We start from the raw sequence: 57,671 nt of genomic DNA on the forward strand, positions 1-57,671 counted from the left end.
GACCGAAGGTCGGGTTCATGCGACGGATGCGTCCAACGCCTCGCGGACCCTGCTGCTTAACATTCATACCCTGCAGTGGGATGAAGACATTTTGCAAGCGATGAACATTCCTGCCTCGATGCTGCCGGAGGTGCGTCCTTCGAGCGGTATCTATGGACATACATCTCTGCTCGGTTCGGACGTGCAGGTGCCGATTGCCGGCGTAGCCGGGGATCAACAGGCCGCCTTATTCGGCCAAGGCTGCTTCCAGGAAGGCATGGCTAAGAACACGTATGGGACCGGCTGCTTTATTTTGAAAAACACGGGTGAAAAGCCGGTACTATCGCAAAATGGACTGCTGACGACGGTGGCCTGGCAGATCGGCGATCGCGTGAATTACGCGCTGGAAGGCAGCGTATTTATCGCGGGCGCGGTCATTCAGTGGCTGCGCGACGGGCTCGGTCTGATCGAGGATGCGAAGGAGAGCGAGGAGCTCGCCTGCTCCGTCGAGGATACCGAGGGCGTCTACTTCGTACCGGCGTTCGCCGGGCTGGGGACGCCTTACTGGGAGCCGAATGCCCGCGGCATGATTACGGGGCTGACCCGCGCATCGGGGAAAGCGCACCTCGTGCGGGCCGCGCTGGAAGCGATTGCCTACCAGAGCCGCGACGTGCTTGAGGTGATGCAGCAGGAAGCGGGCATGCGCCTGCACGACCTGCGAGTGGATGGCGGAGCCGTGAGAAACGGGTTCCTCATGCAGTTCCAATCCGACCTGCTGGGCGTGTCCGTGGTACGGCCAAAGGTGACCGAAACGACCGCTTTGGGCGCCGCATTTTTAGCCGGACTTGCGGTCGGCTTCTGGAGCAGTCTGGAAGAGCTGGAGCAGCTCAAAGGCCTGGACCGAACCTTCCAGCCGCAGCAGGATGAGGCTTACCGCGAGAGCAAATACGCCGGCTGGCGTAAGACCTTGCAGTACCAGCTGTAAGATTCAACCCGTTCGTCTTAGGAGGCTGCCTCCGGCTCGGCCGGAGGGCTTCCGCACGGCGATGACCTTTTCAGCACAGGCGTGACCGCGAACCCGATCCGGTTGTTTTTACCCCCACAGCATACTTCTGACTGCCTCCCAAACAACATGGACCGCTTCCCATGGCTTATCGCCTAACGCTTCTCGCATAACACACTTGTTAATCCAACACTGATCTTGTCATACTCCCCGGCTTTAACGATCAATACCATCCCGCACGACCGCCAGATCCGGAGGGATTCCGATCGCACTCCTTCATGAAGTCCTTTTAAAAAAAAACTTCCAATTATATCCATAAATAGTATCCTATTAGCCTAAAAAATACGTGGATTTTCCGCTCGGCGACTGAATGTTTATGGAAAAATAGGTGTATAATGGGATTATATGAACCTATTTATAGCGATGCTTTTTTTAAATAACTGGACCGTGAGGTAAGTCAAGGAGGAATTCAGATGGATAAAATTTCATCGCTCTCGGAGCTGTTGGCGGAGCAAAAAGCGTCTTCGTACATTGAAATTCCCGGAGCCGCATCCCGAACCTTCGGGCAAACGACGCTTTCAACAACGCTGCCGATGAGCAAGCTGTTTGCGATTTATGAGGTCGATTTGGAGGTCCAGCGCGCCATCGTGCCGCAAAATCTGTCCAAGATGATGGACTACATCATGCTGTATTTGGACCATGGGCAGGGCATTTATTTTCCGGGGATCATCTTATCTGCGCGCGGAGCGGGGCAATATGACGACGCGGCGAATGTGTACCGTCTGCAGGCGATCGAAAAGCTGTACGTCGTCGACGGCCAGCACCGGTTGGCGGCGTTCCGCCGGCTGATGGAAACGCTTCAAAGCGCGATGGCCCGTGCCAAAGACCGCCGCGAGTATGACCGGATGGAGGAAATTTCAGCGAAGCTGAGCAAGCTGTACGCGTTCCCGATGTCCACGATGATTTATCTCGATATTAACGCCCGTCAGGAGCGGCAGCTGTTTTCCGACATCAACAAGCTTCCGCGCAAAATCGGAGGCAACCTCGCCGTCCTTCGCGAGCAGCGCCGGTTTTATCATGTGCTGGCCTCTCATCTCGCGGCGAATGCGCCGGTGATGAAGCGTCTGCCGGTCGATATGTTCACGGAGCGGGGCAAAGGGCCGGAGTATCTGTTTTCGTACCACCTGCTGATCGAGATTATGATCGGCCTATTCGAAGGGCGGCTCAAGTCGGCGTCGCGCAATAACGGGTACTATTTTGAGGATAAGAGCATTGAGGAGCATTTGAAGCTGGCTTCGTTTTATTTTGAAAACCTGCTGAAATATTTACCGGAACCGGAAAAAGGCGAGCTCTGCTGGACTGAAAATCTGCAGATCGCGATGGCGATGTTCTTCCATGGCGAAGTGACGAAGACCGGGACGTTCAATAAATATGCGCTGGAATATGTGGCGAAAATTTTACCGCACATCGAGTGGGATTCAATTTATACCGGGGACGAGAAAGACCGTTTGCCTAGACGCTCCCGGATTATGAAGGCGTATCAGTATATCAAGGATTTCTTCGAGGAGCATCACCTGTTCCTGATCCGGGAATCCGAGGACTACGATCCGCTGATGCCGAAATCCAGCACGAAGGAGGATGCCAGCTAATGGACGGTTTGAACCTTCAAATGACGATTCACCCGTTTTGCGAGAAGTTTGGGCTTGCTACGGTGCCGATTCAGGTGCAGGACCTGCTCAACTACACGACGATCGATCCGATGGTGCAGCGCAAGCTTAGCAACGGACAACGCCGGAAAATTGCCAATTATTTGCAGGAGCGCGAGCTCGATCGCGTCTTTTTTGGACCGGTTACGCTCAGCTTGCGGGATGTGAGCAGCTTAGCCAAAGCGGACAACGGACTGTTCCTACGCCCGGGCTCGAAGCTGAGTATTTTGGATGGCCAGCATCGGATTTTGGCGCTGGGCTATGTGAATGAGCAAATTATGAAAGAAGCACGGAGCGTGGAGCGCAAGCTGGCCGCCGCCAAAATCAAGCACCGCAAATCGCCTGACGACGAGGAAATCAAGCAGGAGCTGGAGCAGCTGATAGGGCAAGTGGAGCAGCTGGAGCGTCGCCGACTGGAGCTGATGGAAAGCGAGCTGGGCGTGCAGATTTATATCGGCCTCAGCGAGGAAGAAGAGAAGCAACTGTTTGGCGACATCAACTCCAAGGTGCAGCTGGTGAGCAAGGAGCTGGGCCATTCGTTCGACTCGATCGATCCGCTCAACCTCGTGATCCAGCAAGTAACGGATCATAACGTGTTCTTGAAGGCCGCAGGCGTAGAGCGCCGGGCAAACCTGACCGCGTACAACAAAAATTTCACGTCGTTCAGCTGGCTGTACTCGACGGCCACCATGCTGTTCACCGGAAAAATGCAGCCGTCCTACGAGATGGTGCGCAAAATTAAGCAGGATCCCACCACTTTTGTGGAAATCCTGCACCAGTTCTACAGCACGCTGCTGCCGCTCATGCCGGAGCAGCCGGGGTTGCCGCAGTTCAGCTCCTCGGCCCGCGCCATGCAGGAGAGCATCGCGTTGTACGCGCATCGCCACCTGTTTACCGAAGGCAAGTATACGAAGAACTGGACGTCTTGTCTCAGCATCTTCGAAGGCTTCGACTGGTCGCATGAGAACGAGCAGCTGATCGAACGGTTCGGCGTACTGGACAACGGCAAGCTGAACCTCATCCACGAAAAATCGCTGCGCAAGCACGGGAAGCTGGTCCAATTCTTCCAGGAGCTGCACGGCGACCCGGTGGAAGAAAGCGAAGCAACCGCTTGATTGATTTGGCATGAAAATGCTCCCCCGGCCCTATCGCACATCTTGGCGATAGGGGGCTGAGGGAGCATTTTTGTTTTGGCGCGGTGGTGGGCGGGAATCGGCGAAGTAACGGAGCCTAGTTCCGCTACTTGGGCTGTATCACGCAATAGCGGAACTCTGTTCCGCTAAATGAGGGTTTTGGCGGGTTTGAGGTAATTTAGCGGAACAGTGTACCGTTATATTACTCAATTACAGGCCCAGACGGGCAGAATTAGCTCAATAACGGAACTCAGTTCCGGAATTTGTAGGGTCAGAGGTAATTTAGCGGAATACAGTTCCGTTATGCGGGTAAAGTCAGGTGTTATAGGTGTTTGTTCAGCGGTGGCGACTCTTGCACGGCGTTCATTAGCTGCTCCAGATCGACACCCCTGCCCGAGTCTATACCTTCATGCTGTGTGACCATCCTGATTGAATGGGATAGTACCTTTTCCAATTCTGGTCGTTCCCCTCTGCCACCTACAATTCCGTCAGCTTATCCACCACCATCAGCGCGGCCCCGGTCACAAGCGCTTCCTCACCGAGGGAGCCGAGACTGAATACCACCTGATACTTCGGATAATAGTACGTCCGCTGGATCGCGACACGGGTAGCGATATGAAAAAACCCCGGGTGGCTTCCGATTAAAGCACCCCCCAAGATAACCTTTTCCGGATGCAAAATGTTGAGCAGATTGGACAGCCCGATGCCGAAATACGTCGCGGCCTGGGTGAACAACTCGACCGTCAGCGGGTCATGCTCCTGAATCGCCTGCTGCAGGTGAGCAAACTGGATTTTATCCGGATCGCGCTCTATACGCAGAAGCAAGCTGTCGCGGCCCTGCTTGAGCCGGGACTGGGCCTGCAGCTCGATGGCGTGGATGGAGGCGTAGGACTCGAGCGCGCCGAAATTTCCTTGACCCCACAGCCGTGCACCGTCCGTCTGGATGATCATTTGGCCGATGGAGCCCTCCATATCGACGGCGCCGTAGACGAGCTTTCCGCCAGTCATCATCGCGGAGCGAATACCGACCCCGGCATGAACATATAGCAAGTGACGGTAGTCCCGGTCCCGGTCCATCCACGACTCGCCAAGGAGCGCGGTATTCGCCCCGTTGTCCAGCAGCACGGGTAACCCCAGACGGGCCTCCAGCAGCGCTTTGATGTTCAAGTTGCTCCAGCCTGCCGTTGGAAAGTAGAGCGGATCCAGCAAAATGCCGGCTTCGCGATCCAGCGGGCCAACCGCTCCGATTCCCATGCCGAGCACCTGATCCGCCTGAAGCCGGCGAGCGGTGAGCATGCCTTGGGCCGAAGTGATGATCTGATCCAGCAATACTTGCGGGGTCAAGCTTTCCGTCATCAGCCATTGCTTGGCATCCAGCTTATTCAACTGCAGATCAAACAAGCAGAGCCGAGTATGAATTCGGGAAATATCCAAACCGAACACATAGCCATACTCGGAATTAGGCTTATACAAAATCGGCCGCCTGCCGCCAGTCGACTCTCCAAAGCCAGCTTCGAGAATGAGGCCTTGAGCGGTCAGCTCCTCCAGCGTCCGGGTGAGGGTACTGCCGGTCAGCCCGCTGCGCTCGAGCAGATCGATTTTGGACACGGTGCCCGCCTTGCGGATTTGATCAAAAATTTCTTTATGCTTGCGGCTCGGCAGCCGCTGTTCTAAAGGGATGCGCTCCATCCAGTAGGTTCCTCCTACTCCTATATTGGGAACGAGTGCTAAAGAATAGTTCATCTTTGAATTATACTATACGGCAGACCTGATCACCATAGCCAACAAAAACGTGCTCTCCCTAGACGGAATCTGTTAGAATAAGGCTAGCGAAGTTGACAACTGTGATGTAGCCGTTGCAACAAGGAAGGGACGATGGTTCAGCCATGACGGAATGGTATAAAAAAAGCTTCGGAAACGACTACCTGCTTGTATATAAGCATCGGGATTTACAAGGCGCTTACGACGAGGTACGGCGCATGATGGAATGGCTGGAGCTGCCGGAGGGGGCGGAGGTGCTCGATTTATGCTGCGGGATGGGACGGCATTCGATGGCGCTGACCAGCTTTGGGTTTACGGTGACCGGCGTGGATCTCTCGGAGGTGCTGCTAGCAGAGGCGCGCAAGCTCGATGCGCAGGAGGAAGTGACCTGGATTCAAGGGGATATGCGCGAGGTTCCGCTGCAGTATTCTTTTGACGCGGTAGTGAATTTGTTCACCTCCTTCGGTTACTTCGATGTGGAATCGGATAACGAGCGCGTGCTTCGTGAGATGCATCGGCTGCTTAAGCCGGGAGGACGGTTCATTGTCGACTTTTTGAATCCGGACTATGTGAAAGCGCGCTTAGTGCCGCAGTCGGAACGGGTAGAGGGCCCGCTTCGTATTGAAGAGCGCAGACGCATAGAGGACGGTTTTGTGCGTAAAACGATCCTGATCCAAGAAGAAGGCTCGGCATCGGAGCCAAGGCAGTACGAGGAGCAGGTGAAGCTGCTCAGCCAGGAAACGTTCCTCGGCATGCTGGATCGTGCGGGCCTTAGCGTGGATGCGGTGTACGGTGGCTATGATGCCTCGGCGTACGATCCGGCTTCCTCGCTGCGCATGATCTTCGTTGGACGAAGGGGGGCGTAAGCGATGTCGGGTCAAACGTCCGCTCCATCCGTCGTAACCAGACACGGCGACGTGCTGCAAGTGAAGGTCCCGCTGCCGTTTCCGCTGCGCTGGGTCAACAGCTACTTGATCCGCGGCCGCAGCGGCTGGACGCTGATCGATCCGGGGCTTCGTACGGCAAACGCCGAAGCCCAATGGGATGCGACGCTCGCAGAGCTCGGCATCGACATCCAAACCATCGAGCGCATTGTGCTCACCCACCACCATCCCGATCATTACGGGCTGGCGGGGTGGTTTCAGCAGCGCTCGGGCGCGCCCGTCCTCCTATCCCGGACGGGCCTGGAGCAGGCTCGCCTCCTGTGGGGCGACGGGCAGCCGCTGACGGAACAGCTGCTCGAGCTGTTCCGTCAGCATGGACTGCCCCAGGAGCTGCGGGAGCCGATGCGGGAGCACATGGGCGGCTTCGTGCCGTCCGTGTCGCCGCAGCCGGAGGTGACCGTCCTGGAGGCGGGGGAGACGATTCGTCTCGGCGACGACGAATATGTATCCATTCTGACGCCGGGGCACGCGGCAGGTCATTTGTGCTTTTACCGGGCGGAGACAGAGGTGCTGTTTTGCGGCGATCACGTGCTGCCGCAAATTTCACCGAACGTCAGCTATTTGCCCGGCGGCATCGATGAGAACCCGCTGGCCAGCTACCTCGGCAGCCTGAAGGAGATCAGCCGCCTGAAGGTCAGCATGGCGTTCCCGGGCCACCGCGAGCCGTTCACGCAGCTGGCGGAGCGCGCGCAGGAATTGATCCGCCACCACGAGGAGCGGCTGGAAGGCATGCGCTCGCTGGTAGCCGGCCCGATGACGGCGTACGAGGTTTGCCGAGCCACCTTTGGCGATCGTTTAAGTCTTCACCAGCTTCGCTTCGCCTTATCGGAAACGATTGCGCATCTGTTTTGGCTGCGGGAAGAGGGCAGGCTTGTAGAAACGAACCAAGCGGAGCAGATCGTTTATAAACAAAGCTGATCATCATTCAATACAAAGGCATGCAACCTCAGTAGAGGGGGCGTGCCTTTTTTGTCTATCTAGCTGCATATCCCATCTGCTAATAGGAAATATTAGTAATAATGGGTGAAAAATGAATTTCCTTTGGGAGGTGTGTTTATGCGAGGAATCGGACGGATGAAGCCGGCACTGAAGCTGGTGCTGCTGCTTTGTCTTAGTGCAGGTGTGGGCATTGGCTGTGCGAAGGCTAATAATGGCCCTTTAAAAGCACTCACAGAACCAAGTGCTCCGGTAACGGTGGCCGGCATCGATGCCTCGGGAGGAGGCCTCAAGGTATCCGTGCTGGAGCTGCTGCCCGATGCAGGAGACAACAAGCTGCAGGCAGCCGCTGTGCCGGAGATGCGGGCACAAACGTTCGTTTCCTTCCATGACGCCTCCTGGCAATGGGAACGCAAAGCCCCGCCCGGGCTGCTTCTGATCGGAGAAGAATGGGTGCGTGCACACGGCTTTACTGCGTCTTGGGCGAAGCAGGTGCAGAAGCTGGGCTTGGTACATGGACGCAAACCGTTGGTCGCCATCGCATCCGGCACAGCCGAAAATTTCATGCGAAACGCCGAGCGGACCAGGGGCGGAATGCAGGCGCTGGCGCAGGCTCAGTGGACGCAGGATCCGCTGCAATCGAGGAGCTATGGACAAGATGACGACTTGGTGCTGCCGTTCTTGACGGACTCTAACGAGGCAGGAGCTTCGAAGTCTATCAAAACAGCAGCGGATGAACCCGTCCAAGCCGTTCAAGCGGCGCTGATCAAGCAGGGGCGGCTCATCGGCGTGCTGGCACCACAGCAAAGCGCAATGCTCGCTTGCCTCCAAGGTGATGGGCATCTCCCTCAGTTGGATTGGCAGGAAGCTGAGGACGGAAGCTCGCTCAGCTTGCAGCATTATAAGCTGACCGACGTGTCCTGCAAGTCCACGGTGAGCAGCAACGGGGATTTGCAGCATGCAAAACTACACGTGACGCTGAACGTTCACGGCCAGCCCGCGAGCACTGGTAAGGCATCGGGACTAGGCGAGCAAGCGCTCAACCGGGCCCTCTCCGGTGTTGTCCGCCAGCTTCAGGAGCAAGAGGTCGACCCGCTGCACTTGGGGGACTCGCTGCGCAAGCAGTATGCCGGCATCTGGTCGCCGGACCGCTGGCGAACCGCCTATGCCAAGGCAGATATTTTGCTCGAGGTGCAGGTTAATTAATTCGGAGGTGCTCTTTTATGAAAATCATACCAACAACTAAGAACTGGAAACGAGTCATGATATGGTCGGCGGTATTGCTGGCCTCGATCGCTATAACGACCGGCTGCAAGAAGCAGACGGCCAGCCCGCCTCAAACGGCGGGAACAACGCCCGCGCCTTCACCGTCGCCAGGACAAGCGGCGGGGCAAACGCCAACCGGCCAGCAGCCTCAGACGCCTGCCGGAGGACAGACGGCAGCAACGCCGACGCCTCAGCCGGCAGCGGTCAAGCTCGTCCCAATTACCTTTGATGCCGCGCAGAAAGCCGGAATGACAGCAACCGCTAAGAACATCAAGCTCGCAACGGTCTATATCCCGCAAAGCGTCGCCGAAGAAGACAAGCTGGACCAGTTGCAAAGTGCTGGCAAGCAAATGACGATCAAGCTGCTCAAAATGTCGATCATCGAATCCGCCGAAGACATGATGCCGGCTGGCGCAGGCGCACAGGATGTGAAGCTGAGCTCGGGCACGGGCAAGGCGGTGAACATCGGCGGACAAAATACGATTTATTTGAAGCAGGGCAGCACCTTTATCGCCTTGACCTCACAAAATATTGCTATAAACGACCTGGCCAAGATTGCGGATACCCTGACTCCGCTGAAGTAGAAGGCTAGTGCTTATGAAGCAAAACAAGGAGCATATCCGACGGATGCCAAGCACCCCGTGGATACACTCCTTGTTTTCTTTTTGCCCCTGATCGCGGAATTAGGACTCTTGCTCATTCTCCGCTTGCTTCCGATGTGCGATCCGGCTGCTGGCCGAAGCGGCGATGGCGCCGACAATGTCGTCGAGAAACGTATGCTTGTGCGGACCGGATTTATCGTTTAATTGTTTAATGATCCCCGGCTTAACCTTGTCGACATAGCCGAAATTGGTCATCCCGATGCTGCCATACACATTGACGATCGATAAAGCCAGAATCTCATCGCAGCCGTACAGCCCCTCATCGTTTTCGATCATTTCCTGCAGCGGGGATTGCAGCTTGCCCTCTTCGGAGAGCACATCCAGCTGTATCCCGGTGAGGATCGCATTTTGCACCTCGCGCTTGGACAGCACCTGCTCTACGCTAAGCCGGCACTCCTCCAGGGTGAGGGTAGGGTAGTAGTCCTTTTGCAGGAAGTAGGCCAGCTCCGCCATATCCTCCACGCGCACGCCCCGATCGGCAAGCCACTGTCTTGCGGCACTCTCTACTTTTTTACTGTTCAAGCTGTAGGACATCTGCACATCACTCCATGATTGTCCGTTTAAGCGGACAAATTGTTGTCATAAACTTGTCTCCCCTCCGTATACATAGAAGTAAAAACGGAGAAGGCTGCTACCGCCGCCCTATCGAAAACGCTTGAGGAGGAATTGACAAATGAAACCGTATCAATGGACAAGGCTCGCCGCTGTAACCGGGATTGGCGCCGTCATGCTGGTGGCTTCCGGCTGCTCGCTTTTAAAGACAAAAGAACAGTCCAAGCAGATCGATCCTCCGCCGACTGGGGCGGACGCTCTGGCAACCAGCGCTAAAGCTTCCGGCATCACGATTACCAATCCGATGCAGGTGACCATCTACGCCAAGGATGAGAAAGGCTTCGTTGCTCCGATCGCCATCCAGGTCGAAAAAACAGAAAGCGCCGCCAAGCGCTCGCTGGAGTATATGGTCGACGGCGGTCCCTCAAGCGGACACCTGCCCGCCGGCTTCACCAGCCTGCTGCCGAAAGGCACCGAGGTCAAAGGAATCAGCATCAAAGATAAACTCGCTACTGTAGATTTCTCCAAATCGTTCACAGATTATAACCTGCAGGATGAGCGGAAAATACTGGAAGCGGTCACCTGGACACTGACGGGCTTTAGCACCGTGGAAAAGGTTCAAATCCGCGTAGAAGGCAAGGCGCTCAAGGAAATGCCGGTCGGTGGCACACCGCTCGATGAACCGCTTAGCCGAGCGATGGGGATCAATCTGGAGAAGCCCGAAAGCGTGGAGTTCGGCCAATCTACACCGGTGACGCTGTATTTCTTAAATCAGAATCAGGCGGATTATAAATATTACGTGCCGGTCACGCGGCTCATTAAGCGGACGGATAATGTGGCTGAAGCGGTAGTGCAGCAGCTGATTGCCGGACCGGATCAGAAAAAAGGCTTGTTCGCCGTCATGACCCCGGGGGCGGAGCTGCTCAAGATCAGCAAGGCGGACGATTTAATTACGGTCAACTTCTCTGATAAAATGCTCGGCCCAGACAAAAAAGCGCCAGCCGAAGCGCTCCGTTCCGTGGTGCTGTCCCTGACGGAAAATGCGGGTGCCGCCTCCAAGGTGCAAATTCTCGTCAACGGCGACGCCAAGGTGAGCACGACCGAGAACGAAAGCTACGCTAAGCCGGTTACACGGCCGGCGACAGTAAACCAAATCAAGAGCTAATGAATTGCAGCTTTGGCAACGCCCCTTTTCGCAGCCGATCTCGCAAGACCCCCGCTGCCGAAAAGGGGTGTTTGGTTTTCCATAATTGCTCTGGTACAATGGGAAACGACTGAAGCAATTACGTATAGGAGGCAGCGAACTATTCATGAGAAACGACGGAAGAGCGGCCGATCAGGCCCGTCCTATAAAAATTACGACGAACTACAACAAGCATGCGGAAGGCTCGGTGCTTATCGAGGTGGGCGATACGAAGGTCATCTGCACGGCGACGGTGGAGGAGCGGGTGCCGCCGTTTATGAAAGGGCAGGGCAAGGGCTGGGTCACCGCTGAGTATTCCATGCTGCCTAGAGCGACCTCGGTGCGTAACCAGCGGGAAGCGGCCAAAGGAAAGCTCGGCGGCAGGACGATGGAAATCCAGCGGTTGATCGGACGGGCGCTGCGCTCGGTTGTGAACCTGGAGGCGCTGGGCGAGCGCTCCATCACACTTGACTGCGATGTCATCCAAGCTGATGGCGGGACTCGGACGACCTCCATCACCGGCGCTTTTGTAGCGATGGCGATCGCCATCGACAAGCTCTCCAAGGATCGCAATTTATCCCGTTTTCCTATTACTGATTTTCTAGGCTCGATCAGTGTCGGCATTATTCAAGACAAGGCCCTTTTGGATTTAAATTATGAAGAGGATTCCAAAGCGAAAGTGGATATGAACGTCGTCATGACAGGCAGCGGCAAATTCGTTGAGGTGCAGGGCACCGGCGAAGAGGCGCCATTCTCCCGCCAGGAGCTGGACACGCTGCTGGCGCTGGCCGAGACCGGGATTGCCGCGATGGTACGCGAGCAAGAGCAAGCCCTGGGGCCGATTGCCGACCGTATCAAGGGGGCTGCTGCACATGCCGCTTCTCGGTCCTGAGGTCCTGATTGCGACCCGCAATGCAGGCAAGGTAAAAGAATTTGTGCCGATGTTTGAGGCGAAGGGAATCGCCGTGAAAAGCCTGCTCGATTACCCGGAGCTGCCGGACATCGTAGAGGACGGCGACACGTTCGCGGCGAACGCGCTGATCAAGGCCCGTACGATTGCTGAGCGGCTGGGCGTTCCGGTCGTGGCGGACGATTCCGGCCTGTGCGTCGATCGGCTTGGCGGCGCGCCCGGCGTTTATTCCGCCCGCTATGCCGGCGAGCCCTCGAACGATGCGGCCAACAACCGCAAGCTGCTTGAGGAGCTGGCCAAGGTCGAGGCGGATGCAGCGCTGCAGGATGGCAGTGACGCACGCGGCTTAAGCCCGGCGCGCTTTGTGTGCGCCATGGCGCTGGTGGACGCGGAGGGCCGCGTCGTCGCAGAAGCGGAAGGCGCCTGCGAGGGCGTCATCATCGGCGAGCCGAGAGGGGAGCGCGGCTTCGGCTACGATCCGCTGTTCTACATCCCGGAGCTCGGGCAGACGATGGCGGAGCTGACGCTGGAAGCGAAAAATGAGCGGAGCCATCGCGGTCAAGCGATCCGCAGGCTGTGGGAAGCCTTATCCTAAAACGAAGACGGGACGGCGCCGGAGATGATCACTCCGGACGCCGCCCCGTCCTTTTCGTCTTAGCGGATGGCCACCTTATAGGTGCGCAGCCAAGTATCGACTTGGGCTAAATAAGCGAAGAGCTGAGGGCCGGTCATGAGCTGGCCGAACCATGGGAGGTTGAATTGGCCGTTGTCGTTTTCGGCGAGCGCTCGGATTTTGGCCACATCGATAAACTGCAGCAGCGGCGACGAGCTGTCGTTTAGAATCTCGAGGACCCACGAACGGACCGCAGCCAAATAGTTCGGGTTGTGCGTTTTCGGATATGGGCTTTTCTTGCGAGTCAGCACATCTTCCGGCAGCACGCCGCGAAGCGCTTTGCGCAAAATGCCCTTTTCCCGATCGCCGGCCGTTTTGACCTCCCAAGGGATGTTCCAGACGTACTCCACTAAGCGGTGGTCGCAGAACGGAACGCGTACCTCGAGCCCGACCGCCATGCTCATCCGGTCCTTCCGGTCAAGCAGCGTCGGCATGAACCGCGTAATGTTGAGGTAAGACATTTCCCTCATGCGGTTCTGCTGCGCATTTTCGCCGGCCAGCCGCGGCACCTCGGACAGCGCTTGACGATAGCGCTCCTGCACGTACTGCTCCGGCTTCACCCAATCGATCAGCTCGGGAGACAGCAGATTCACCCGATCGCGGGTCGCGAGCGCCCAAGGGAACGTCTGCGCGTTCAGCGACTCCTCCCGGTGAAACCACGGATAGCCGCCGAAGATTTCGTCCGCCGCTTCGCCGGAAATCGCCACCGTGGCCTCCTTCTTGATTTCACGGCAGAACAAATACAGCGACCCGTCCACGTCGGCCATGCCGGGCATGTCGCGGGCGTAGACGCCGGTCTTCAGCGCCTCTACGAGCTCGGGGGTATCGAACTCAAACGAATGGTGCACCGTGCCCAGATGCTCCGTCATTCGTTTAATCCACGGCGCGTCGGAGTTCGGCTGGAACACGTTAGCTTTAAAATGCTTATCGTTGTCTACATAGTCAATAGAGTATGTGTGCAGTGTGCCAAGCCCTAGCTCATTGTAATATTGGGCGGCAAACGAGGTCAGCGCGCTGGAATCCAGCCCGCCGGACAGCAGCGTGCAAATGGGTACGTCGGAAGCGAGCTGGCGAATGACCGTATCCTTCAGCAGATCATGAACCTTGGCGGCAGTCGTTTCGACATCATCCTCGTGCGGCTTGCTCTCGAGCTTCCAGTACGCCCGGATCTGAATCCCGTTGGCATCCATCAGCATGCAGTGGCCAGGCTTCAGCTCGCTTAAATTTTTGTACACCCCGTGTCCTGGCGTGCGCGCCGGTCCCACGGCAAAAATTTCGGCGAGACCCTCGCCGCTGATTTGCGCGGGGAAGTCGGGATGTGCCAAAATCGCTTTCGGCTCGGAGCCGAACAAGAGCCGGCCGTCCTGATAAGAATAAAAGAACGGCTTCACGCCAAGCCGGTCCCGCACCAGAAAGAGCGACTGCTCCTCATCGTTCCAGACAGCAAAGGCGAAGATGCCGTTCAAACGGTCCACGCATGCCCGGCCCCATTCGATATAAGAGGCCAGGAGCACCTCGGTATCGCAGGTGGTTTGAAACTTGTGGCCCCGCAGCTCCAGCTCCTTTTTCAGCTCTGGGGCGTTATAAAGCTCGCCGTTATAGACGATCGCGAACGTATTCTCGCCGGCTTTACGGATCATCGGCTGTGCGCCGTTAGCCGGGTCCATGACGCTGAGGCGGCGATGGCCGAGGGCGCAGCGGGGGGTAATCCAGGTTCCGGAGGCATCGGGACCGCGAAGGGAGAGCGTCTCCGTCATATTTTCAAGAATGGACGGAAACTGGGTTAAGTCTTTGTGCCAATCAATCCATCCAGTAATTCCACACATAGCCTTCATCCTCTCTGGTCAAAAATCGGCGAGTTGGCAACAATAGAAAGACAAGCCTTGCAGTCAGTCGGCTGCATGATGATACAGGGTATGCGCCCATGGCATTGAAAATGTCTGTCCGTTCGGCAGCGCGGCTGAAAAACTTGGCGAATAAATGGACAAACGGTCGAAGAAAAGTTACACTATCAGATGGGACCGTTGGAAACATTTACACAAAGACTTAGGAACCATGTATAGAAAAGGCTGGTTTTGTCCAACTCTAACCGTAACAGAGCGCGATACTGGCAGCCGATGAATCGAAAGGTGGTCACATTTATGAAGAAAGCTATTTACGAGCAGCAAAAGGAATATAAAGAAGCGAAAGAGCACTTCGAGACCGTGAATAAAGAGTTCGAGAAGAAGCTGGCCGCCACCAAGAAGCTGGGTACAGTAAACCAGGAATCGATGGAGCAGCTAGTTGAAAATACAGGTCTTCACGACGCGCTGAACCGCCTGGGCGCTGCCGAAGCGGCGCTGCTGAAGTGGTCTCACGAGATGATCCAGAACGAGAAGGATTATCTGCAAAATAAAGATGCCGTTGACCGGATGTACGCCTTTATCGACAAAAACCCGTACATCAAATCGCAGCTCATTCAAGCCGCGATGAAAATGGACTAATCCAGCGTAACGCATCCCCGAAACCATTGTTTCGGGTTTTTTCTTTTGGCTGCATCCGTAGGGCGAAGCGTTTTCAATTCGCCGGACGGACGCTAATGTCAAATTTTGCTTTCAACGTGTATTTCGGGTACACTGGCTTTCATAGAAGTGGTTTGCAGGAAAGGCGGTGTTTTATGATGGAACAGCCGAATGATAACGTGATTCTTTTCCCGAAAACCGTCGAGTACTACCAGTTCGAGCTGACCCGGCTGCTGGAAGCGGAGCGGTATAGCGAAGCGATTCAGACGCTGAGGTTTTTGCTGGCTTGCAGATCGGATGACCAGCGGGCCCGGGAGGAATGGCAGTCGCTCCTGGACTGGCTGCAGATGATGTTTCCCGACTTGGCCTTGGAGCTACCATATGACACGGAGGACGACGACAGCGAGGTTGACCTGCTCAAGCAGCACCTACTGGCCAAGACAGAGCTGACGCCCGAATACGCCGAGCGGCTGCTGAGCAGCTTGTTCGAGCAGCATGCGGTCGATAAGCAGCTGCTGGCGCTAGACCAGCTGGCTTTTATTGAGCACCCGGGGATTGACGATGCGCTGATCCGCTTTTTGTCGACGCCTGCCCTTCATCCGTTGATTCAATTCCGAACGCTCCAGACGCTGAAAAAAAGAGGCGCCGCCGGTACGCTGCTGCTAACCAAGAACGGGGAGCCGACGGAGATCGAGATCGAGGACACGCCGTCCGGCTTTGATGAGTTCCCTTCGCAAATTCAAGAGATAATAAAGCGTGTGCAGGAAATTAGCGAGACGCAGCACCCGGCTTTGGCTTATTTTGCGGAAGAGACGTGGAACGAGTTTTTGGCGTTTATTTACGGCACCTCCGCCTATCGACAGATGCTGAAGCAGGATTCGGCCTATGTCGACGTTTGGGCCGCGGCGCTGCACCTGACTCTGCTGGAGCGCGTGTTCGACGGGGGGGATAAGGAGGAGCTTCAGGAGCTGTATGGAATCACAGGCGAGATGGCGTTTCAATGGGAGCAGGCGTATCGGATGATGCAGCAGTTCGCGCATATAGTGTTTTCAAGAAAAGGCTGAGCCGTCGCGGGTTTCCAGTTTCACTTTGCGTTTCCAAGACCGTAGTCTTGAAAACGTAAACTTTTATGGTTATAATAGAATGGTTATTTGACTGTGCGGGACATGTTCGTTTCCGTCCCCGCCGCATCACGACAAATTTGTTATGGATAATTTTTGGAGGGGAAAGCATAAAATGAAAGCAAGCTGGGAAAAGATAGAGAAGAACGTTGGAGTTCTTGATATTGAAGTGGACGCAGATCAAGTTGCAGATGCATTGGACAAGGCGTTCAAGAAAGTCGTAGCCAAGGTTAACGTACCAGGCTTCCGTAAAGGCAAAGTACCTCGCGCGATTTTTGAATCCAAATTTGGCGTGGAAAGCTTGTACCAAGACGCGCTTGACATCATCGTACCTGATGCTTATATGGCAGCAGTTCGCGAAACGTCCATCGAGCCGGTTGACCGTCCTGAAGTGGATGTAGAGCAGTTTGGCAAAGGTCAAGTTCTGAAGTTCAAAGCGAAAGTGGTTGTGAAGCCGGAAGTTGAGCTGGGCGACTACAAAGGCATCGAAGTAGAAGAAACCGAAGCTGTAGTATCCGCTGAAGAAGTGAACGCTGAGCTGGAAAGACTGCAAAAGCGTCACGCTGAGCTGATTCCAGTAGAAGAAGGCGCAGCTGAGAACGGCGATATGGTATCGATCGACTTCGAAGGCTTTGTAGACGGCGTACCATTCGAAGGCGGCAAAGCGGAGAGATATTCTCTGGAGCTGGGCTCCAACAGCTTTATCCCAGGCTTCGAAGAGCAAGTAGTAGGCCTCGAGAAGGACGGCGAGAAAGACATTACCGTTACTTTCCCTGAGAACTACCACGCGGAAGAGCTGAAAGGCAAAGAAGCGGTATTCAAGATCAAGCTGCATGACATCAAGCGCAAGAACCTGCCTGCACTCGACGATGAGTTTGCTAAAGACGTTAGCGAATTCGAAACACTTGACGAGTACAAAGCCGACCTCGAAAGCAAGCTGAAGGAGCGCAAGCAAGCTGAGAATACTCGCGCTAAAGAAGCGGCTGTTGTTGAGAAAGTAGCTGCATCGGCACAAGTGGAAATTCCAGAAGTGATGATCAACGAAGAAGCGGAGCAAATGGTGAAGGAATTCGAAAACCGTCTGCGCTCGCAAGGCATGAACATCGAAATGTACTACCAGTTCACTGGCCAAAACGCAGAAGCTCTCAAAGCCCAAATGCACGACGATGCTGTACAGCGCGTTCGCAACAACCTGGTGCTTGAAGCCATTGCTAAAGCAGAGAACATCGTAGCTACTGAAGAAGAAATCAATGCTGAGCTGCAAAACTTGGCACAAATGTACGGCCGTTCCGCTGCTGAAATTCACAGCATTTTTGCACAGAACGGTAACCTGGGTGCACTGGTTCAAGACATCCTGTCCCGCAAAACCGTAGCATTCCTGGTTGAAAACAGCAAATCGGTTGCAAGCGCCGTTTAATTTCAAAAGGCGTCATATACAGACAAAGGCACGTGTACTTGCATGCGTGCCTTTGTTTTACCTTTAGATGCCCAAGAGAGTCGCAGCGACCCACATAAGCAAGACGGTTTTAACTGTAGGTGGAAGTACATAAGAATGACATAAGCGGTACATAAGTAATACATATTGCAGTGCAACGTTACATAAGCGTTACATAAGGTCGTATAAGCAGTACATAGGAAATGTGCGTTTGATTCGAAAAAGTGCTACAATTAGGCTGTAACACTCTTGCTTTGCATTCTTGTTGTAAAGGGGTTGGAACGATGAGTCTGGTACCTATGGTTGTGGAACAGGAAGGCCGCGGCGAGCGCTCGTATGATATTTACTCGCGTTTGCTTAAAGATCGCATTATTTTTCTGGGCAGCGCGATCGATGATGACGTCGCCAACCTGATCATTGCTCAGCTGCTGTTTTTGGCGGCGCAGGATTCAGAGAAGGATATTCACTTGTACATTAACTCCCCCGGCGGTTCGGTCACTGCGGGCATGGGTATATATGATACAATGCAATTCATCAAGCCGGATGTTTCCACGATCTGCGTCGGCATGGCAGCGAGCATGGGTTCCTTGCTTCTGACAGCGGGAGCCAAGGGCAAGCGCTTTGCACTGCCGAACAGTGAAGTAATGATTCACCAACCGTTGGGCGGCGTTCGCGGGCAAGCGTCCGACATTAAGATTCACGCGGATTGGATTATTAAGACCAAGCAGAAGCTGAATCAGATTTATGTGGAGCGCACAGGTCAAGCGTATGAGAAGATCGAGCGCGACACCGACCGTGATAATTTTTTGAGCGCCGAAGAAGCGAAGGAATACGGGCTCATTGATGCGGTTATCACTCGCAGCGACTTGAAATAGAAAAGGAGTGATCCCATGTTTAAATTTAACGACGAAAAAGGTCAGCTGAAGTGCTCCTTCTGCGGCAAGTCGCAGGAGCAGGTACGCAAGCTGGTAGCCGGACCCGGCGTATATATATGCGATGAGTGTATTGAGCTTTGTACGGAAATCGTCGAGGAGGAATTGGGTCACGAGGAAGAGCTTGACCTGAAGGACGTTCCGAAGCCGAAGGAAATCCGCAACATTCTTGATCAATATGTCATCGGCCAAGAGCAAGCGAAGAAATCGCTGTCTGTAGCGGTGTATAACCACTACAAGCGGATCAATTCCCAGCAGGGCAAGACAGAGGAAGTCGAGCTGCAAAAGTCGAACATCGTTCTCGTTGGACCGACAGGTAGCGGTAAGACGCTTCTGGCGCAAACGCTGGCCAAAATTCTCAACGTGCCTTTTGCCATTGCGGACGCCACTTCTTTGACAGAAGCCGGTTACGTAGGGGAAGACGTAGAGAACATCCTGCTGAAGCTGATCCAAGCGGCCGACTATGATGTAGAGAAGGCTGAACGCGGCATTATTTATATCGATGAGATCGATAAAGTAGCCCGCAAATCGGAGAATCCGTCGATCACTCGCGATGTCTCCGGTGAAGGCGTACAGCAAGCGCTCCTGAAAATTCTTGAAGGTACGGTTGCATCCGTTCCTCCGCAAGGCGGACGCAAGCATCCACATCAGGAATTCATTCAGATCGATACCACGAACATTCTGTTCATTTGCGGCGGTGCATTTGATGGATTGGAGCAAATCATCAAGCGCCGGATCGGGAAGAAGGTTATTGGCTTCGGTACGGACGGCCACAAAGCCGATCTCAAGCCAGGCGAATACTTATCTCTTGTTCTGCCGGAAGACTTGCTCAAATTCGGTTTGATCCCTGAATTTGTAGGCCGTTTGCCGGTTATCTCGACACTGGAGCCGTTGGATGAGGCTGCCCTTGTTCGCATTCTCACCGAGCCTAAGAACGCCCTCGTCAAGCAGTACCAGAAGCTGCTGGAGATGGATAACGTAACGCTCGAATTCGAGGCGGAAGCGCTCGAAGAGATCGCGAAGGAAGCCATCAAGCGGAACACTGGTGCAAGGGGATTGCGTGCCATCATCGAAGGCATTATGCTCGAAGTGATGTACGAAGCGCCATCCCGCACGGAAACGTCCAAGTGCATCGTGAACAAGGAGGCGGTCCAAGCGAAGATCGCTCCGCCGATTGTTACGCTGGATGCCAGTGCGGTAAAGAAGAAAGAAGAAAGCGCGTAAGCTTATCATAGTTAACCAAGCAACCTCCAATCCGCTGCCGGTCCTTCGATTTTGGAAGGAACCCGGCACTGGAGCGGAGGATGTTTGGTATCAAGGCTAAATTTGCTGTAGGGGAGAGAAGAATACACATGTTTCACAGAACGGAAACGATTCCGGTCAAGGTGGGCAATCTAACCATTGGCGGCAGCAACGAAGTGATCATTCAGAGCATGTGTACGACCAAGACGGCGGACGTCAAGGCAACCGTGGCGGAAATTCACCGCCTCGAGGAAGCCGGCTGCCAAATTGTTCGGGTGACGGTCAATAATAAGGAAGCCGCTGAAGCGATCAAGGAAATCAAGCGTCAAATCTCGATTCCACTTGTAGCGGACATTCATTTTGACCACCGCTTGGCTTTGATGGCGATCGAGAACGGCATAGACAAGGTCCGAATTAATCCAGGCAACATTGGCCGCCGCGAGAAGGTGGAGGCGGTCGTGAAAGCCTGCAAGGAGCGGGGAATCCCGATCCGCATCGGCGTCAACGCCGGCTCGCTGGAGAATCACTTGCTCGAGAAATATGGATACCCGACGCCGGAAGCGATGGTGGAAAGCGCGCTGTATCATATCAACATTCTCGAAGAGCTGGATTTCAGGGACATTATCGTATCGCTGAAAGCCTCGGATGTGCCTATGGCTATTGCTGCGTACACCAAAGCAGCGGCTACGTTCCGATATCCACTGCACCTCGGCATCACCGAAGCGGGAACGTTGTTTTCCGGGACGGTCAAGAGTGCTGCTGGGCTCGGTGCACTGCTGAGCATGGGGATCGGCTCGACCATCCGCATCTCGCTGAGCGCGGATCCGGTCGAAGAGGTTAAGGTATGTCGCGAACTGCTGAAGTCGTTTGGCCTTATCACCAATGCGGCAACGCTGGTGTCATGCCCAACGTGCGGACGTCTTGACATCGATTTGTTCTCGATCGCCAACGAAGTCGAGGAGTATATTTCCAAGCTGAAGGTACCGATCAAGGTGTCGGTGCTCGGATGTGCGGTGAATGGCCCTGGGGAGGCTCGCGAAGCCGATATCGGCATTGCCGGTGCCCGAGGTGAGGGCATGCTGTTCCGGTACGGGGAAATGATCCGTAAGGTACCGGAAGCAGAACTGCTCGCAGAGCTGAAGAAAGAGATTGATATCATTGTAGATCATTTTGATAAAACCGGAGAAATTCCTGGGCGCAAGCATCACGCTGGCGCGTCGCATTAACATAGAGAAGCCCGTAACGGCCTAAGCTGAGCTCAGACCATTACGGGCTTTTTTGCGCTTCTTATTACAGTGCAGGGGCTTCCATGTTCATGAATGTTTTCCACTCTTCACGGGCGGGGCCATAGACGCCAGGCACGACCAGGCCGGCTTGGCGCATCAAAACGGTCATTTGACCGCGGTGATGGGTTTGATGGGAGATGAGCAGCTCCAAGGTCAGTCCGTTCGGCCAAGATTGGCCGTACATATCCTTGACTTCCAGCAGCGTTTGATCCGTCCATTGCGACTGAACCGCTTCAAGAAGGGCGTTCGTCGTTTTAGCGTATTGGTCCGCGATTTCCTTGGCTGTGGCTGGAATCGGCTCAGAAGGCTCCGGTTCTTCCAGCTTTAAGCCAGTGCGGGACACCATTTCTTGAATGACGGTAACCAGATGCCACGCGATCCGGCCCAACGTCCGGTCCTGCGGTGATACTTCTTGAGCAAGGGAAGCGTCCGTTAGCGTGTTGAAAATGCGCTGTGTTTGGCCGCATTCCTGCTTCCACGATACTGCAAAGTCATCAATGCTTGTAAACATGGTAAATTCCTCCTTAAATTGGCATTAAGTATGTATTCGACATCGAACACATGATCCCTTCTTCGTATCGCGAATAAAAACAAAACATCCAACAAATAACAATGGATGTGGGTCGAAATCGCCCGTACAAGTTGCAACGTAGGAGGATGAACGCGTGAGAAAAGCTTGGATATGGGCAACAACAACTGTACTTCTGTTCGGTCTGACGCTGCAGTCTGCCTGGGCAAGCGAAGAGCCGGAAGCGAAAAAGCAAATTGCGGTCGTGATCGACGATTTTGGCAACAGCATGCAAGGAACGGAGCAGATGCTGGAGCTGCCGATTCCGTTTGCCGCGGCGGTGATGCCGTTTCTGCCCACGACCAAACGAGATGCGGAGCAAGCGCATCGGCTAGGCAAAGAAGTGCTGCTGCATTTGCCCATGGAGCCGAATGCCGGCAAGCCGGAATGGCTGGGTCCGGGGGCCATCACCACCCGCCTATCCGATGAAGAGATCCGTAAGCGGGTGAACGCAGCTATTGATGATGTGCCGTATGCCGTAGGCATCAACAACCATATGGGCTCCAAGGTCACGGCTAACGAACGGATCATGCGCATTGTCATTTCCGTCTGCAAGGAACGAAACTTATTTTTTCTCGACAGCCGGACGACGCACAAAAGTGTGATCAAAAAGCTGGCGAACGAGCTGCAAGTGCCGACCGCGGAAAATCACATTTTTATGGACGACGTGTACACCCGCAGCCATATCGCCAAACAAGCGATCAAGGTACAAAAGCATGTGAAGACGCACCCCGTTACCGTTCTGATCGGACATGTCGGCCCTCCTGGCAAGCTTACCGCAGACGTGCTCAAGCATGAGATCCCGACGCTTCAGCAGCTTGGGGCGGAGTTTGTACCAGTCTCACAGCTGGTGAGATGAATACACGTTAGGAAGACCGCTCCGCAAAGGCAGCGGTCTTATTGTTGTTGTTGCTGCTGAGACATATACTGCTTGACGCCGTCAGCAATCTTAGCGGCAATGGACCATTGCATGTCCTGCTTTTGCAGCATAGCGCGATCCTGAGCATTGGTCAGAAAGCCCATTTCAACGATCACAGCTGGCACCTTCGTATGTCTCAAGATGTAATACTTCTTCCCCATCATCACAGGCTCTTCAGTCGTGCCATAGAGCGGATTGAGCGCCGTCTGAAGTGCGATGGCCAGTTGCTTGCTCTGTTCATTTTTTTGATGAATGATCAAGGGCCCGCGTTTGCCGGATCTCCGTGCGGAGTTGATGTGGAGGCTAAGCAGCATTTTAGGCTTAACCTCGTTTGCCAGATGGCTGCGCTGAGCCAGATCCTTTACATGCCTTGAACGGCTGCGGAGCCACAAATTTTCGCTGCTGAGCGCATAATCTCCGCTGCGATTCAGGAGCACGCAGTAGCCTCTTTTTCGAAGCGTCTCGTAAGTTTTTTGTGCGATGGCCAGATTGATGTCTTTTTCCAGCACGTCACCGTATACAGTCCCGCTGTCAATGCCGCCATGTCCGACATCGAGCAGCACATCGACATTTGCGATCGCCGGATGATCCGCACGAATTTCAGGCAGCAGAAAGGATTCAAAATCAGAGTCAGGGGAGGCGGCAGAGCGCCCTTGAGCCGATGAAGTAGGACTAACCAGCATTCCCGCCATCAGCAGTAGGAAAAGAACAGCCTTTGTTTTCATCAATCGCCGGTTCAATGGCATGCACTCCTTTTTCGAACAACAAGCTCGTCTTTATCATCCCCCAAAAAGTTTCTAACCCTTTAGCGATTAATGCTACCAATGGAGGGCAATACTACCAAATATATAGATTTTGGCTTGCAGCCGCGGCCTGGATGGAGAAACAGCCGGCTGTGAGCATCATGGAGGTTGACAGGTTATGAGCATAAGCGTGATTTTAATGGTAATCCAGCTGTTTTTTGCGATTGTGATTGGTATGTATTTTTGGAATTTGCTGCGCAATCAGCAGACCAACCGTTCGGCGGTCGACAAGGAGTCGAAGAAGGAGCTGGAGAAGCTTCGGAAGCTGCGCTCCATCTCGCTGAACAAACCGCTTGCCGAGAAGACACGGCCTTCTTCCATGGATGATATCGTCGGTCAAAAAGAAGGGCTCCGCGCGCTGAAAGCCGCTCTATGCGGAGGCAATCCGCAGCATGTCATTATTTACGGCCCGCCGGGCGTAGGCAAAACCGCTGCCGCCCGCGTCATTTTGGAGGAAGCGAAGAAAAATCCGGAATCGCCATTCCGCCCGGATGCGAAGTTTACCGAGATTGATGCCACAACCGCCCGTTTTGACGAACGCGGCATTGCGGACCCGCTGATCGGCTCCGTGCACGACCCGATTTATCAAGGGGCTGGAGCGATGGGCGTTGCGGGTATTCCTCAACCGAAGCTGGGGGCAGTGACCAAGGCGCATGGCGGTATTTTGTTTATTGATGAAATCGGGGAATTGCACCCGCACCAGATGAATAAATTATTAAAGGTACTCGAAGATCGTAAGGTGTTTTTGGAAAGTGCCTACTATAACTCGGAAGATACCAATATTCCAAGCTACATTCACGATGTATTCCAAAATGGCCTGCCCGCGGACTTCCGCTTAGTAGGCGCAACAACCCGCAACCCGCAGGACATTCCACCGGCGATTCGGTCCCGGTGTATGGAAATCTTTTTCCGCCCGCTGCTGCCGGATGAAATTGCGATGATCGCCTCCAAAGCGCTGAAGAAAATTGGTTTTCCCGAGCAGTCGCCGGCTATCGATGTGGTGAAAAAGTACGCAACTAACGGGCGCGAAGCCGTCAACATTATTCAGCTGGCGGCCGGGATGGCCTTAACCGATCAGCGCAGGGAAGTATCGGAAGCGGACATTGAGTGGGTGGTCAACAGCTCGCAAATTCCGCCGCGGCCGGAGAAAAAAATTCATCAACAGCCAGAAGTCGGGCTTGTCAACGGCTTGGCCGTTTATGGACCGAATATGGGGATGCTGTTGGAAATCGAAGTTACAGCCATACCGGTTATTCAACCCGGTACCGGACAGTTCACGATCACTGGGGTAGTCGACGAGGAGGAAATGGGCGGCGGCTCCCGCACGCTGCGTCGCAAAAGCATGGCGCGCGGCTCGGTGGAGAATGTGCTGACCGTGCTGCGCAGGCTCGGCGTCAATCCTTACAACTATGATTTGCACATCAACTTTCCGGGCGGAATCCCGATTGACGGCCCGTCCGCAGGGATTTCCATGGCGGTAGCGATTACTTCCGCGATCAAACAGATTCCGGTGGATAATCATATCGCGATGACCGGGGAAATCAGCATCCATGGCAAAGTGAAGCCGGTTGGAGGCGTCATTGCCAAGGTAGAGGCGGCCTTCCAAGCCGGAGCGACCAAGGTGCTGATTCCGAAGGAAAATTGGCAGGAAATTTTTGCAGGCTTAAACGGTCTCGAGGTTGTTCCTGTCGATTGTATCGAGGAGGCTCTGTTTCAATCGCTGGGTCTGGAGTTTACCCGTTCCAGCGATCCGCTGCTGCTTCCTCAAGATTCCGTTACCGCTGCCTCCGTCACCGTACTGCACGCCGACGCGCTCGAATAGAGCTCGCGGCGTTTTCTTTTTCACGGGTAAATAGGCGGTTTTGCAGTCAAGGGGCCTCATTGGTGTTTTGAATTTAATTTTGCTAAAATGGTTATCACAGTATGTAAGTCTAGTCTGGAGGTGCTCGAAAGTGGGACCGAGCAAACAAAAGGTGCGCCGCTTGCCGCTGCTTCCGTTACGGGGGCTGCTAGTGTATCCCAGCATGGTGCTGCATTTGGATGTAGGCAGAGAGAAGTCTGTGCGGGCACTGGAAAAAGCCATGGTCGACGACAGCATGATCCTGCTTTGTTCGCAATCGGAAGTCAATATTGAGGAGCCGAAGACGGAAGATATTTACCGCATTGGTACGATTGCCAAAGTACGCCAGATGCTGAAGCTTCCTAACGGCACGATTCGCGTGCTGGTGGAAGGGGTCATGCGGGCGGAAATTACGGAGTTTCTCGTCAATGACGAATATTACGAGGTTTCGGTGAAAGAGCTGCCGGAGCAGGGAACATCCGATCCCGAGATCGATGCCCTCATGAGGACGGTATTAAGCCAGTTCGAGCATTATATCAACCTTTCCAAGAAGGTAACGCCGGAGACGCTGGCCGCCGTGTCGGATATCGATGAGCCGGGGCGTCTGGCCGATGTCATTTGCAGTCATCTATCGTTGAAAATAAAGGATAAGCAAGAAATTTTGGAAACCGTCGATGTTCGGGAGCGGCTGGAGAAGCTGCTGAGCATTTTGAACAACGAACGGGAAGTGCTGGAGCTGGAGCGCAAGATCAGCCAACGCGTCAAAAAGCAGATGGAGAAGACGCAGAAGGAATACTACTTGCGTGAGCAGATGAAAGCCATCCAGAAGGAGCTCGGAGACAAGGAAGGCCGTGCAGGTGAAGTAGATGAGCTGAGAAATCAGCTGGCGGAAACGCAGGTGCCGGAGAAGGTCAAAGAGAAGATCGAGAAAGAAATCGATCGACTGGAGAAAATGCCGGCGACCTCTGCCGAAGGCTCTGTCATTCGGAATTACATCGACTGGCTGCTGGCGCTCCCATGGTCCTCCTCTTCGGAAGACGATCTGGATATTGCTAAGGCGGAAGAGATTCTGAACGAGGATCACTACGGTCTGGAGAAGCCGAAGGAACGCGTGCTGGAATACTTGGCCGTGCAAAAGCTGGTGAAAAAGCTCAAGGGGCCGATTCTCTGCTTGGTCGGGCCTCCGGGTGTGGGGAAAACCTCGATCGCTCGCTCCATCGCAAGGTCCATGGGACGGGAATTCGTTCGAATTTCGCTCGGCGGCGTCCGGGATGAAGCCGAGATTCGCGGGCATCGCCGGACGTATGTCGGTGCCATGCCGGGCCGGATCATCCAAGGCATGAAGACGGCGGGCACGAACAATCCGGTGTTCCTGCTCGATGAGATCGACAAGATGGCGATGGATTTCCGCGGCGATCCGGCCTCAGCCCTGCTTGAGGTACTGGATCCGGAGCAAAACAGCACGTTCAGCGACCATTATGTCGAGGTTCCTTTTGACCTCTCGAATGTCATGTTCGTAACGACCGCGAATGCGGTGCATAACATTCCCCGGCCGCTGCTTGACCGGATGGAAGTGCTCTACATTCCGGGCTATACCGAGATCGAGAAGCTGCATATCGCCCGCAACTACTTGCTGCCGAAGCAGCAGCGCGATCACGGGCTGGAAGAAGGCCAGCTCGTCGTCAATGAAGCAGCGCTGATGCGGACCGTGAGAGAGTATACACGCGAAGCCGGCGTTCGAAACCTGGAGCAGCAGATCTCTTCGATTTGCCGCAAAGCGGCGAAGCAGGTGGTTGGTGGAACTGGCGCAGTTGAGGTAACGGCTGACAACTTGAAAGAGTTCCTGGGTCAACCGAAGTTCCGCTTCGGAATGGCGGAGGAGCGCGATCAGGTCGGCGCTGTCACGGGCCTGGCATGGACCGAGGTCGGCGGCGATACACTGGTGATCGAAGTCACCGTGATGCAGGGCAACGGAAAGCTGACCTTAACAGGGAAGCTGGGCGATGTGATGAAGGAGTCGGCGCAGGCCGCCTTCAGCTATACCCGTTCCCGCGCGGAGCACTTTGGCATTCAGCCGGACTTCCATGAGAAGTTCGATATTCATATTCATATCCCGGAAGGCGCGATTCCTAAGGACGGACCGTCTGCGGGCATCACGATGGGGACGGCGCTCATCTCCGCGCTGACCAATATCCCGGTCTCGCGTCACGTAGCGATGACAGGCGAGATTACGCTGCGCGGTCGGGTGCTCCCGATCGGCGGGCTCAAGGAGAAGGCCATGGCGGCGCATCGCGCAGGCATTCGCACCGTCATTTTGCCGAAGGATAACGAGAAAGACATTGAAGAAATCCCCGAAAGCGTCCGCAGCGAGCTGCGTTTTATCCCGGTGTCACACATGGATGAAGTGCTGGAGCATGCGCTGGTTAAACCGGTAGGGGTGTAAAGAAAGTGTGGAAATGACATGAAGGTCAATCAAGCTGAATTCATTATCAGCGCGGTTGGTCCGAATCAGTATCCTGAAGGCGCCTTGCCGGAGATTGCTCTGGCAGGGCGTTCGAATGTCGGCAAATCGTCGCTGATCAATCGGATGATCAACCGCAAGAACTTGGCGCGGACCAGCTCCAAGCCGGGCAAGACACAGCAGTTGAACTATTATTTAATCAATAAGGATTTGCACTTCGTTGATTTGCCTGGCTATGGCTATGCTCAGGTATCCAAGTCGAAGCGGGAGGTATGGGGCAAGTTCATCGAGGACTACTTGCTGCGGCGTGAACACCTCAAGCTGGTGCTGCTGATCATCGATCTTCGCCATCCTCCATCGAAGGATGACATCGCGATGTATGACTGGCTAAAGCATAACGGCGTGCCGATCTGCGTCGTCACGACGAAGGCGGACAAAATCCCGAAGGGCAAATGGCAGAAGCACGTCAAAATCATCAAGGAAGCGCTTGAAATGGACAAGGCTGATCCGCACATCCTGTTCTCCTCCGAGCTGGGACTCGGAAAGGACGAGCTGTGGGCCGTCATCGAGAATCGAATCGGATACGGCGCAGAAGCAGAGGCCGACTCGCATGCTGAGTCAAGCAGCAGCAGTGTGGAGGAATCTGACGCAGCGGCGATTGCTGAGCCGCAAGCATAGCGGCGACGTTCAAAGCGGCGAACCCGCTTTGGAGCCTGACCGCGGGCCCGGACGACCTATACAAAGCGGAAAAACCGCTTTACAGGCCGTTCCCCGGTCTGGATGATAAGTGTAGAGCGGAAATTCCGCTCTAGAGTACGGCTCCAGGTCCGAGCGCCCGATATAAAGCGGCTAATCTGCTTTAGAGTCCGTTCACGAAGTCCGAGCAACCCATGCAAAAGCGGAAATCCGCCTTGCACGAGAATTTATCCCAATAAGCCTGAGCCTAGATGGTTGTCTCGACCCTCCTGGCCTCAGGCTTTTTCTTTACCAGTACAGCATGCGCTCCTTACTCCCACTCCCCTCAGCGTATAATCGCCCCATTTTTGCATCAAACTGGGGACAAGAGATTCTCATTGTCAAGGACGGTGAATTTGTGTCCTTGACAATCAAAGGAGCGATTAGGCGCCGTGAACTTTTTAACCCGTTTCAGCCTCAAAAATCCGGCAGCGATCATCATTAGCGCACTGCTGCTGATGGTCGGCGGCTTGTATGCTTTTACCACGCTGAAGGTGGATATGCTGCCGAACATTGAGCTTCCGACGCTGACGGTCCAGTCGGTCTATCCCGGAGCTTCGCCTGCGGACGTAGATGACCGGGTGACGCAGAAGCTGGAGCAGAGCTTGAAGAGCCTAAGCGGCATCAAAAAGCTGACCAGCCAGTCGCTCGAAAGCTTCTCCCTTGTGCAGCTGGAATTTCCGATCGGCACCGACATGGACAGCACGACGCGGCAAGTCGAGTCGTCCTTGCAAGACGTCAAGCTGCCGGAGGGGGTGACGCCCAAGGTGACCCGGTTCAGCTTCGGTTCGCTGCCGATCTTAAATATTGCGCTATTCCCGAAGGATGCCGGCTCCGGCTCCATCGAATCGATCGTCGATAAAGACATTCGCCCGGAGCTCGAAAAAATCGAGGGCGTAAGCAGCATCAGCATCGGCGGTATGAAACATAGCTTCATCGAGATTTCCGTCGATCCCGAAAAAGCCAAGGCCAACAATATTACCCTGAATCAGATTTCGCAAAAGGTTCAAGGGCTTTTTGTGTCGATGCCGGCCGGTTCGGCGATCCAGAACAATATTATCATTCCGATTCGGGTAGAGCAGCGAGCGGCGGGCATTGCGGATTTGAAGCAGCTCTCGTTTGACGTGCAGGCCGGCTTCCCGCCCGTACCAAGCACCATCCTGCTTTCGGATATCGCCGCGATCAAGGCGGTCGAAGACTCAGAGGAGCTGGTCCGTTATAACGAAAAATCGAGTCTAGCCCTATCCGTATCCAAAAAACAGGACGCCAACACCGTGCAAATTGCAGATAAAGTGTTAGCCACCTTGGACAAGTACCAAGACCGGCTCAGCTACTCACTCGCGTTCGATCAAGCGGCCGGCATCAAAAAATCCGTAGACAGCCTGCGCAATGAAGGGCTTTTCGGTGCGCTGTTTGCGTCGCTGGCCGTGCTGCTGTTTCTTCGCAATCTGCGGGCGACGTTTATCGCCATTATATCGATTCCGCTCTCTCTGCTGATAGCTTCAATTGCATTAGCAAAAATGGGAATCACGCTCAACATCATGACCTTAGGCGGAATGGCGGTTGCGGTCGGTCGCGTGGTGGATGACAGCATCGTCGTGATCGAAAATATTTATCGGAGGATGAGTCAGCGCCAAGCCGGACAGGATCGAACTGGGATCGCTTTAGAAGCGTCCAAAGAAATGATGAGCGCGATTACATCTTCTACTTTGACTACCATCGTCGTCTTTTTGCCGCTTGGGTTCGTGGGGGGCATTACGGGGGAGTTTTTTCTTCCCTTTGCGTTGACGGTGGTCTTTGCGCTGGCGGCATCGCTGCTCGTGGCCGTTACGGTAGTTCCAATCCTGTCCAAAGGCGCATTCGGCAAGCTGAGAGCGGCGGTAGAGGAGCGGGAAAGCGCTCTGCAGCGGCTGTACGCCAGAGTGCTCGAAGCGGGGCTGAAGCGCAAAGGAACGGTGATCGTTGGATCTCTGGTTATTTTGGGAGCATCGTTATTTCTGGTGCCGCAGCTTGGCTTTATATTCCTCCCTAACGAGAAGCAGCAGGTGGTAGCCGCCGGCTTTAAGCTCCCTCCCGCAACGCAGCTGGAAAAAACGAATCAGGTTTCGCAGGAAATCGAAAAGATGCTGCTCCAGCAGCCGGAAATTTTCGAGTACGTGTTCACATCCATCGGCGGATTGGACTATATGTCCGGCATGAAGCAGGCGAATCAGGCTCAGTACATGATGAGCATCAATCCGAAGGTCGACGTCGATACCGTCATCAAGACCTTATCCGTGCAGCTCGATGCCATCGTAAAAAAGGCGTCCCCAGAGGCAACAGTTACCGTACAGGAGATGAGCTCAGGCGGCCCTCCAACCGGCAATAACGTAAACGTGCAGCTGTACGGCAGCGATATGGACAAGCTAGGCGAAGCGGCCAAGAAGGTTGAAGATCATTTGAAGCAGAACATGGATTTGCAATATATCCAAAACAATTTCCGCGAAAAACAGCGGCAGTGGATCGTCCGCATCGACCCGCAAAAGGCGGCGGAGGCCGGCATCGATCCCATGATGGTGTTGGGGCTTGTGGCGGACCGAACCAAGCCGGTCACGGTTGGGACGTACACTCTAGACGGCAAAACGCAAGAAATCCGCGCTGCCTACGCCCAAGGGCTTACAGATGCCTCGGACCTGGAGAATATCGCTTTATTCGGGAAAAAGGGGCGTGTCCTGATCAAAGACATTGCGGCGGTGCAAGCGGTGGACACCTTATCCAGCATCCAGCGGCTGGACGGCAAAATCTATGCGGAAGTAAGCGCCCAAATCCGCAGCGATAATGTGGCTAATACGACGAAAGCGGTTCAGGACAGCGTGGCTAAGCTGGCGCTGCCGGAGGGCATCAGCCTGACTTCGGGCGGAGGAAGCGAAGAAACGGAGCAAACGTTCAAAGAGCTCGGTCTGGCCATTGCTGCGGCAATTGGGCTTGTTTATCTGGTCATGCTGGTCTCCTTCGGGAAGGCGCGCATTCCAATCGTCATTCTATCCTCTTTGCTGTTCATTCCTGTAGGTGCCATCGCCGGACTGTATTTCACGCGCCAGCCGCTGTCCGTCAGTGCGATGATCGGGCTGCTCATGCTAGTAGGCATCGTGGTTACGAATGCGATCGTGCTGATCGATAGGGTCAGTCAAAATCGTCAATCCGGCATGAAGATCCGCAAAGCACTGATTGAAGCGGGAACGACCCGGCTGCGCCCGATTCTGATGACGGCGTTCGCAACGGTGTGCGCTTTAGTTCCGCTGGCGCTGACGGAATCCGAAGGGAGCCTGATTTCGAAGGGGCTCGCAGTCGTTGTGATTGGCGGCTTGGTGACCGCTACGCTGCTTACGTTGGTTATCGTACCGATCATGTATGAGCTCTTTTTTCACCGTGAACGCAGGAGGGAACTGCGGAACATCGAGAGGTAAAGCGAGGTTTTTAATAGTTCCGTGGTCCTTCTGAAGGGAAAACGCGGAATTTTCTGAATTCCCGGCGAATTTCAAACCCTCCTTAGCAGGAATATTAAATAATTATGTAGTATAATGTATATAGGAAACAAAAGAATAAGGCAGACGCTTCAAGGTTCGAAAAAAATGAATCGAGGGATTTTTATGGCAATGAGGTTAGCGACTGAATACGTCAAAACCCACATGCAACTAACGGAAGCCGAGATGGCCATGTTTATTCAAATGTTTGTTGATCATGAGGCAGCTCTGCAAATCAAAGTGCTTGAAAACGGGAGTCAAGAGGTGGTATTAAAGGACGATTCGGAGGAAGAAATTCTTCTGTCGTTCGAAAAACATGCGAATTTGTATGTGTGCCAAGGAACGTGCCGCATCACGAACAAAAATTTGGTGAATTTGATGCGTAAAGCCGTCTCCACATTTAAAGGGGATGCGATTGTTCACCGGATTTATCCGACCTATACAATGGTGTATACGTACAAGCATGGCGCTGTGGTTCAAATCGTGGAGAAATCGGAAACGTCCGAGAAAGTCGTGTTTGAATACAAGGACACGATCGGTCAGCTCGAGCAGCTGTTCCAGAGAAACGAAGTGGAGCATGAGATTCGCATGATCAAGGAACAAATCAACGCGATGCTCGATCTTAGAAACGATATGCAAGAGCCTGCCATCCGCGAGCAGATTGACGAACGTTTGCACAAGCTGACGCATCGTCTGTTCGTACTCGAAGCTTAATATATATTCAATCTACGACATAGAGGAACTCTACTGATGCTCATTTTTAGGAGCGAGGCGGGGTTCTTTTTTGCATGTTTATGCATTTTTTTGGTTGGTGAATCGGGTGCGAATTAGCCCTGCAAACCTAGACTAGCCGCGGTACAAATGGGCGTGCAGCCTCGCATGATATATACACAACCGACAAGCTGATCTCATATTAATATTCTTGTGTGCATGGCGCGAAAAACGAATATTTGCCCGCCTAAAAAAAAGTATTGCAATTCTGTTCAATAGATGTTATTTTTATTCTCGTTGAAAAACAAAATAGGAACCAGGATTCACTCAGGACATGTAATGTTGCGAGAGATTTTTCCCTCGGGAAGTGAATGACGTAGGTCCTAGCGGATGAAATTTTCAAAACATTTTATTCCTAGGAAGGGGGAACCGAAAGATGGAAATGGAATACTCAACTTTCGGAAGACATGTAGCTGTAGACACTTGGGGAGTCGACTTCGATCTTCTCAACAATTCAGAATGGTTACAAGCGCAAATGGTAGAAGCAGCTGAGGTATGTGGAGCAACTGTATTGTCGGTGCAGTCCAAACAATTTGAGCCTCAAGGGGCGACGGTATTGGTACTGCTGTCGGAAAGCCATCTCTCCATTCACACGTATCCTGAGAAAGGTTTCGCAGCGCTGGATTGCTATACCTGCGGTGAAACTGTGGATCCGCAACTCGCGATCGAGCACATGCTGTCCGTGTTGAAGCCAGAGGTTACACATGCTAAGAAACTGGTTCGCGGTATGGGCGAATTGCAAGTTGAAACACCGGTATTGAAGCAAGTTGCATTGGTAAAATAAGAGTCGGTTAAGATATAGTAGCCACGGAGAAATCCGTGGTTATTTCTTTTGTCCGCGCCCCATACAATCTCAAATAGAGCTTGTTTGGGGAAAGGAATGAGTCACGGACATGAGAAGAGTGCGCAAAAAACTATTCATGTATCTGATCGCAGCCCTCTTGATTGGCTGGCCGATCATTCAGATGGTAGAGATGGTTGTTCACCATGAGCCACAGGAAAATGCGGAGAAGCTGTTATATCAAGTATCCTTTTTTCAAATGGAGCTGCTGGGCAGCTACTTGACGGAAAGTGTCAAAATAAGCAATACCGACGGCTTTAACGCCCTGCGCCAATCCGTCTACTCCGCTCAATTCGCTCATGACCATCTCAGCTCCGCGTATGGCGAATCCCATCTCCCGCGGCTAGACTCCCTAGCGCAATTGATGCAGTACTTACTCCGCCTTCAAATCGGCGGCGGCCGCCCTCTAAAGACCGAGGAGCAGCAAACCATCGCCGAGGTCAATCGACAATATGCGGAAATCTACGACGCTTACGGTAAGCTGGTTACCTCCAGCGGCGCTCTGGTCTCCTCCCAGGCCGATCGAATGGCCAAGGCCGACAAGGCCATCTCCGAGCTGCTGAAGAAGAAGCTCTTGCAGTAGGTGGTATATCCCTTCCACGGATGGTTGAAAATAAGAAGGTTGGGGCCGCTTCCGAAGGAAGTCGGCCTTAGAAGCGGTGCAGCGTTGTTCGGGGGATGGATCGCTTCCGCCAGGAAGCCGCTCCTCTCCTGAACAAAACGTGATCTCAGCACATAGTCACGGCAAAACGCATCTCTGCAACAGTCATCGTTAGTAAAGCCGCTCCCACCTCACAGGTAATCGTGTCGCAGCATGCGACAAACGCGCTCAATAAGACGCATCAAAGTTACATACAGCACGGAGCGGGGGTCACGAAGTAAGTCCGACGGATGTTTGCGTCGGACTTACTTCAAGGGGCTGCGGCCCCATGGGGTCCCCCTTGCAAGGGGGATTTAGGGGGTTGGCCGGGGGCGTGGGGCCCTCCCCAAACCAAAAGGGGTTGCAAGGGGAAGCCCCTTGTAACAAACTCTTCATATTATTTTGTCGAACAATCTTAATTTTGTGGTATAATAAATTGAATTTATGAGGAGGAGGCAGGTGACCCAGATGCACATTGTCGTAGCAGGACTAAATTATCGGACAGCCCCGGTGGCCATTCGTGAGAAATTTGCTTTTGCGGAAGGAGACTTACCGCAGGCACTGAAGGAGCTCAAAGCAACCAAGAGCATCATGGAATGTGTCATTGTGGGCACCTGTAACCGGACGGAATTGTATGTAGCGGTCGATACGCAGCAGCTGTGCGGACATCATTTGCGTGCGTTTATCGAGAAATGGTTCGGCGTGCCGAAGGAAGAGTTCAACAAGCACCTGTACCTGCATGAGAATGAGCAAGCGATAGAGCACCTGTTCCGCGTCACGAGTGGGCTCGATTCGATGGTCATCGGTGAAACCCAGATTCTCGGACAAGTTCGGGATGCTTTTTTGCTGGCCCAACGTGAAAAAACGACCGGAGTCATTTTCAACACGCTGTTTAAGCAAGCTGTGACTATGGCCAAGCGGGCGCACTTCGAGACAGGGATCGGCGACAATCCGGTATCGGTCAGCTATGCCGCGGTCGAGCTGGGTAAGCGGATTTTTGGCAGCTATGAGCACAAGAAGGTGCTGATCATCGGCGCCGGCAAAATGAGCGAATTGACCGTCAAGCACTTGTACGCCAACGGGGCGGACAAGGTGATCGTCGTCAACCGGACGCTGGGTCGAGCTCAAGAGCTGGCGGAGAAGTTCAGCGGCATCGCCAGCACGATGGACAAACTCCTCACGCATTTGGAGGAGGCGGATATTGTCATCAGCTCCACTGGAGCAGCAGGCTTGGTGTTAACGGCCGAGCAGGTATCCAGCGTATTGCAGAAGCGCCGTTCGCGCCCACTGTTTATGATCGACATTGCCGTTCCGCGGGACTTAGATCCACGGCTGGGCGAGATGCCGAATGTCTTTTTATACGATATCGATAATTTACAGTCGCTCGTCAATAGCCACCTGGAGGAGCGCCATCGCGCCGCGGTCAAGATCGAAGAGATGATCCGTGCGGAGATCGTTGCCTTCAAGCAATGGACGAAGACGCTGGGCGTTAGCCCGGTCATTCAAGCGCTGCAGACCAAAGCGAATGTGATCCACGAGGAAACGATGGACAGCTTGATGAAGAAGCTGCCGGATCTGGATGAGCGCGAGCTGAAGGTCATTCACAAGCTGACCAAGAGCATTGTAAATCAGATGCTTCGCGATCCGATTGTCCGCATCAAAGAAATGGCGGCTGAGAAGCACGGGGACGAAGCGCTGGAGATGTTTACGAAGATTTTCGCTTTGGAAGAGCCGCTTGCTGAGCAAGAACGGGCTGAGCTGGCCGCAAGGCAGCTGGCAGTGGAAGCGGAGCAGGAGCGGCTGAAGGAAGAGCTGCTCGCCAAAGTGAGAGGCGCAGGCAGCCCGGCTAATGCGCTCTCCAAAGCTTAGACCGGGAGGGGACACCATGGTCAAGCAAACGTGGTTTTACGATGCGATAATTTATATTTACGCCCTGAGCCTGCTGTTTTACTTCTCGGACTTTGTCGGTCCAAATCGAAGTGCAAAACGGATGGGGACAGGGTTGCTTTCTTTTGTCTGGGTTCTGCAGACGATTTACTTGGCGTACAACCTGATTACCCATAGCACTCCCATGGCGTTCTCTCGATTCGAGACGCTTTTTGTCCTATCCTGGCTGCTGGTGACGGTGTCGCTGATTATTAATCGGTTTGTCCGGATTGAGTTGTTTGTATTTTTAATCAATGTGTTTGGTTTTGCGATATTGGCGCTGAATTTTTTCAGCAACCCGACGATTTCCCCGACGCTCGCTTCGTGGAAAATTAACGATGAGCTGCTCTTTATCCATATCTCCCTTGCGGTGGTGAGCTATGCGGCGTTTGTCGTATCGGCGATTTTTTCGGGCATGTATTTGTTCTTACATAGGAAGCTCAAGTCGAAGCAGTGGTCGCAGCAAATGCTCCGGCTGCCGAGCCTGGAGAACACCGATCGGTATGCTTTCCTGTCGGTGGTGATCGGAGCGCCGCTCTTACTGCTTACGCTAACGCTCGGGATTGTGTGGATCGCGCTGGAGGGCAACTATATGCTGTTCTTTGACCCGAAGGTGCTGAACTCTTGGTTTGTTCTCTTGGCTTACATTTTTTATTTGTTTCAGCGGTTGCTGCTTCGCTCGCCGGGCAACCGGCTGGCGCTTTGGAATTTGGCGGCCTTCTTCGTCACGCTGCTGAATTTCGTGGCTGCGAATGTATATTCGACGTTTCACCAGTGGTCCTAAACGGAGGGGTCGCAAGTTGACAGATAGACCGTATTATCCGGTCATGCTGAATATGGCCGGCGCGCCGTGCTGCCTCATCGGCGGCGGCCGGGTGGCGGAGCGCAAAGCCCTTGCGCTCCTTGAAGCTGAGGCTCACGTCACGGTCGTGAGCCCGGTGTTCACGCCGCAGCTGGAGGCGTGGGCAGCCGCAGGCTCGATTACGGCGCTTCGCCGCCGATACGAGCCCGGGCTGCCGGCGCTGGCCGCTGCGCGGCTGGTGTTCGCGTCCACCGACGATGCGTCGGTGAACGCGGCGGTGCGAGCCGAGGCGGAGGCGCTCGGCAAGCTCGTGAACGTGGCCGACGACGCGGCGGCCAGCGGGTTTATCGTGCCGGCGACCGTCCGGCGCGGCAGGCTGACGCTCGCGGTGTCGACCGCGGGCGCGAGTCCGGCAGCCGCCGCCATGGTGCGGCGGCGGCTGGAGGGGACCTTCGGCCCGGAATACGGGCCGTATTTGGAGCTGCTGCACGAGCTGAGGCTCGTCGTGCAGCAGGCGGTGCCGGACACCGCGGTCCGGCAGGAGCTGTTTCGCGCCATGCTCGAATGGCAGCTGCTCCCGCTCTTGAAGAGCGAAGCGTCATCAGAAGCGCTGGAGACGCTGCGCGGCGATTTGCTTCACCGCGTACAGCAGGCCCCGACGCTCGAGGGCATCCGCAGCATCGGAGCCTGGATAGGTCTACAACAGCCGGAAGCTGGGCGATAATGGATAGAGGTTTTCAATAAGTTGAAATTTGAACGGTTTTTACATATAAAGGGGTTGAAACGTATGCGTAAGATCGTAGTGGGTACAAGGCAGAGCGCGCTGGCGCTGACACAGACCGGTCAAGTCATCGATCAGCTGAAGGCGCTGTGCGAGCAGCATGGCATCGAAGCCGAGTTCGAGCTAAAAAAAATCGTCACTAAAGGCGACCGAATTCTCGATGTGACGCTGTCCAAGGTGGGCGGCAAGGGCTTGTTTGTAAAAGAAATCGAGCAGGCGCTGCTCGACGGCGAAGTGGATCTAGCGGTACATAGCATGAAGGACATGCCATTTGAGCTGCCGGAGGGCCTGATGGTAGGCGCCGTACCAGAGCGCGAGGACCCGCGGGATTGCCTCATCACCAAGGATGGCCGCGGACTGGATGACCTCCCTCAGGGGGCCAAAGTCGGCACGAGCAGCTTGCGGCGCTCTTGCCAGCTGCAGCATTACCGGCCGGACCTCCAGATCGAATCACTGCGCGGCAACATCGATTCCCGCCTGCGCAAGCTGGAGACCGAGGGCTTCGATGCCATTTTGCTCGCTGGTGCAGGTTTGCACCGCATTGGCTGGAAGGATCGGATCAGCGCGTATTTGTCGCCTGAGCTGTGCCTGCCTGCTGTCGGGCAGGGGGCGCTCTGCATCGAATGCCGGGATAACGATCCGTTCATTTTGGATCTGCTGTCCAAATATCGCCATGAGGAAACCGTCGTGGCGGTGGCTGCCGAGCGCAGCTTCCTGGGCCGATTGAATGGCGGCTGTCAGGTGCCGATCGGGGCGTACGCTAGAGTCACAGATAACCAGGAGATTATACTCACCGGCATGGTGGGCTCGCCGGACGGCAAGCAGCTGCTCAAAGAGACGATCGCCGGATTTGATCCGGACAAGCTGGGTTTGGAGCTGGCCGAGGCGCTCATCGCTAAAGGAGCTTCGCAACTACTGGCATTAGCCGCAGAATAGGGGAGAAGCGGGACATGGAGAAGGGGATCGTTTATCTTGTCGGGGCCGGGCCGGGAGACCCGAAGCTGATTACGGTAAGAGGCTTAGAGGCCATTCAGCGGGCGGATGTCGTGGTATACGACCGTCTGGCCAGCCCGCGCTTGCTGAAGCATATGAAGCCGGGAGCCGAGAAAATATTCGTCGGCAAGCTTCCGGACAAGCATATGCTAAAGCAGGAGGAAATCAATCAGCTGCTCGTCGATCTGGCGCTGCAAGGAAAGACGGTGACACGCCTGAAGGGCGGAGACCCGAGCGTATTTGGCCGCGTCGGGGAAGAAGCCGAGCTGCTGGCTGAAAACGGTGTGACCTTCGAGATCGTTCCTGGAATTACATCCGCGATCGCCGTTCCCGCGTATGCGGGCATTCCGGTGACGCATCGCGATTTTACTTCGTCCTTTTCCATTGTGACCGGTCATGAATATAAGAACAAAACGTATTCCAAGGTGAATTGGGAAAATCTGGCCCAGGCCTCGGGGACGCTCATTTTTCTCATGGGCGTGGCCAACCTGGACTACATCAGCTCGCAGCTGATCGATTGCGGCAAATCGCCTGAAACGCCTGTAGCGTTAATCCGCTGGGGCACGTGGATGGAGCAGCGCACGCTGACCGGAACGCTCGCCGACATTGCGGAGAAGGTGAAGGCGGCGGGCTTCCAATCTCCAGCCGTGACGATCGTCGGAGAGGTTGTGAAGCTGCGGGACAAGCTGGCTTGGTTCGAGAAGAAACCGCTGTTCGGACGCCGGATTCTGGTCACGCGCGCGCGCAGTCAAGCCAGTGATCTGGTCACTCAAATTGACGAGCTGGGCGGCGAGGCGATCGAGTTCCCGGTGATCCGGATTCAGCCTCCGAGCCGTCCGGAAGTACAGGAAGCCCGCGATGCGGCGCTGAATCGGCTGCCTGATTTCGACTGGGTGTTTTTTACGAGTGTGAATGGCGTGGAGTCGTTCTTCACCCGGCTGCGGGAGCTGAGGATCGATATTCGCGCGCTGGCAAACGCCCGCATAGCCGCGGTTGGCCCGAAAACGGCTCAAGCACTGGAGGAGCGCGGCCTCGTCGTCGAGACGCTGCCTCCGCAGTTTCAAGCCAGCTCGCTGCTGGACACCGTCGCATCAGAGCTGAAGCCGGGCCAGCAGGTGCTGCTGCCGACCGCGGACATCGCACGCGAAACGCTGCCGAACAAGCTTCTGGAGATGGGGCTTGCGGTGACGAACATCGATGTATATGAAAATGTGCTGGAAACCGAAGGCGGCGATGAGATCATCGACCTCTTGAAGCAGGGGAAGATCCATATCGTTACCTTCACCAGCTCTTCTACGGTTACAAATCTGCTGCAGGCTATCAAGACGCTGGGAGAAGACCCGCTGGAGCTGCTTCGTAACTGCCGTATCGCCTGTATCGGGCCCGTAACGGCACAAACGGCGGAAGATGCTGGACTTTCGGTGGATTACCTGGCGAAGGAAGCAACCGTTTCGTCGCTGGTAGCCAGCATGTTTGAACAAGTGGTTTAAGCAAGTATTGAAGTTTGAAGGAGGATAACCCATGAGCTTTCCGTTAGTACGCAACCGCAGGCTCCGCACATCCCAAGCGATGCGGAACCTGGTTAGAGAAAATACAGTGACTCGCCATGATTTAATTTATCCGATTTTTGTTACGCACGGCACAGGAATCAAAGAAGAGATCAGCTCGATGCCGGGTGTGTACCATTTTTCAATCGATACGTTGGAAGCGGAAATCCGCGAAGTGACCGAGCTCGGCATTCAAGCGGTGCTGCTGTTCGGAGTGCCGGAGACGAAGGATGCTCATGGCAGCTCCGCGTACGATCCGAATGGGATCGTGCAGGAAGCGACGCGCCGGATCAAGGAGTGGAACCCGGAGCTGCTGGTCGTAGCGGACACCTGCTTGTGCCAGTTTACCGATCACGGCCATTGCGGCGTGGTTCATTACAATGAATCGAAGAAGCGCGCCGACGTCTTGAACGACGAATCGCTAGCACTGCTGGTCAAGACGGCTGTATCGCAAGCCGAAGCCGGAGCCGATATCATCGCGCCATCCAACATGATGGACGGCTTTGTGTATGCCATTCGCCAAGGTCTTGACGAAGCGGGCTTCGATCATGTGCCGATCATGTCCTATTCGGTGAAGTATGCATCCTCGTTCTACGGCCCGTTCCGGGATGCCGCACATTCGACGCCGCAGTTCGGCGACCGTAAGACGTATCAGATGGACCCGGCCAACGGCCGCGAAGCGATTCGCGAAGCGGATGCCGATGTAGCGGAAGGCGCCGATATGCTGATGGTGAAGCCGGCCATGGCGTACATGGACATTATCCGCACGCTGCGTGACCGTTATGATTTGCCGATTGTGGCCTACAACGTGAGTGCCGAGTACTCGATGGTCAAGGCTGCGGCCCTGCAGGGCTGGATTGACGAAAAATCGGTTGTGCTCGAGACGATGGTGGGCTTCAAGCGCGCCGGCGTGGATCTGATCATCACCTATTTTGCCAAAGATATTGTTCGCTGGCTGAACAACTAGACCTATACGAAGTGCAATAACCCGTTCTCTTGCTTTGGAGGAGACGGGTTTCTTGCTTTGCGCCGCCTTGTCAAACTTTTGTCGGAAACTGACGCTGACATACGTTGTTACGCCCTTCCAAATAGGGCATAATGGGAAGTAGATTATTGGGAAGTCTGCGGAAAAGAGGAAATGGCCATGAGTTATAATGATACATTTATTCGTGCTTGTAAGAAGCAGCAGGTCGATAAGCTGCCGGTTTGGTACATGCGTCAAGCGGGACGCTACGATCCGGATTACCGTAAAATTAAAGAGAACTACAGCCTGCTCGAAATTTGTCAGCAGCCGGAGCTGGCGGCGGAAGTAACGCTGATGCCGGTGAAGAAGCTCGGTGTCGATGCGGCGATTTTGTATTCGGACATTATGAATCCGGTGGCGTCGATCGGGATTGATTTTGACATTGTGAAAAACATCGGTCCGGTGATCCATAATCCGATCCGTACAGCGGACGATGTGCGCAAGCTGACACCGATTCAGATTGAGAAGGACTTGTCCCATATTATTAAAACGATTGAAATTCTCGTCGCGGAGCTGGAAGTGCCACTCATCACGTTCGCTGGAGCACCGTTCACGATCGCCAGCTATTTGATCGAAGGCAAGCCGTCCAAGAGCTATATTCGCACGAAAAGCTTGATGTACGGAGAACCGGACGTCTGGTTCATGCTGATGGACAAGCTCGGCGATATGGTCATCGCCTACCTGAAATCGCACATTGCGGCAGGGGCTAAGGCCGTTCAGCTGTTTGACAGCTGGGTGGGCGCGTTGTCTCCGGTTGATTTCCAAACCTATGTGCTGCCGACGATTCAACGCATTTTTGCGGAGCTTAGCCATCTGGGCCAGCCGAAAATTTATTTTCCTGGCGTGAGCTCCGGCGAGCTGCTTCCGTCCTTGCAAGGGCTGCAGGCGGATGTGATCGGACTGGATTGGCGTTTGACGATTGCGGAAGGCCGTAAACGGTTAGGCGGCAAGTACGCGGTGCAGGGCAATCTGGATCCGTACATACTAACGGCGCCGATGAACGTCATTAAAGCGCAGGCTAAGGCGATTATCGACGAAGGAATCAAAGAGCCAGGGTATGTGTTTAACTTCGGACACGGCCTGTTTCCCGAAGCGTCGCTGGAGAAGCTGAAGGAGCTGACGGACTTCGTTCACGAGTATTCCCGCGAGGCCCTGAAGGCGCAAAGCCAACTGAAACAGGAAAGCGGTGTTTAAGATGACACAAAAAAAACGCATCGGTGTTTTGGTCATGTCTTATGGCACGCCGGAGAGCATGGATCAGATTGAAGCCTATTATACGCATATCCGCCGCGGCCATCCGCCGACCCCTCAGCAGCTGCAGGATTTGAAGGACCGCTATGAAGCGATTGTGGGCGGCTTTTTCCCGCTGAGAGAGAATACGAACAACCAAGTCAAGGCTTTAGAGGATAAGCTGAATTCGGCGCATCCGGAGATCGAGTTCGTGTGCTACCAAGGGCTTAAGCACGCTTCTCCGCTCATCGAAGACGGTGTGGAGCAGATGGCGAAGGACGGGCTGAAGGAAGCGATCGGTGTCGTGCTGGCGCCGCACTATTCGGTGATGAGCGTGGGCGGCTATATCAAGCGGGCGAAGGATAAAGCCGATGAGCTGGGACTGAGCATGCAGTTTGTGCGCAGCTACCAATTGCATCCGCAGCTGATCGAGGCTTTGACGATCCGCGTTAACGAGGGCTTGGCGCGATTTGAAGGCGTCGATAAGAATGATGTTCGCGTCATCTTCACCGCACACAGCCTGCCGGAAAAAATATTGGAAATGAACGATCCGTATCCGGAGCAGCTGCTAGAAACGTCCAAGGCGATCGCCGCCAAGGTTGGCATTACGAACTGGCAGTTTGGCTGGCAAAGCGCCGGTCAGACCGGCGTACCGTGGCTCGGACCGGACATTCTGGATGTGCTGCAGACGATTACGGAAGAGAAGCAGGCGGAGAATGTGCTCGTTTGTCCGATCGGCTTCGTATCGGATCATTTGGAAATTTTGTACGATCTCGACATTGAGGCGCAAAAAACGGCGAAGCAGCTCGGTCTGCACCTGGAGCGCACGCGCTCGTTGAACACGGACCCGCTGTATATTGAAACTTTGAGCGATGTCGTGTATGCGCTGGTAGAAAAGGGCTGATCAGCATGGCAAAGCATGTGGTTATTATCGGAGGCGGCATCACAGGGCTGAGCGCCGCCTTTTACTTGAAGCAGGCGATGAAGGCCAAGGAAACCCCCGTGCGAATTACCGTTCTCGAGAAGGGAGATTCGTTCGGGGGCAAAATCCATACCCTCAAGAAGGACGGCTTTATCATCGAAAAAGGCCCCGATTCGTTCTTGGCACGGAAGATGCCGATCATTGACCTGACGCGAGAGCTGGGGCTGGAGGATCAGCTGGTGCCGATGAATCCGGATGCTAGAAAGACGTACATTCTCAGCAGCGGCAAGCTGCATCGGATGCCGCAGGGCCTCATGCTGGGCATTCCGACCGAGGTGGGGCCGTTTATGCGGACGGGTCTCTTGTCCATCGGCGGGAAGGCTCGCGCAGCACTCGACCTGGTCCTCCCTAAGCGGACGTCCCAGGAGGACGAGTCGCTTGGTCACTTCCTGGAGCGCCGGCTAGGTACCGAGGTGCTGGGGCGCATTGCCGAGCCGCTTTTGGCTGGCATTTATGCTGGAGACACGTACAAGCTGAGCCTGCAGGCAACGTTTCCCCAGTTCCGTTCGATTGAGCAGAAGCATCGCAGCCTGATTCTGGGCATGATGAAAAACCGCAAGTCCGGGGGCGAAGAAAGCCGTACACTGCCGGATGCGGCGCGTAACTCGATGTTTTTGTCCTACGAAGAGGGCTTGGAGACGATTGTCCATGGATTGCTGGATGCGCTCGATGATGTGCATTTAGTTACGAAAACAGGCGTTTCCAGCGTACGGAAGGCTGAAGAGGGCTACGAGGTCGTCCTTGAGAACGGCAGCGTGGAGCAGGCCGACGGCGTCATCGTGGCGCTGCCCGGGTACGGGATTGCCAAGCTGCTGGGCGACGAAGTGGCGGGCGTGAAGGAATTGGACCGGATCGATTACGTGTCGGTGGCCAATGTGATTCTTGCGTTCGATGAGAAGGATATCCCCAAAGGGCTGGATGGCTCAGGCTTTCTGGTGCCGCGGAAGGAAGGGCGCTTTATTACGGCCTGTACCTGGACGTCGAAAAAATGGCTGCACACCGCGCCTGCAGGCAAAGTGCTGCTGCGCTGCTATGTCGGCCGATCCGGAGATGACCGGTGGCAGCACATGTCGGAGGAAGAGCTGATTCGTGCGGTTCGTCAAGATTTGAAAGACATGATGGGGATTTCGTCGGAGCCTTTGTTTACAGAGATTACGGAGATGAAGCGGTCAATGCCGCAATACCCTGTAGGTCACTTGGATTTGGTCCGCCGGGTGCGCCAAGCGCTGTCGGAGCGAATGCCCAAGGTCAAAATCGCAGGTGCGGCCTTCCATGGCGTCGGCTTGCCGGATTGTATCCGCCAAGGGAAAGAAGTGGCGAATGAGCTCGCGGGACAGCTGGTGTAACAAAAAAACCAGGGAAGGGTTTCCCGGGCTTAGCCTCTCAGCTTGGCTAGATCCAGCACGATGTCGGTGCCGACGAACGAGAGAATCTGCTTTTCTTGAAAGTCGCGGATAACTTGCATTAGCACAGGCTTCTGTACGCCGGCCAGTTGACTGACTTCGTCATAGTTAAGCTTCATGCGAAGGGTGATATGATGGCCATTTCGTGAGCCGTTCTTGTTGAAGAGCGTGATCAAGCTTTTAATGACGCGTGTGCGGTCATCGAGGAAGGTTAGATCGTACACGTGCTGATTCGTGTCCCTCAGCCGGCTGCACAGCTCGCGCATGATAAGCAGGCTGATATCAAAATTGGAGCGCAGCAGCTCCAAGAAGCTTTGTGCGGTGAGCGCGATCAGTACGCTGTCCTCCAGAGTTTGCGCCGAAGCGGAGCGAGGCTTGCCGTCGATCAAGGAGAGCTCGCCGAAGCTGTCACCGGCATGGAACAGCGATAATATTTTTTCTTCGCCATTGTGCGCGCGATTGTAGACCTTGACCGATCCGCTGAACACGAGGTAGAAGACGGAGCCCGGCTCTTTTTCCTGGAACAAGACGGTGCCGGAGCGGAATGATTTTTTGGAGCAGATGCCCGCGATGGAGGTTAGCTGGTCTTGATTCAGACCGGCAAATAAAGGCACCTTGGTTAAAAATTCAATCATGATTTCTCCTCGTTTCGAAAAAGGTAGATACCCGTTCGGTGTGCTAGTTTCGCACTATTATATATCGGATGGATTAGGTTAACAAGTAATAGAACCGGTATTTTTGAAGTTATTTTATTGTAAAGGTGTGGGATGGATGAGCAGCGCTCGCAAACGTTCAGATGCACAGTCCGCGCAAGCCTTCGCGGAAGCGAAACAAGTGATTCCAGGTGGCGTTAACAGCCCCGTTCGGGCTTTCAAATCGGTGGGCTTGACGCCGTTGTTTATGAAGCAAGCCAAAGGCTCCCGTGTGTATGACATCGACGGGAACGAGTTTATCGACTACATCGGCTCTTGGGGACCGATGATCGTAGGTCATGCGCATCCGGAGGTGCTGGAGGCGATTACGGAGACGGCGGCGCTGGGTACCAGCTTCGGCGCACCGACCGAGCTGGAGACGCGGATGGCGAAGCTCGTCATTGAGCGGATTCCATCCTTGGACCTGGTGCGGATGGTCAACTCCGGGACCGAGGCGACGATGAGCGCCCTGCGCTTAGCGCGCGGCTACACGGGACGCAGCAAAATCGTCAAGTTCGAAGGCTGCTACCACGGGCATGCCGATTCGTTGCTGATTAAAGCAGGCTCGGGTGTAGCCACACTGGGGCTGCCGGATAGTCCGGGCGTGCCTGAGAGCGTGGCGGTCAACACCATCACCGTGCCGTATAACGATATGGAGTCGGTGCGGCTCGCATTTGAAAAATTCGGCGAAGAGATCGCCGCGGTCATCGTCGAGCCGATCGCCGGCAACATGGGCGTCGTTCCGCCGCAGCCAGGCTTTTTGCAAGGGCTTAGAGACGTGACTACGCAGTACGGCAGCTTGCTCATTTTTGACGAGGTGATGACCGGCTTCCGCGTGGGGCTGAATTCGGCGCAAGGGCTGTACGGCATAACGCCGGACCTTACCTGTCTGGGCAAGGTCATCGGCGGCGGCCTGCCGGTAGGCGCCTATGGCGGCAAACGCGAGATCATGGAGAAGATCGCGCCGGCAGGACCGATCTATCAAGCGGGCACGCTGTCCGGCAATCCGCTGGCTATGGCGGCAGGCTACACCACACTGAAGCTGTTAGGTCAGCTAGGCGTGTATGAGGAGCTGGAGCGCAAATCGGCTCGTCTGGAGGAAGGCTTCACGAAGAATGCGAAGGAGCTAGGGATTGCTTCTACGATTAACCGCGTCGGTTCCATGATTTGTCCGTTTTTTACCGACAGTCATGTGACGAACTACGACACGGCGAAGCTATCGGATCTGCAGCGATTCAACCGTTATTTTGCAGCGCTGTTGGATTTGGGCGTAAGCATCGCGCCATCGCAATTTGAAGGGATGTTTGTTTCCACAGCACATTCCGATGAAGACATCGAAGCGACGATCGAAGCGCACTACCAAGCTTTGAAGCAGCTATAAATGGATATCGTACAACCAAGAACTGCCTCCGGATCATTGACTCGGATAGCGGTTCTTTTTTTCTTGAACGCGAATACTACGAACAAGAGCAATGGAGGTTGGAGCCGTATGCTGAATGAACAGCGCCCATGGCCCGTGCCCAAGAGTCCGTGGATAATCAAGCAAATCTGGCATGATCTTTTATTTCTTCACTACCCTGTTGCAATTGAGGCGATTCAACCGTATATCCCGAAGGGGCTGGTATTGGACACCTTTGAGGGGAAAGCCTGGATTAGCATCGTGCCTTTTTGGATGAGTCATATTCGCCTTCGCTGGACGCCGCCGATGCCGGTGGTGTCCAAAGCACTGGAGCTCAACGTCCGAACTTATGTGTTGGTGGGAAATAAGCCGGGCGTGTACTTTTTTAGCCTCGATATTGATGGGCTGCTCGGGGTGATGGTTGGAAGGGCTTGCTTTAAGCTGCCTTACTACTATGCCAAAATGAAGCTGGATCGGATCGCGCATACCGTGGATTATCAAAGCAAGCGCACCAAGGATGGGCAGCAAACGTTCGAAGGAAGCTATCAGGCGGCGTCGGAGAAATTTCATGCGAAGCAAGGATCGCTAGATTATTGGCTGGTGGAACGGTACTGCTTGTACAGCCATCTGAAGGGGAAAAACTACATTTGCGAGATCGACCACGAGCCATGGAATTTGCAGCGAGTTGACTATAAGGTGACCAACAATACGATGCTGGCGAACTATAATATCGAGCTGCCGGAGCCTTATGCTGCCCACTATTGCCCGAAGAACGAGGTACACATTTGGCCGCTGAAACGGATTCGGTGACATGTGACAGGTATAGGTACGCAAAAACAAGGGACCCAGCCTTTCGGCCAGGTCCCGCGCTTATGTACTATTAATTCGTTGTTTTAATCTCCGGATGCACTTCAGGCAGCGTTGGTGATTTCGGTGTTTCCGCCGGTTTGGTGGATGGTGCCGTGCTCGTTCCGCTTGTGCCGCTGCTTGATGGCGCTTGCGTGGATGGGGGAGGTGCTGCTGCTCCGCCGCCGTTCGCAGGTGCACCGGTTGAACCGGCGCCTGCGCTGGAACCGGTAGTTCCGGTTCCGCCAGGCGTAGTTCCAGTAGAATTGCTATTGCCGCTCCCCGGCGAAGGGGTTGGCGTTGGATTAGTAGTTGTCGGTGTTGGTGACGGACTTGGTGTCCCGCCGCTGCCGGCCGGCTTCGCCGGCTCGCCGATTCCGCTAGTAGTGCCACTGTTCGTTGGTTCTTTGGACGGTGTGGTCGAAGGCTTCGTCGTGTCCGTCTTCGGTTTGTCCGTTTCCGTTTTGGTATCCGTCTTCGGATCGGTTGTTTTGGTTTCGGTCTTGGTCTCCGGCTTCGGTGTCGGCGCCGGTGTCGGCGGATTCAGCTTCCCTTTGGCCTTGAGCTCCGCCTGCTCCCGCAGGTAGTCCGGATGGTCGTACGAGCCGCCGGCATCGATCTTGTCAATGCCATCCCATACCCGGTTGGCTACCGCCTTGGTTGGATCGTCGTAGACGAGGAATGCGGACGGAAGTCTGCGCTCACCGTAACGGCTGGAAGGCTTCGTCAACACATTGCCTTGAACCACGAGTTCAGACGAGGCGCCGCCGTCCAGATTGCCCGCGTTGATGACACCCTCCTCCAAGAACAGATCCTGTACTTCTTTCAACGTGGCGCCGACACTGTGCGATTGGCGACCATCGATAACGATGAAGATGACCGTTCCATCTGCTTTCTGTCCTACCGCTGTCCGAGGACCGCGTCCCCAACCGCCGTCACCGCTTGTAATGAGCGGCTTGCCATTGGCAATAAGACGCGGGTAGAACGATACTGCTTCGGAGATGCCCATCTCTCTCAGCTCAAAAATGTTATATTTCCCGATGACCAGCGTACCGTTCTTCGTAAAACCGACAATGTGCTGGGCGATACTGCCGTCTTGGTCGGTATAAATGACATCGCCGCCGGAAATGACAGCACCAATCGCTGCAAATCCGTTCCCCAGTCCTTCAGGGTCATCAAAGCCGCCGCCGTTCACGCCGGCCACCGCTCCGGTCCGAGTGACCATCGACGAAATTTTCTCGCCCTCACCGGAATGAGAAGGGGTCATGACGCGGATCGTTTTCGGATCGTAGACCGTCATTTTCTTGCCCTTCCAGAATTGTCCCGAGATGTCCTCGACCTTGATCAGCTCATCTACACTGCGATTTTTTCGCGTATCTTTGGAAATTTTAATTAGTCCGTTGTCTTGCTTCTCCAGTGCGGCATCCTCAATATCCTGCTGCATCTTCGCAACGAGACGGTCACGTTCTTCGGCGCCGACAAAAATCCAGGCCCAGCTGCGATGCTGTGTCGTGATAACCGTTTGCGCCAGCCATTGCCGGATGTCGCCCCCCGGACCCGTTAGAAATAAGAAGCTGGAGGTCAGAAACGTGAGCAGCGCGACGATAAATAGCAATCGCTTCAGCTTGCCCCATTGCAGAATCGTTTGAAGGGAAAAATTCAATGTAGTCACTCCTGTTTAGTAAGCCTTTATCCAATAAGAAAATGATGTCGAAATCTAGCAATATCTATCCCATTCTATCATATCGTGGACTCTTTTAACAGCGTAGCAAAGCTAGTAAGATACAGGTGAAACTGGTAGTGTAACCGCTTTGAGAACCCGGTATGGATCTGCTAAAATAGCACTACGAATGAAAGTAGGTATGGGGGCGTAAGGGTGCTTAAACACTATAGTTTTTTTGGCGTCACGCTTGAAATGATCGCGGTGATGGGCTTGTTTTTCATAGTGCTGCTGATCATTTGGCTTGCGGTGCGGAGAGAGGCGGTTCGCAGGCATTCAAGACTAAGCCGAACAGACCGATCCGTGGTTAAAAGGGGTTTGCGCAAATGAAGGATGGGCGCCGCAAAGGCGAATGGCTGGAATGGAGTGCTTCCAATTCCATAGGGAGCTTGGAAGAGGCGGTCGCGCAGCTGCCGGCAGGCCGCTTCAGTGACAAATGGATTGCCAAATTGAAGCACACTGGCGGCATCGAATGGAAGGGCTCTCGTATTCGGCTCCGGTTATTCCCGGAAGAGCCGCTACAGTATATGCCGGAGTGGGCGGATATAGAAGTGTTGTATGAGGATGATTTTTGCCTGGTGGTGAACAAGCCCGCAGGGATGAAGGTACATCCGACGCAGGAAGGCGAATCGGGCACGCTGCTGCACGCGGTGCAGTGGCATTTGGAGGCGGACGGACAGCGGCTTCGTCCCCGGCATATTCACCGGCTGGATGAGGATACGAGTGGACCGGTGCTGCTGGCCAAGTGCGAATGGGCGCAAAGCCAATTAGATGCAGAGATGCGAGAAAAGCGGGTGGAGCGGATCTACCTCGCTTTTGTACAGGGCCGTGTGGAGAGCAGCAAGGGGACTGTCAATGCGCCCATCGGCCGAGATCGGCATCATGCGACGCGGCGGAGGGTATCTCAGACGGGCGATCCGTCAATTACCCATTACGAGGTCGTGGACCGGCTGCGCAGCGCTACGCTTGTTCGTCTGCGGCTTGAGACCGGACGAACGCATCAGATTCGCGTCCACATGAGCTATCTGGGGCATCCGCTGATCGGTGACGCCCTTTATGGAGGGCCGCTTCGCGGCATCCAAAGACAGGCATTGCATGGGGAGCGGCTAATTTTTCCCCACCCTTTCACCGGAGAGGGCATTCAAGTAGAAGCCCCTTGGCCGGAAGATTTCGCCGCGCTTTACGAGCAATTCAAATAAATAGTAGTCATGCTCCTCCCTCAAGGCGCGTATAAATTGTAAAGACAAACGTGCTGATTATCTTTTTTTGGAGGGAGGAATCACATTGACGACGGGGCAGAACGGCTTACGATTTGATATTTATGAACGCGTGCATTTGTCCGAGGGCGTGCTGGGGATTAAGGAGCTGGAAGGGGTAGAGCTTGTTCCTCATATTCAAGTGCTTCCGCAAGGAGAGCAGGCGGTGCTGCGAGGCAATTTATTGCTGTCCGGCACTTATATGGATGAACAGGAGCGGGAAGCTCAACGGCTGGAGCATTTAATCCCGGTGGAGATTACGCTTCCGATGAACCGGGTGCAGCGGGTGGAAGATATTGCGGTGGAAATTGAAAATTTTGATGTGGACCTGCTGTCGAGTCGTAGCTTGAACGTTACCGGTGTGCTGTCACTGAACGGCCTCGAGGTCATCTCGGCGGCGGACAACGAAAGCTGGCGCGAAGCAGAAGAAGAGGTTGTGTTCGTCCATGAGGCCGGCGACCGGCGCTTCGTTCCCGAGCCTGAGTCTGAGCCTGTGGTGTATGCGTCTCCGCCGCTCGCTCAACAAGAACAAGCCCCCCAGCAGGCAGCGGATGAAATATTCGGCGATTTGACGCTGCTTAGACAGGAGCAGGCCCAAGCGGCAGAGCCGCAGCAGGACTATCGATCGGAGCCGGTCATTAACGAGGAGCCTTCAATCCCGGTGAATGAGAACGCGGAGTTTATCATTGAACCATCCGTTCCCATTCAGGAAAATAAGGAAGTGCGCATCGGCCTCAGCAGCAAAAAGGTACCGGAAGATCCTCCGGAGGCCGTCGCTGCGCCTGCAGCCAAGTCCTTCGGGATCGCCTCGTTAATCAACTCGGCGGCTGCAAGAAGGGCGGATGCCCGCAGCCTGGAGGAGCTCGATCCGGCCGCTGCCGCACAAGCCGCTGCCGAGCGGGTCGAGTGGAAAAACCTGCTGCTGAGCAGCAAAACGCAGGTCCAGGAGTTCAAACGGATGCGCCTTTGCATCGTGCAAAAAGAAGAGACGCTGGAATCCATTGCCAAGCGCTATGAGATGAACCCGAGGGAAATTGCGCTGTATAACCGACTGGGAGACAGCGGCGTCAGTCAAGGGCAAATCGTGCTTATCCCTAGATCCTAATCTGTTTTACCAAAAGAGACCGCCGATGCGGGACCTTAGTTGACAAGCGCGTTTTGTCAACCGTCCCGCAGGGCGGTTTTTTGTTTTGCAGGCGTTTCGACAAACGATAGGTCGAATTTCCTATACTTTTGATAAATATTGGCATATAATTTACTCTTAATTAGATCATCTAGTGATACAGCTTAGCCTAGTACGACGAATCTCGTAAAGCTACGAAATGAAAGCGGGGATCGTGATGAAGGGAATCGTATTTGCAACGTTTATAGAAATGGTAGAAACCAAGTTTTCGCTGGCGATTGCCGACCGGATTATTCAGGACGCCGATCTGCCTTCCGGGGGCAGCTACACGGCGGTTGGCACGTACAACCATAGGGAGATCATCCGTCTGGTCGCGGAGCTGCATGAACGGACAGGCATCCCGGTGGAGGATTTGATAAAAACCTTCGGCGAGTATATGTTCGGGCAGCTGGTCGAGATGTATCCGCAGTTTGTGGAGCGGAACAAGACTGCCTTTGATTTTTTGCGTCAAGTGGACAGCTATATTCATGTGGAGGTACGCAAGCTGTATCCCGATGCGGAGCTGCCTGGATTTGAGTATGAGGCGCCCGAGCCCCGTGTGCTGAAAATGACGTATCGCTCCTCCCGCCCCTTCGCCATTCTTGCGGAAGGTCTGATCCTGGGCTGTATCCGCCACTACGGGGAGAACATCTCGGTAGAGCGCCATGACCTCACAGACGGGTCTGGCACGGCGGCGACCTTTATTTTGACAGCATCGGAGTGAATGGGATGAGTGAGATCGAACTGCTCCGCAGGCAGCTGGAACGGGAAAAGGCGGCGCGCAAGGAAGCGGAGAAAATTACCGAGGAAAAGACGCGGGAAATTTTTTATATGAATCAAGAGCTGCGGCAGCTGAACGATCACTTGGAAGAGATGGTGGGGGAGCGCACCGCCCAGCTGGAGAAAGCGCGTGATGAAGCGATTGAAGCGAATTTGATCAAAAGCCAGTTTCTCGCCAACATGAGCCATGAGCTGCGCACCCCGCTAAATGCTATCATCGGCTATAGCGAGATGCTCAAGGAAGATGCGGAGGATTTAGGCGAGCCGGCCTTCGTTGAAGATTTGCAAAAAATCAACACGTCGGGCAAGCATTTGCTGGCTCTTATCAACGACATACTGGATCTTTCCAAGATCGAAGCCGGGAAAGTGGAGCTATATTATGAAGCGTGCGAGCTGGGCAGCTTAATCCAGGATGTGCTTACAACGGTCACTCCGCTAATCGAAGCCAATGGAAACCGACTGGAAGTGCAAGGTATGGACGGTGAGATGAGGACCGACATTACGAAGCTGCGGCAAATTTTGCTGAACCTGCTGAGCAACGCCAGCAAATTTACCAAAGACGGGACGGTTACGTTAAGCGCCGTTCAGGAGATCAGGGAAGGCCGGTCGGGCATCGCGTTTTGCGTCAAGGACACGGGCATCGGGATGACGGAGGAGCAGATCGGCAAGCTGTTTCAAGCGTTCACCCAGGCGGATTCCTCCACGACGCGGAAGTACGGCGGCACCGGACTGGGGCTCGCTATCAGCCAGCGCTTCTGCCAGCTCATGGGCGGTCAGATATTGGTGGAGAGCGCGTTCGGTCAAGGCAGCACCTTTACCTGCTGGCTGCCCGTGCAGCCGTTGGCACTGGATGTGCCAGCGATGGGGAGCAGGACAGAGACGATGGAGGAAGGCCGGGCGACCGTGCTGGTCATCGACGACGAGACTGCCGTGCTGCAGCTGATGCAGCATTATTTGGGCGGCGAAGGCTTGAACGTAGCGTTTGCCCAGAGCGGACAAGAGGGCCTGCGGCTGGCCAAAGAGCTTCGGCCCAGCGTCATCTGCCTCGACATCCTGATGCCAAGCATGGACGGATGGACGGTTCTGACCGCGCTGAAGAATGACCCGGAGCTGGCTGGCATTCCGGTGATTATCATTTCCATGACGGACAGCAAAAGCTTGGGCTATGCGCTCGGCGCCTCTGGCTTCCTCAACAAACCGGTGCAGAAGGACCAGCTGCTGGGTTTGCTCGACAGGCACATCACGAATCGCAGCGCCAGCACCGTGCTGGTCATCGAAGACGACGTCACGACCTGCGATATGATGACGAAGATGCTGAATAAAGAGGGCTATTCCGTTCAGCGGGCGGCCAATGGACGCATTGCGCTGGAGAGCGTGGCCCAGTCGGTGCCGCAGCTGATTTTGCTCGACCTGATGATGCCGGAGATGGACGGGTTCCAATTTGTAGCGGAGCTGCGTAAATATGAAGCATGGCGCGAAATCCCGATCGTGGTGCTGACCGCCAAAACGATTACCGCGGAAGACTGGAGCCGGCTTAACGGCAAGGTGGAGAAAATCATTCAGAAGGGCTCGTTTGCCCGCGATGCGCTGCTGAATGATGTGCGCAGGTTTGTTGCGAGTTCAGCTAACAGCGGTACCGGCAGTATTTAACCCTTATTTTTCTTCATGAGCGAGTTTTAATTATCAAATGGTTGGCAATGCTTACAATATGGGTCATGTATATATTGACTCTGACCGCAATGTTGTTTATCATAGATGCTAAGAAAAACGTGGATAGGGAATAGTAGGCAGTGAACCCTTCAGAGAGCGGAACCGGCAAGACGCTGGAAGGTCCCGCAGGATGTACCTGTCGAAGTCGCCCTGGAGTTGCCCGGTTGAAGCCCATTGCAATGATTGTCCGTTGTCAATTCAGGCGTTAGACCCGGCCGGTTGCAGCCGTTATCTGTTGAGCGCCGTAATTTCAAGTGGCCGGGAACATTCCTGTGCAGCGGATTTTACGGAATGAAGGTGGTACCACGGAAGCGAGAGCCTTTCGTCCTTTGCGGCGAAGGGCTTTTTTGTTTTTCTTAATGCAGAACGTAACTTTTGGAGGTAACGATGATGGAAGAGACGAAACTAGCGACGGCGCCGGACACCTCGATGCCGACGACGTACGACCCGAAGGAAGCCGAGAAGAAATGGTACGATTATTGGCTGAACGGCCAGTTTTTTAAAGCAGGGCAGCGGCAGGATGCGAAGCCGTACACCATCGTGATTCCGCCCCCGAACGTCACCGGGATGCTGCACATCGGGCATGCGCTCGACTTTACGCTGCAAGATATTATGATTCGCGCCAAGCGGATGCAGGGCTACGACGCGCTGTGGCTGCCGGGCTCCGACCATGCCGGGATCGCTACGCAGACGAAGGTGGAGCAGAAGCTTCGCGAAGAGGGCGTATCGCGCTATGATCTGGGCCGCGAGAAATTCCTCGAGAAGGTATGGGAGTGGAAAGAGCTGTATGCGGGCACGATCCACGAGCAATGGGCCAAAATGGGCTTCTCCCTCGATTATTCCCGCGAGCGCTTTACGCTGGATGAGGGGCTGTCCAAAGCGGTGCGCGAAGTGTTCGTCCGCCTGTATGAGAAGGGCTTGATCTACCGCGGCAAGCGTATCATCAACTGGGATCCGGCCGCACGCACGGCGCTTTCCGACATCGAAGTGGAATACAAAGAGGTTCAAGGCGCGCTCTACCACCTCAAATATCCAGTGAAAGATAGTGAGGAGTTTATCGTCGTCGCGACCACCCGTCCGGAAACGATGCTGGGGGATACGGCGGTTGCGGTGCATCCGGAGGATGAGCGCTATAAGCATTTGATCGGCAAGACGCTCGTGCTTCCAATCATTGGCCGCGAAATTCCGATTATCGGCGATGAGTATGTAGAAAAAGAATTCGGCAGCGGCGCGGTAAAAATTACTCCGGCGCACGATCCGAACGACTTCGAGGTAGGCAGCCGTCATGATCTGCCGCAGGTGCTGGTTATGGATGAATCCGGCACGATGAACGACAATGCGGGCAAATATCAAGGCCAAGACCGCTTCGATTGCCGCAAGAACATTGTGGCGGACATGAAGGAGCTGGGCGTGCTCATCAAAATCGAGGAGCATGTTCACCAAGTCGGCCACAGCGAGCGCAGCGGCGCCGTTGTAGAGCCTTACTTGTCGACGCAGTGGTTCGTAGAGATGAAGCCGCTGGCTGATCGTGCGATCGAAGCGCAGAAGTCCGGTCAAGGCGTCAACTTCGTGCCGGACCGCTTTGAGAAAACGTACCTCAACTGGATCGAAAATGTACGCGACTGGTGCATTTCCCGTCAGCTCTGGTGGGGACACCGGGTACCGGCTTGGTACTGCGGCGATTGCAGTGAGGTGATTGTTTCCCGCGAAGACGCAACCGTATGTCCGAAGTGCGGCGGGACGCACCTGAACCAGGACGAAGACGTGCTTGATACATGGTTCAGCTCCGCGCTGTGGCCATTCTCCACACTCGGCTGGCCGGAACAAACGGATGACCTGAAGCGTTACTACCCGACCGATCTGCTTGTGACGGGCTACGATATTATCTATTTCTGGGTGGCTCGGATGATTTTCACCGGCCTCGAGTTTACGGACCAAATGCCGTTCAAGGACGTGCTCATGCACGGCTTGGTGCGCGATTCCGAAGGCCGCAAAATGTCCAAATCGCTCGGCAACGGCGTCGATCCGCTGGAAGTCATCGAGAAGTACGGCGCGGACGCAATGCGCTTCATGATCTCCACCAACTCTACACCGGGGCAGGATCTGCGCTTCCGTTGGGAGAAGGTCGAGCAGGCGCGCAACTTTGCCAACAAGATCTGGAACGCTTCGCGCTTTGCGCTGATGAATCTGGGCGATTTCCAAGCGTCCCAGATCGATTTGAACGGTAAGCTGGGGACGGCGGACCGCTGGATTCTGCACCGCTTGAACGAGACTGTCCGCGACGTGACAAGGCTCATCGATGCCTATGAGTTCGGCGAGACCGGACGCCTCTTGTACAACTTCATCTGGGATGATCTGTGCGACTGGTACATCGAATTCAGCAAGCTGTCGCTGTATGGCACGGACGAAGCCGCGAAGAAAACGACGAAGTCTGTATTGGCCTACGTGCTTGACCGGACACAGCGCTTGATTCATCCGTTCATGCCGTTTATTTCGGAAGAAATTTGGCAGCATCTGCCGCATGAAGGCGAGACGATTACCTTGGCTTCGTGGCCTGTGTATGAAGCGCGCTTTGAAGCGGCGGAATCGGTCCGCGAGATGGAGCTGCTCATGGATATTATCCGGACGGTTCGCAACATTCGCGCCGAAGTGAACGTGCCGATGAGCAAGAAGGTTGAGCTTGAAGTGAAGCCGGCTGGCGATGAGATTCAAGCGATTCTTAGCCGCAACGAAGAATACGTGAAGCGCTTCTGCAACACCTCCTCGCTGAAGATCGATGCAGGGATGACGGCGCCGGATAAGGCGATGACCGGCATCGTAACTGGTGCGGAGCTTTATCTCCCACTGGCGGGGCTGATCGACATTGCCCAGGAAATAACGCGCTTGGAAAAAGAGCTGCAGACGCTGCACGGGGAAGTGGACCGGATCGAGAAGAAGCTGTCCAACCAAGGCTTTGTTGCGAAAGCGCCGGCGAAGGTCATCGAAGAAGAAAAAGCGAAGCTGGCCGATTACGCCGACAAACGGGATAAGGTGCTTGCACGGATCGCCGAGCTGAAAGGGTGAGCAGGTCATGAGCATGGAACAACAAGCTGCTGCGGCAGCGCCTTTTCAG

Annotated in this window: 48 protein-coding genes and 1 other annotated feature (2 of these 49 running past the window's edge); of the genes, 41 read left to right on the top strand and 7 right to left on the bottom strand. The window is 54.6% G+C overall.

Translation table 11 applies throughout. The annotated features are described in order from the left end of the window. The 3 genes from glpK to FPZ49_RS00780 all read left to right on the top strand — a co-directional run. Positions 1 to 964: the 3' portion of a glycerol kinase GlpK gene (glpK, locus tag FPZ49_RS00770; protein ID WP_144842439.1), read on the top strand. 515 nt of this gene lie to the left of the window's left edge; 964 of the gene's 1,479 nt are visible here — the last part of the coding sequence; the start codon falls outside the window, past its left edge; the stop codon is at positions 962 to 964. Between the two features lie 491 nt (positions 965 to 1,455). Continuing rightward, entirely contained in the window at positions 1,456 to 2,631 is a 1,176-nt protein-coding gene (locus tag FPZ49_RS00775; RefSeq protein ID WP_144842440.1) for a DNA sulfur modification protein DndB, read from the top strand. Beyond that, the gene (locus FPZ49_RS00780; protein WP_144842441.1) at positions 2,631 to 3,803 is read left to right on the top strand and encodes a DNA sulfur modification protein DndB; all 1,173 of its coding nucleotides are present in this window, start codon (positions 2,631 to 2,633) and stop codon (positions 3,801 to 3,803) included. The genes FPZ49_RS00775 and FPZ49_RS00780 overlap by 1 nt, the downstream gene beginning before the upstream one ends. 495 nt (positions 3,804 to 4,298) lie before the next feature. Here the strand turns inward: FPZ49_RS00780 and FPZ49_RS00785 are convergent, their stop codons facing one another. Beyond that, entirely contained in the window at positions 4,299 to 5,510 is a 1,212-nt protein-coding gene (locus tag FPZ49_RS00785; RefSeq protein WP_144842442.1) for an ROK family transcriptional regulator, read from the bottom strand. 197 nt (positions 5,511 to 5,707) lie between these two features. Here FPZ49_RS00785 and FPZ49_RS00790 point away from each other — a divergent pair, with 197 nt between their 5' ends. From FPZ49_RS00790 to FPZ49_RS00805, 4 genes are all read left to right on the top strand, one after another. After that, complete coding sequence (locus tag FPZ49_RS00790; RefSeq protein ID WP_144842443.1) at positions 5,708 to 6,448, top strand: class I SAM-dependent methyltransferase; 741 nt, start codon at positions 5,708 to 5,710, stop codon at positions 6,446 to 6,448. A gap of 3 nt (positions 6,449 to 6,451) precedes the next feature. Continuing rightward, positions 6,452 to 7,444 (top strand): MBL fold metallo-hydrolase, encoded by a 993-nt coding sequence (locus FPZ49_RS00795; protein ID WP_144842444.1) that lies wholly within the window; start codon positions 6,452 to 6,454, stop codon positions 7,442 to 7,444. 138 nt (positions 7,445 to 7,582) lie between these two features. After that, a complete protein-coding gene (locus FPZ49_RS00800) occupies positions 7,583 to 8,668 on the top strand; it encodes a Ger(x)C family spore germination C-terminal domain-containing protein (protein ID WP_144842445.1) in 1,086 nt (361 codons plus the stop codon). Positions 8,669 to 8,685: 17 nt separating this feature from the next. Further along, on the top strand, positions 8,686 to 9,312 hold the full coding sequence (locus FPZ49_RS00805; RefSeq protein ID WP_144842446.1) for a hypothetical protein: 627 nt from the start codon (positions 8,686 to 8,688) through the stop codon (positions 9,310 to 9,312). Between the two features lie 99 nt (positions 9,313 to 9,411). Here FPZ49_RS00805 and FPZ49_RS00810 read toward each other — a convergent pair whose 3' ends face one another. Continuing rightward, positions 9,412 to 9,924, bottom strand: a complete 513-nt coding sequence (locus tag FPZ49_RS00810) for a phosphatidylglycerophosphatase A family protein (RefSeq protein ID WP_144842447.1) — start codon at positions 9,922 to 9,924, stop codon at positions 9,412 to 9,414. Positions 9,925 to 10,063: 139 nt separating this feature from the next. On the opposite strand from FPZ49_RS00810, the gene FPZ49_RS00815 reads away from it, so the two are divergent. The 3 genes from FPZ49_RS00815 (at position 10,064) to FPZ49_RS00825 (ending at position 12,630) form a co-directional block, all read left to right on the top strand. After that, positions 10,064 to 11,107, top strand: a complete 1,044-nt coding sequence (locus FPZ49_RS00815; RefSeq protein ID WP_144842448.1) for a GerMN domain-containing protein — start codon at positions 10,064 to 10,066, stop codon at positions 11,105 to 11,107. 145 nt (positions 11,108 to 11,252) lie between these two features. Continuing rightward, positions 11,253 to 12,017, top strand: coding sequence for a ribonuclease PH (rph, locus tag FPZ49_RS00820; RefSeq protein WP_144842449.1), 765 nt, complete (start codon positions 11,253 to 11,255; stop codon positions 12,015 to 12,017). Beyond that, positions 11,998 to 12,630, top strand: a complete 633-nt coding sequence (locus FPZ49_RS00825; RefSeq protein ID WP_144842450.1) for an XTP/dITP diphosphatase — start codon at positions 11,998 to 12,000, stop codon at positions 12,628 to 12,630. Before rph ends, FPZ49_RS00825 begins: the two co-directional genes overlap by 20 nt. Before the next feature lie 59 nt (positions 12,631 to 12,689). On the opposite strand, the gene asnB is transcribed toward FPZ49_RS00825, so the two are convergent. Further along, positions 12,690 to 14,534, bottom strand: coding sequence for an asparagine synthase (glutamine-hydrolyzing) (gene asnB / locus FPZ49_RS00830; protein ID WP_144842451.1), 1,845 nt, complete (start codon positions 14,532 to 14,534; stop codon positions 12,690 to 12,692). Positions 14,535 to 14,849: 315 nt separating this feature from the next. Between asnB and FPZ49_RS00835 the strand changes: the two genes are divergently transcribed. From FPZ49_RS00835 to ispG, 6 genes are all read left to right on the top strand, one after another. Next, positions 14,850 to 15,191, top strand: a complete 342-nt coding sequence (locus tag FPZ49_RS00835) for a hypothetical protein (RefSeq protein WP_144842452.1) — start codon at positions 14,850 to 14,852, stop codon at positions 15,189 to 15,191. Positions 15,192 to 15,364: 173 nt separating this feature from the next. After that, a complete protein-coding gene (locus FPZ49_RS00840; protein ID WP_144842453.1) occupies positions 15,365 to 16,273 on the top strand; it encodes a hypothetical protein in 909 nt (302 codons plus the stop codon). Between the two features lie 172 nt (positions 16,274 to 16,445). Continuing rightward, entirely contained in the window at positions 16,446 to 17,747 is a 1,302-nt protein-coding gene (gene tig, locus FPZ49_RS00845) for a trigger factor (RefSeq protein WP_144842454.1), read from the top strand. Positions 17,748 to 18,049: 302 nt separating this feature from the next. Continuing rightward, complete coding sequence (gene clpP, locus FPZ49_RS00850; protein WP_144842455.1) at positions 18,050 to 18,640, top strand: ATP-dependent Clp endopeptidase proteolytic subunit ClpP; 591 nt, start codon at positions 18,050 to 18,052, stop codon at positions 18,638 to 18,640. Positions 18,641 to 18,655: 15 nt separating this feature from the next. Further along, the gene (gene clpX / locus FPZ49_RS00855; protein WP_144842456.1) at positions 18,656 to 19,921 is read left to right on the top strand and encodes an ATP-dependent protease ATP-binding subunit ClpX; all 1,266 of its coding nucleotides are present in this window, start codon (positions 18,656 to 18,658) and stop codon (positions 19,919 to 19,921) included. A gap of 128 nt (positions 19,922 to 20,049) precedes the next feature. Continuing rightward, on the top strand, positions 20,050 to 21,165 hold the full coding sequence (ispG, locus tag FPZ49_RS00860; RefSeq protein WP_144842457.1) for a flavodoxin-dependent (E)-4-hydroxy-3-methylbut-2-enyl-diphosphate synthase: 1,116 nt from the start codon (positions 20,050 to 20,052) through the stop codon (positions 21,163 to 21,165). Between the two features lie 64 nt (positions 21,166 to 21,229). On the opposite strand, the gene FPZ49_RS00865 is transcribed toward ispG, so the two are convergent. Then, positions 21,230 to 21,736, bottom strand: a complete 507-nt coding sequence (locus FPZ49_RS00865; protein WP_144842458.1) for a DinB family protein — start codon at positions 21,734 to 21,736, stop codon at positions 21,230 to 21,232. A 193-nt stretch (positions 21,737 to 21,929) separates the two neighbouring features. Here FPZ49_RS00865 and FPZ49_RS00870 point away from each other — a divergent pair, with 193 nt between their 5' ends. After that, entirely contained in the window at positions 21,930 to 22,652 is a 723-nt protein-coding gene (locus FPZ49_RS00870) for a divergent polysaccharide deacetylase family protein (protein WP_261381204.1), read from the top strand. 38 nt (positions 22,653 to 22,690) lie between these two features. Here FPZ49_RS00870 and FPZ49_RS00875 read toward each other — a convergent pair whose 3' ends face one another. Next, positions 22,691 to 23,452 carry an N-acetylmuramoyl-L-alanine amidase family protein gene (locus FPZ49_RS00875; RefSeq protein WP_391563791.1) on the bottom strand — a complete coding sequence of 254 codons (762 nt, stop codon included), beginning with the start codon at positions 23,450 to 23,452 and terminating at the stop codon, positions 22,691 to 22,693. A 181-nt stretch (positions 23,453 to 23,633) separates the two neighbouring features. Between FPZ49_RS00875 and lonB the strand changes: the two genes are divergently transcribed. The 16 genes from lonB to hemY all read left to right on the top strand — a co-directional run bounded on the left by lonB (position 23,634) and on the right by hemY (position 44,937). After that, entirely contained in the window at positions 23,634 to 25,337 is a 1,704-nt protein-coding gene (gene lonB, locus FPZ49_RS00880; protein ID WP_144842460.1) for an ATP-dependent protease LonB, read from the top strand. 130 nt (positions 25,338 to 25,467) lie between these two features. Next, positions 25,468 to 27,798, top strand: a complete 2,331-nt coding sequence (lon, locus tag FPZ49_RS00885; protein ID WP_144842461.1) for an endopeptidase La — start codon at positions 25,468 to 25,470, stop codon at positions 27,796 to 27,798. Positions 27,799 to 27,816: 18 nt separating this feature from the next. Next, complete coding sequence (gene yihA / locus FPZ49_RS00890) at positions 27,817 to 28,494, top strand: ribosome biogenesis GTP-binding protein YihA/YsxC (protein WP_144842462.1); 678 nt, start codon at positions 27,817 to 27,819, stop codon at positions 28,492 to 28,494. Positions 28,495 to 28,943: 449 nt separating this feature from the next. After that, complete coding sequence (locus FPZ49_RS00895) at positions 28,944 to 31,997, top strand: efflux RND transporter permease subunit (RefSeq protein ID WP_144842463.1); 3,054 nt, start codon at positions 28,944 to 28,946, stop codon at positions 31,995 to 31,997. 183 nt (positions 31,998 to 32,180) lie between these two features. Further along, a complete protein-coding gene (locus tag FPZ49_RS00900) occupies positions 32,181 to 32,768 on the top strand; it encodes a non-ribosomal peptide synthetase module (protein ID WP_186445536.1) in 588 nt (195 codons plus the stop codon). A 439-nt stretch (positions 32,769 to 33,207) separates the two neighbouring features. Then, positions 33,208 to 33,609, top strand: coding sequence for an adenosylmethionine decarboxylase (gene speD / locus FPZ49_RS00905; RefSeq protein WP_144842626.1), 402 nt, complete (start codon positions 33,208 to 33,210; stop codon positions 33,607 to 33,609). 109 nt (positions 33,610 to 33,718) lie between these two features. After that, positions 33,719 to 34,249, top strand: a complete 531-nt coding sequence (locus tag FPZ49_RS00910; protein ID WP_144842464.1) for an S-adenosylmethionine decarboxylase — start codon at positions 33,719 to 33,721, stop codon at positions 34,247 to 34,249. A 525-nt stretch (positions 34,250 to 34,774) separates the two neighbouring features. Beyond that, complete coding sequence (hemA, locus tag FPZ49_RS00915; protein WP_144842627.1) at positions 34,775 to 36,175, top strand: glutamyl-tRNA reductase; 1,401 nt, start codon at positions 34,775 to 34,777, stop codon at positions 36,173 to 36,175. A gap of 16 nt (positions 36,176 to 36,191) precedes the next feature. Next, complete coding sequence (gene ccsA / locus FPZ49_RS00920) at positions 36,192 to 37,016, top strand: cytochrome c biogenesis protein CcsA (RefSeq protein WP_144842465.1); 825 nt, start codon at positions 36,192 to 36,194, stop codon at positions 37,014 to 37,016. Positions 37,017 to 37,032: 16 nt separating this feature from the next. Further along, complete coding sequence (locus tag FPZ49_RS00925) at positions 37,033 to 37,758, top strand: precorrin-2 dehydrogenase/sirohydrochlorin ferrochelatase family protein (protein ID WP_261381185.1); 726 nt, start codon at positions 37,033 to 37,035, stop codon at positions 37,756 to 37,758. A gap of 63 nt (positions 37,759 to 37,821) precedes the next feature. Beyond that, entirely contained in the window at positions 37,822 to 38,751 is a 930-nt protein-coding gene (hemC, locus tag FPZ49_RS00930) for a hydroxymethylbilane synthase (RefSeq protein WP_144842466.1), read from the top strand. Between the two features lie 14 nt (positions 38,752 to 38,765). Next, positions 38,766 to 40,298 carry a uroporphyrinogen-III C-methyltransferase gene (cobA, locus tag FPZ49_RS00935; RefSeq protein ID WP_186445537.1) on the top strand — a complete coding sequence of 511 codons (1,533 nt, stop codon included), beginning with the start codon at positions 38,766 to 38,768 and terminating at the stop codon, positions 40,296 to 40,298. Positions 40,299 to 40,329: 31 nt separating this feature from the next. After that, positions 40,330 to 41,322 (top strand): porphobilinogen synthase, encoded by a 993-nt coding sequence (gene hemB / locus FPZ49_RS00940; RefSeq protein ID WP_144842468.1) that lies wholly within the window; start codon positions 40,330 to 40,332, stop codon positions 41,320 to 41,322. Positions 41,323 to 41,499: 177 nt separating this feature from the next. Continuing rightward, positions 41,500 to 42,573, top strand: a complete 1,074-nt coding sequence (gene hemE, locus FPZ49_RS00945; protein ID WP_144842469.1) for a uroporphyrinogen decarboxylase — start codon at positions 41,500 to 41,502, stop codon at positions 42,571 to 42,573. Between the two features lies 1 nt (position 42,574). Continuing rightward, positions 42,575 to 43,513, top strand: a complete 939-nt coding sequence (hemH, locus tag FPZ49_RS00950) for a ferrochelatase (RefSeq protein WP_144842470.1) — start codon at positions 42,575 to 42,577, stop codon at positions 43,511 to 43,513. A 5-nt stretch (positions 43,514 to 43,518) separates the two neighbouring features. Beyond that, positions 43,519 to 44,937, top strand: a complete 1,419-nt coding sequence (gene hemY / locus FPZ49_RS00955; protein ID WP_391563792.1) for a protoporphyrinogen oxidase — start codon at positions 43,519 to 43,521, stop codon at positions 44,935 to 44,937. Positions 44,938 to 44,966: 29 nt separating this feature from the next. Here hemY and FPZ49_RS00960 read toward each other — a convergent pair whose 3' ends face one another. Next, on the bottom strand, positions 44,967 to 45,629 hold the full coding sequence (locus FPZ49_RS00960; protein ID WP_144842472.1) for a Crp/Fnr family transcriptional regulator: 663 nt from the start codon (positions 45,627 to 45,629) through the stop codon (positions 44,967 to 44,969). A gap of 136 nt (positions 45,630 to 45,765) precedes the next feature. Between FPZ49_RS00960 and hemL the strand changes: the two genes are divergently transcribed. Further along, complete coding sequence (hemL, locus tag FPZ49_RS00965; RefSeq protein WP_144842473.1) at positions 45,766 to 47,067, top strand: glutamate-1-semialdehyde 2,1-aminomutase; 1,302 nt, start codon at positions 45,766 to 45,768, stop codon at positions 47,065 to 47,067. Positions 47,068 to 47,175: 108 nt separating this feature from the next. Beyond that, positions 47,176 to 47,895: a YqjF family protein gene (locus tag FPZ49_RS00970; RefSeq protein ID WP_186445538.1), complete on the top strand. Its 720-nt coding sequence runs from the start codon at positions 47,176 to 47,178 to the stop codon at positions 47,893 to 47,895. Positions 47,896 to 47,965: 70 nt separating this feature from the next. Here FPZ49_RS00970 and FPZ49_RS00975 read toward each other — a convergent pair whose 3' ends face one another. Next, positions 47,966 to 49,603, bottom strand: a complete 1,638-nt coding sequence (locus FPZ49_RS00975) for a phosphodiester glycosidase family protein (protein ID WP_391563793.1) — start codon at positions 49,601 to 49,603, stop codon at positions 47,966 to 47,968. A 374-nt stretch (positions 49,604 to 49,977) separates the two neighbouring features. On the opposite strand from FPZ49_RS00975, the gene FPZ49_RS00980 reads away from it, so the two are divergent. The 6 genes from FPZ49_RS00980 to FPZ49_RS01005 form a co-directional block, all read left to right on the top strand. Further along, positions 49,978 to 50,850 (top strand): RluA family pseudouridine synthase, encoded by an 873-nt coding sequence (locus tag FPZ49_RS00980; RefSeq protein ID WP_144842476.1) that lies wholly within the window; start codon positions 49,978 to 49,980, stop codon positions 50,848 to 50,850. Between the two features lie 85 nt (positions 50,851 to 50,935). Next, the gene (locus FPZ49_RS00985; RefSeq protein WP_144842477.1) at positions 50,936 to 52,012 is read left to right on the top strand and encodes a LysM peptidoglycan-binding domain-containing protein; all 1,077 of its coding nucleotides are present in this window, start codon (positions 50,936 to 50,938) and stop codon (positions 52,010 to 52,012) included. Positions 52,013 to 52,247: 235 nt separating this feature from the next. Further along, on the top strand, positions 52,248 to 52,793 hold the full coding sequence (locus FPZ49_RS00990; protein WP_144842478.1) for a heme NO-binding domain-containing protein: 546 nt from the start codon (positions 52,248 to 52,250) through the stop codon (positions 52,791 to 52,793). Between the two features lie 5 nt (positions 52,794 to 52,798). After that, on the top strand, positions 52,799 to 54,499 hold the full coding sequence (locus tag FPZ49_RS00995) for a hybrid sensor histidine kinase/response regulator (RefSeq protein WP_144842479.1): 1,701 nt from the start codon (positions 52,799 to 52,801) through the stop codon (positions 54,497 to 54,499). 111 nt (positions 54,500 to 54,610) lie between these two features. Further along, positions 54,611 to 54,892: a binding site (T-box leader), on the top strand. 57 nt (positions 54,893 to 54,949) lie between these two features. Then, a complete protein-coding gene (locus FPZ49_RS01000) occupies positions 54,950 to 57,622 on the top strand; it encodes a valine--tRNA ligase (RefSeq protein ID WP_144842628.1) in 2,673 nt (890 codons plus the stop codon). A 13-nt stretch (positions 57,623 to 57,635) separates the two neighbouring features. Beyond that, positions 57,636 to 57,671, top strand: the start of a protein-coding gene (locus tag FPZ49_RS01005; RefSeq protein WP_391563796.1) for a bifunctional folylpolyglutamate synthase/dihydrofolate synthase. It continues 1,338 nt past the right edge of the window; the window shows 36 of its 1,374 coding nt (coding positions 1–36); the start codon lies at positions 57,636 to 57,638; the stop codon falls past the right edge of the window.

The organism is Paenibacillus cremeus, assembly GCF_007786445.1.
GTDB classification, from domain to species: domain Bacteria; phylum Bacillota; class Bacilli; order Paenibacillales; family NBRC-103111; genus Paenibacillus_G; species Paenibacillus_G cremeus.

What these genes read in the sequence shown, in the direction of transcription:
- FPZ49_RS00775 (WP_144842440.1), top strand. Translation starts at nt 1,456, where the DNA reads ATGGATAAAATTTCATCGCTCTCGGAGCTGTTGGCGGAGCAAAAAGCG.
- FPZ49_RS00780 (WP_144842441.1), top strand. Translation starts at nt 2,631, where the DNA reads ATGGACGGTTTGAACCTTCAAATGACGATTCACCCGTTTTGCGAGAAG.
- FPZ49_RS00785 (WP_144842442.1), bottom strand. Translation starts at nt 5,510, where the DNA reads ATGGAGCGCATCCCTTTAGAACAGCGGCTGCCGAGCCGCAAGCATAAA.
- FPZ49_RS00790 (WP_144842443.1), top strand. Translation starts at nt 5,708, where the DNA reads ATGACGGAATGGTATAAAAAAAGCTTCGGAAACGACTACCTGCTTGTA.
- FPZ49_RS00795 (WP_144842444.1), top strand. Translation starts at nt 6,452, where the DNA reads ATGTCGGGTCAAACGTCCGCTCCATCCGTCGTAACCAGACACGGCGAC.
- FPZ49_RS00800 (WP_144842445.1), top strand. Translation starts at nt 7,583, where the DNA reads ATGCGAGGAATCGGACGGATGAAGCCGGCACTGAAGCTGGTGCTGCTG.
- FPZ49_RS00805 (WP_144842446.1), top strand. Translation starts at nt 8,686, where the DNA reads ATGAAAATCATACCAACAACTAAGAACTGGAAACGAGTCATGATATGG.
- FPZ49_RS00810 (WP_144842447.1), bottom strand. Translation starts at nt 9,924, where the DNA reads ATGTCCTACAGCTTGAACAGTAAAAAAGTAGAGAGTGCCGCAAGACAG.
- FPZ49_RS00815 (WP_144842448.1), top strand. Translation starts at nt 10,064, where the DNA reads ATGAAACCGTATCAATGGACAAGGCTCGCCGCTGTAACCGGGATTGGC.
- rph (WP_144842449.1), top strand. Translation starts at nt 11,253, where the DNA reads ATGAGAAACGACGGAAGAGCGGCCGATCAGGCCCGTCCTATAAAAATT.
- FPZ49_RS00825 (WP_144842450.1), top strand. Translation starts at nt 11,998, where the DNA reads ATGCCGCTTCTCGGTCCTGAGGTCCTGATTGCGACCCGCAATGCAGGC.
- asnB (WP_144842451.1), bottom strand. Translation starts at nt 14,534, where the DNA reads ATGTGTGGAATTACTGGATGGATTGATTGGCACAAAGACTTAACCCAG.
- FPZ49_RS00835 (WP_144842452.1), top strand. Translation starts at nt 14,850, where the DNA reads ATGAAGAAAGCTATTTACGAGCAGCAAAAGGAATATAAAGAAGCGAAA.
- FPZ49_RS00840 (WP_144842453.1), top strand. Translation starts at nt 15,365, where the DNA reads ATGATGGAACAGCCGAATGATAACGTGATTCTTTTCCCGAAAACCGTC.
- tig (WP_144842454.1), top strand. Translation starts at nt 16,446, where the DNA reads ATGAAAGCAAGCTGGGAAAAGATAGAGAAGAACGTTGGAGTTCTTGAT.
- clpP (WP_144842455.1), top strand. Translation starts at nt 18,050, where the DNA reads ATGAGTCTGGTACCTATGGTTGTGGAACAGGAAGGCCGCGGCGAGCGC.
- clpX (WP_144842456.1), top strand. Translation starts at nt 18,656, where the DNA reads ATGTTTAAATTTAACGACGAAAAAGGTCAGCTGAAGTGCTCCTTCTGC.
- ispG (WP_144842457.1), top strand. Translation starts at nt 20,050, where the DNA reads ATGTTTCACAGAACGGAAACGATTCCGGTCAAGGTGGGCAATCTAACC.
- FPZ49_RS00865 (WP_144842458.1), bottom strand. Translation starts at nt 21,736, where the DNA reads ATGTTTACAAGCATTGATGACTTTGCAGTATCGTGGAAGCAGGAATGC.
- lonB (WP_144842460.1), top strand. Translation starts at nt 23,634, where the DNA reads ATGAGCATAAGCGTGATTTTAATGGTAATCCAGCTGTTTTTTGCGATT.
- yihA (WP_144842462.1), top strand. Translation starts at nt 27,817, where the DNA reads ATGAAGGTCAATCAAGCTGAATTCATTATCAGCGCGGTTGGTCCGAAT.
- FPZ49_RS00900 (WP_186445536.1), top strand. Translation starts at nt 32,181, where the DNA reads ATGGCAATGAGGTTAGCGACTGAATACGTCAAAACCCACATGCAACTA.
- speD (WP_144842626.1), top strand. Translation starts at nt 33,208, where the DNA reads ATGGAATACTCAACTTTCGGAAGACATGTAGCTGTAGACACTTGGGGA.
- FPZ49_RS00910 (WP_144842464.1), top strand. Translation starts at nt 33,719, where the DNA reads ATGAGAAGAGTGCGCAAAAAACTATTCATGTATCTGATCGCAGCCCTC.
- hemA (WP_144842627.1), top strand. Translation starts at nt 34,775, where the DNA reads ATGCACATTGTCGTAGCAGGACTAAATTATCGGACAGCCCCGGTGGCC.
- ccsA (WP_144842465.1), top strand. Translation starts at nt 36,192, where the DNA reads ATGGTCAAGCAAACGTGGTTTTACGATGCGATAATTTATATTTACGCC.
- hemC (WP_144842466.1), top strand. Translation starts at nt 37,822, where the DNA reads ATGCGTAAGATCGTAGTGGGTACAAGGCAGAGCGCGCTGGCGCTGACA.
- cobA (WP_186445537.1), top strand. Translation starts at nt 38,766, where the DNA reads ATGGAGAAGGGGATCGTTTATCTTGTCGGGGCCGGGCCGGGAGACCCG.
- hemB (WP_144842468.1), top strand. Translation starts at nt 40,330, where the DNA reads ATGAGCTTTCCGTTAGTACGCAACCGCAGGCTCCGCACATCCCAAGCG.
- hemE (WP_144842469.1), top strand. Translation starts at nt 41,500, where the DNA reads ATGAGTTATAATGATACATTTATTCGTGCTTGTAAGAAGCAGCAGGTC.
- hemH (WP_144842470.1), top strand. Translation starts at nt 42,575, where the DNA reads ATGACACAAAAAAAACGCATCGGTGTTTTGGTCATGTCTTATGGCACG.
- hemY (WP_391563792.1), top strand. Translation starts at nt 43,519, where the DNA reads ATGGCAAAGCATGTGGTTATTATCGGAGGCGGCATCACAGGGCTGAGC.
- FPZ49_RS00960 (WP_144842472.1), bottom strand. Translation starts at nt 45,629, where the DNA reads ATGATTGAATTTTTAACCAAGGTGCCTTTATTTGCCGGTCTGAATCAA.
- hemL (WP_144842473.1), top strand. Translation starts at nt 45,766, where the DNA reads ATGAGCAGCGCTCGCAAACGTTCAGATGCACAGTCCGCGCAAGCCTTC.
- FPZ49_RS00970 (WP_186445538.1), top strand. Translation starts at nt 47,176, where the DNA reads ATGCTGAATGAACAGCGCCCATGGCCCGTGCCCAAGAGTCCGTGGATA.
- FPZ49_RS00980 (WP_144842476.1), top strand. Translation starts at nt 49,978, where the DNA reads ATGAAGGATGGGCGCCGCAAAGGCGAATGGCTGGAATGGAGTGCTTCC.
- FPZ49_RS00990 (WP_144842478.1), top strand. Translation starts at nt 52,248, where the DNA reads ATGAAGGGAATCGTATTTGCAACGTTTATAGAAATGGTAGAAACCAAG.
- FPZ49_RS00995 (WP_144842479.1), top strand. Translation starts at nt 52,799, where the DNA reads ATGAGTGAGATCGAACTGCTCCGCAGGCAGCTGGAACGGGAAAAGGCG.
- FPZ49_RS01000 (WP_144842628.1), top strand. Translation starts at nt 54,950, where the DNA reads ATGGAAGAGACGAAACTAGCGACGGCGCCGGACACCTCGATGCCGACG.